55 protein-coding genes and 1 pseudogene are annotated in these 55,359 nt (G+C 71.3%); 30 read left to right on the top strand and 26 right to left on the bottom strand.

Annotation, left to right across the window (positions count from 1 at the left end; genetic code table 11):
- Positions 1-36 precede the first annotated feature (36 nt).
- Positions 37-2,721 (top strand): annotated as a pseudogene (locus ACWC0C_RS29800) (ATP-binding protein).
- Positions 2,722-2,855: 134 nt separating this feature from the next.
- Here ACWC0C_RS29800 and ACWC0C_RS29795 read toward each other — a convergent pair.
- The 7 genes from ACWC0C_RS29795 to ACWC0C_RS29765 all read right to left on the bottom strand — a co-directional run bounded on the left by ACWC0C_RS29795 (position 2,856) and on the right by ACWC0C_RS29765 (position 9,136).
- Positions 2,856-3,647 carry an SDR family NAD(P)-dependent oxidoreductase gene (locus tag ACWC0C_RS29795; protein WP_450867090.1) on the bottom strand — a complete coding sequence of 264 codons (792 nt, stop codon included), beginning with the start codon at positions 3,645-3,647 and terminating at the stop codon, positions 2,856-2,858.
- 76 nt (positions 3,648-3,723) lie between these two features.
- Positions 3,724-4,860: a bifunctional 3-oxoadipate enol-lactonase/4-carboxymuconolactone decarboxylase PcaDC gene (pcaDC, locus tag ACWC0C_RS29790; protein WP_450867088.1), complete on the bottom strand. Its 1,137-nt coding sequence runs from the start codon at positions 4,858-4,860 to the stop codon at positions 3,724-3,726.
- Positions 4,857-6,194 carry a 3-carboxy-cis,cis-muconate cycloisomerase gene (pcaB, locus tag ACWC0C_RS29785; protein WP_450867086.1) on the bottom strand — a complete coding sequence of 446 codons (1,338 nt, stop codon included), beginning with the start codon at positions 6,192-6,194 and terminating at the stop codon, positions 4,857-4,859. Before pcaB ends, pcaDC begins: the two co-directional genes overlap by 4 nt.
- The gene (pcaG, locus tag ACWC0C_RS29780) at positions 6,191-6,793 is read right to left on the bottom strand and encodes a protocatechuate 3,4-dioxygenase subunit alpha (protein WP_450867085.1); all 603 of its coding nucleotides are present in this window, start codon (positions 6,791-6,793) and stop codon (positions 6,191-6,193) included. The genes pcaB and pcaG overlap by 4 nt, the downstream gene beginning before the upstream one ends.
- Positions 6,794-6,801: 8 nt before the next feature.
- Positions 6,802-7,575: a protocatechuate 3,4-dioxygenase subunit beta gene (gene pcaH, locus ACWC0C_RS29775; protein WP_450867084.1), complete on the bottom strand. Its 774-nt coding sequence runs from the start codon at positions 7,573-7,575 to the stop codon at positions 6,802-6,804.
- Between the two features lie 161 nt (positions 7,576-7,736).
- The gene (locus tag ACWC0C_RS29770; protein WP_449199572.1) at positions 7,737-8,381 is read right to left on the bottom strand and encodes a CoA transferase subunit B; all 645 of its coding nucleotides are present in this window, start codon (positions 8,379-8,381) and stop codon (positions 7,737-7,739) included.
- The gene (locus ACWC0C_RS29765) at positions 8,381-9,136 is read right to left on the bottom strand and encodes a CoA transferase subunit A (protein WP_450867082.1); all 756 of its coding nucleotides are present in this window, start codon (positions 9,134-9,136) and stop codon (positions 8,381-8,383) included. The genes ACWC0C_RS29770 and ACWC0C_RS29765 overlap by 1 nt, the downstream gene beginning before the upstream one ends.
- A 182-nt stretch (positions 9,137-9,318) precedes the next feature.
- Between ACWC0C_RS29765 and ACWC0C_RS29760 the strand changes: the two genes are divergently transcribed.
- Positions 9,319-9,783, top strand: coding sequence for a MarR family winged helix-turn-helix transcriptional regulator (locus ACWC0C_RS29760; protein ID WP_449199574.1), 465 nt, complete (start codon positions 9,319-9,321; stop codon positions 9,781-9,783).
- Between the two features lie 38 nt (positions 9,784-9,821).
- Here the strand turns inward: ACWC0C_RS29760 and ACWC0C_RS29755 are convergent, their stop codons facing one another.
- Positions 9,822-10,826 carry a DUF3048 domain-containing protein gene (locus ACWC0C_RS29755; protein ID WP_450867081.1) on the bottom strand — a complete coding sequence of 335 codons (1,005 nt, stop codon included), beginning with the start codon at positions 10,824-10,826 and terminating at the stop codon, positions 9,822-9,824.
- Between the two features lie 409 nt (positions 10,827-11,235).
- Entirely contained in the window at positions 11,236-12,312 is a 1,077-nt protein-coding gene (locus ACWC0C_RS29750; protein WP_450867079.1) for an ATP-dependent DNA ligase, read from the bottom strand.
- A gap of 122 nt (positions 12,313-12,434) precedes the next feature.
- Between ACWC0C_RS29750 and ligD the strand changes: the two genes are divergently transcribed.
- The 4 genes from ligD (at position 12,435) to ACWC0C_RS29730 (ending at position 21,098) form a co-directional block, all read left to right on the top strand.
- The gene (ligD, locus tag ACWC0C_RS29745) at positions 12,435-13,457 is read left to right on the top strand and encodes a non-homologous end-joining DNA ligase (protein WP_450867078.1); all 1,023 of its coding nucleotides are present in this window, start codon (positions 12,435-12,437) and stop codon (positions 13,455-13,457) included.
- A gap of 127 nt (positions 13,458-13,584) precedes the next feature.
- Positions 13,585-18,279, top strand: coding sequence for an aKG-HExxH-type peptide beta-hydroxylase (locus ACWC0C_RS29740; RefSeq protein ID WP_450867076.1), 4,695 nt, complete (start codon positions 13,585-13,587; stop codon positions 18,277-18,279).
- A 222-nt stretch (positions 18,280-18,501) separates the two neighbouring features.
- Positions 18,502-19,440, top strand: a complete 939-nt coding sequence (locus tag ACWC0C_RS29735; protein ID WP_450867075.1) for an ornithine cyclodeaminase family protein — start codon at positions 18,502-18,504, stop codon at positions 19,438-19,440.
- Between the two features lie 569 nt (positions 19,441-20,009).
- Positions 20,010-21,098 (top strand): LacI family DNA-binding transcriptional regulator, encoded by a 1,089-nt coding sequence (locus ACWC0C_RS29730; RefSeq protein WP_450867073.1) that lies wholly within the window; start codon positions 20,010-20,012, stop codon positions 21,096-21,098.
- Positions 21,099-21,137: 39 nt separating this feature from the next.
- Here ACWC0C_RS29730 and ACWC0C_RS29725 read toward each other — a convergent pair whose 3' ends face one another.
- Positions 21,138-21,929 (bottom strand): VOC family protein, encoded by a 792-nt coding sequence (locus tag ACWC0C_RS29725; protein WP_449199581.1) that lies wholly within the window; start codon positions 21,927-21,929, stop codon positions 21,138-21,140.
- 271 nt (positions 21,930-22,200) lie between these two features.
- Here ACWC0C_RS29725 and ACWC0C_RS29720 point away from each other — a divergent pair, with 271 nt between their 5' ends.
- Positions 22,201-22,446 (top strand): WhiB family transcriptional regulator, encoded by a 246-nt coding sequence (locus ACWC0C_RS29720; RefSeq protein WP_449199582.1) that lies wholly within the window; start codon positions 22,201-22,203, stop codon positions 22,444-22,446.
- Positions 22,447-22,567: 121 nt separating this feature from the next.
- Here the strand turns inward: ACWC0C_RS29720 and ACWC0C_RS29715 are convergent, their stop codons facing one another.
- From ACWC0C_RS29715 to ACWC0C_RS29700, 4 genes are all read right to left on the bottom strand, one after another.
- Positions 22,568-23,542 carry an acyl-ACP desaturase gene (locus ACWC0C_RS29715; RefSeq protein ID WP_449199583.1) on the bottom strand — a complete coding sequence of 325 codons (975 nt, stop codon included), beginning with the start codon at positions 23,540-23,542 and terminating at the stop codon, positions 22,568-22,570.
- Between the two features lie 229 nt (positions 23,543-23,771).
- Positions 23,772-24,548, bottom strand: a complete 777-nt coding sequence (gene ddaH, locus ACWC0C_RS29710) for a dimethylargininase (protein WP_450867071.1) — start codon at positions 24,546-24,548, stop codon at positions 23,772-23,774.
- A 175-nt stretch (positions 24,549-24,723) separates the two neighbouring features.
- Entirely contained in the window at positions 24,724-26,349 is a 1,626-nt protein-coding gene (locus ACWC0C_RS29705; protein WP_450867069.1) for an ABC-F family ATP-binding cassette domain-containing protein, read from the bottom strand.
- A 298-nt stretch (positions 26,350-26,647) separates the two neighbouring features.
- Complete coding sequence (locus ACWC0C_RS29700) at positions 26,648-27,064, bottom strand: SsgA family sporulation/cell division regulator (RefSeq protein WP_449199586.1); 417 nt, start codon at positions 27,062-27,064, stop codon at positions 26,648-26,650.
- A 245-nt stretch (positions 27,065-27,309) separates the two neighbouring features.
- On the opposite strand from ACWC0C_RS29700, the gene ACWC0C_RS29695 reads away from it, so the two are divergent.
- The 3 genes from ACWC0C_RS29695 (at position 27,310) to ACWC0C_RS29685 (ending at position 29,573) form a co-directional block, all read left to right on the top strand.
- On the top strand, positions 27,310-28,377 hold the full coding sequence (locus ACWC0C_RS29695; RefSeq protein ID WP_450867067.1) for an oxidoreductase: 1,068 nt from the start codon (positions 27,310-27,312) through the stop codon (positions 28,375-28,377).
- Between the two features lie 60 nt (positions 28,378-28,437).
- Positions 28,438-28,770: a plasmid stabilization protein gene (locus ACWC0C_RS29690; protein WP_450867189.1), complete on the top strand. Its 333-nt coding sequence runs from the start codon at positions 28,438-28,440 to the stop codon at positions 28,768-28,770.
- A gap of 107 nt (positions 28,771-28,877) precedes the next feature.
- Positions 28,878-29,573 carry an endonuclease V gene (locus tag ACWC0C_RS29685; protein WP_450867066.1) on the top strand — a complete coding sequence of 232 codons (696 nt, stop codon included), beginning with the start codon at positions 28,878-28,880 and terminating at the stop codon, positions 29,571-29,573.
- 8 nt (positions 29,574-29,581) lie between these two features.
- On the opposite strand, the gene ACWC0C_RS29680 is transcribed toward ACWC0C_RS29685, so the two are convergent.
- On the bottom strand, positions 29,582-29,770 hold the full coding sequence (locus tag ACWC0C_RS29680) for a hypothetical protein (RefSeq protein WP_450867064.1): 189 nt from the start codon (positions 29,768-29,770) through the stop codon (positions 29,582-29,584).
- A 116-nt stretch (positions 29,771-29,886) separates the two neighbouring features.
- On the bottom strand, positions 29,887-31,086 hold the full coding sequence (locus tag ACWC0C_RS29675) for a saccharopine dehydrogenase family protein (protein ID WP_450867062.1): 1,200 nt from the start codon (positions 31,084-31,086) through the stop codon (positions 29,887-29,889).
- Between the two features lie 325 nt (positions 31,087-31,411).
- On the opposite strand from ACWC0C_RS29675, the gene ACWC0C_RS29670 reads away from it, so the two are divergent.
- Genes ACWC0C_RS29670 through ACWC0C_RS29660 form a run of 3 tightly spaced genes read left to right on the top strand, consistent with a single transcriptional unit; the run spans position 31,412 to position 36,079 of the window.
- Positions 31,412-32,569: a CaiB/BaiF CoA transferase family protein gene (locus ACWC0C_RS29670; RefSeq protein WP_450867061.1), complete on the top strand. Its 1,158-nt coding sequence runs from the start codon at positions 31,412-31,414 to the stop codon at positions 32,567-32,569.
- A 43-nt stretch (positions 32,570-32,612) separates the two neighbouring features.
- Entirely contained in the window at positions 32,613-33,827 is a 1,215-nt protein-coding gene (locus ACWC0C_RS29665; RefSeq protein ID WP_449199592.1) for an acetyl-CoA C-acetyltransferase, read from the top strand.
- Between the two features lie 50 nt (positions 33,828-33,877).
- Complete coding sequence (locus ACWC0C_RS29660; RefSeq protein WP_450867060.1) at positions 33,878-36,079, top strand: 3-hydroxyacyl-CoA dehydrogenase NAD-binding domain-containing protein; 2,202 nt, start codon at positions 33,878-33,880, stop codon at positions 36,077-36,079.
- A 7-nt stretch (positions 36,080-36,086) separates the two neighbouring features.
- Here the strand turns inward: ACWC0C_RS29660 and ACWC0C_RS29655 are convergent, their stop codons facing one another.
- Positions 36,087-36,809, bottom strand: coding sequence for a MerR family transcriptional regulator (locus tag ACWC0C_RS29655; protein ID WP_450867058.1), 723 nt, complete (start codon positions 36,807-36,809; stop codon positions 36,087-36,089).
- Between the two features lie 56 nt (positions 36,810-36,865).
- Between ACWC0C_RS29655 and ACWC0C_RS29650 the strand changes: the two genes are divergently transcribed.
- Positions 36,866-38,557 carry a recombinase family protein gene (locus ACWC0C_RS29650; RefSeq protein ID WP_450867056.1) on the top strand — a complete coding sequence of 564 codons (1,692 nt, stop codon included), beginning with the start codon at positions 36,866-36,868 and terminating at the stop codon, positions 38,555-38,557.
- Here the strand turns inward: ACWC0C_RS29650 and ACWC0C_RS29645 are convergent.
- Positions 38,547-38,759, bottom strand: coding sequence for a hypothetical protein (locus ACWC0C_RS29645; RefSeq protein ID WP_450867055.1), 213 nt, complete (start codon positions 38,757-38,759; stop codon positions 38,547-38,549). The two genes, ACWC0C_RS29650 and ACWC0C_RS29645, sit on opposite strands and share 11 nt — an antisense overlap.
- 146 nt (positions 38,760-38,905) lie before the next feature.
- Here ACWC0C_RS29645 and ACWC0C_RS29640 point away from each other — a divergent pair, with 146 nt between their 5' ends.
- Entirely contained in the window at positions 38,906-39,190 is a 285-nt protein-coding gene (locus tag ACWC0C_RS29640) for a hypothetical protein (RefSeq protein ID WP_450867054.1), read from the top strand.
- Positions 39,191-39,239: 49 nt separating this feature from the next.
- Here ACWC0C_RS29640 and ACWC0C_RS29635 read toward each other — a convergent pair whose 3' ends face one another.
- The 3 genes from ACWC0C_RS29635 to ACWC0C_RS29625 all read right to left on the bottom strand — a co-directional run bounded on the left by ACWC0C_RS29635 (position 39,240) and on the right by ACWC0C_RS29625 (position 41,583).
- A complete protein-coding gene (locus ACWC0C_RS29635; RefSeq protein ID WP_450867052.1) occupies positions 39,240-39,497 on the bottom strand; it encodes a hypothetical protein in 258 nt (85 codons plus the stop codon).
- A 470-nt stretch (positions 39,498-39,967) separates the two neighbouring features.
- Positions 39,968-40,333, bottom strand: a complete 366-nt coding sequence (locus ACWC0C_RS29630; RefSeq protein ID WP_450867051.1) for a hypothetical protein — start codon at positions 40,331-40,333, stop codon at positions 39,968-39,970.
- A 14-nt stretch (positions 40,334-40,347) separates the two neighbouring features.
- Positions 40,348-41,583, bottom strand: coding sequence for a helix-turn-helix transcriptional regulator (locus ACWC0C_RS29625; RefSeq protein WP_450867049.1), 1,236 nt, complete (start codon positions 41,581-41,583; stop codon positions 40,348-40,350).
- A 180-nt stretch (positions 41,584-41,763) separates the two neighbouring features.
- Here ACWC0C_RS29625 and ACWC0C_RS29620 point away from each other — a divergent pair, with 180 nt between their 5' ends.
- From ACWC0C_RS29620 to ACWC0C_RS29595, 6 genes are all read left to right on the top strand, one after another.
- The gene (locus ACWC0C_RS29620; RefSeq protein WP_450867048.1) at positions 41,764-41,991 is read left to right on the top strand and encodes a hypothetical protein; all 228 of its coding nucleotides are present in this window, start codon (positions 41,764-41,766) and stop codon (positions 41,989-41,991) included.
- Positions 41,988-42,221, top strand: a complete 234-nt coding sequence (locus tag ACWC0C_RS29615) for a hypothetical protein (RefSeq protein ID WP_450867046.1) — start codon at positions 41,988-41,990, stop codon at positions 42,219-42,221. Before ACWC0C_RS29620 ends, ACWC0C_RS29615 begins: the two co-directional genes overlap by 4 nt.
- A 602-nt stretch (positions 42,222-42,823) precedes the next feature.
- Positions 42,824-43,639, top strand: a complete 816-nt coding sequence (dapF, locus tag ACWC0C_RS29610) for a diaminopimelate epimerase (RefSeq protein ID WP_450867045.1) — start codon at positions 42,824-42,826, stop codon at positions 43,637-43,639.
- A complete protein-coding gene (locus tag ACWC0C_RS29605; RefSeq protein ID WP_450867044.1) occupies positions 43,636-44,721 on the top strand; it encodes a D-alanine--D-alanine ligase family protein in 1,086 nt (361 codons plus the stop codon). Before dapF ends, ACWC0C_RS29605 begins: the two co-directional genes overlap by 4 nt.
- A gap of 138 nt (positions 44,722-44,859) precedes the next feature.
- A complete protein-coding gene (locus ACWC0C_RS29600) occupies positions 44,860-45,291 on the top strand; it encodes a hypothetical protein (RefSeq protein WP_450867043.1) in 432 nt (143 codons plus the stop codon).
- 3 nt (positions 45,292-45,294) lie between these two features.
- Positions 45,295-45,642, top strand: coding sequence for a glutamate ligase domain-containing protein (locus ACWC0C_RS29595; RefSeq protein ID WP_450867042.1), 348 nt, complete (start codon positions 45,295-45,297; stop codon positions 45,640-45,642).
- Between the two features lie 272 nt (positions 45,643-45,914).
- Here ACWC0C_RS29595 and ACWC0C_RS29590 read toward each other — a convergent pair whose 3' ends face one another.
- Both ACWC0C_RS29590 and ACWC0C_RS29585 read right to left on the bottom strand, forming a co-directional pair.
- The gene (locus ACWC0C_RS29590; RefSeq protein WP_450867041.1) at positions 45,915-46,115 is read right to left on the bottom strand and encodes a hypothetical protein; all 201 of its coding nucleotides are present in this window, start codon (positions 46,113-46,115) and stop codon (positions 45,915-45,917) included.
- 148 nt (positions 46,116-46,263) lie between these two features.
- Complete coding sequence (locus tag ACWC0C_RS29585) at positions 46,264-46,716, bottom strand: WYL domain-containing protein (protein WP_450867039.1); 453 nt, start codon at positions 46,714-46,716, stop codon at positions 46,264-46,266.
- Positions 46,717-47,038: 322 nt separating this feature from the next.
- On the opposite strand from ACWC0C_RS29585, the gene ACWC0C_RS29580 reads away from it, so the two are divergent.
- The 4 genes from ACWC0C_RS29580 to ACWC0C_RS29565 all read left to right on the top strand — a co-directional run bounded on the left by ACWC0C_RS29580 (position 47,039) and on the right by ACWC0C_RS29565 (position 48,421).
- Positions 47,039-47,398: a hypothetical protein gene (locus ACWC0C_RS29580; RefSeq protein WP_450867038.1), complete on the top strand. Its 360-nt coding sequence runs from the start codon at positions 47,039-47,041 to the stop codon at positions 47,396-47,398.
- A gap of 29 nt (positions 47,399-47,427) precedes the next feature.
- Entirely contained in the window at positions 47,428-47,706 is a 279-nt protein-coding gene (locus ACWC0C_RS29575) for a hypothetical protein (RefSeq protein ID WP_450867036.1), read from the top strand.
- 14 nt (positions 47,707-47,720) lie between these two features.
- Positions 47,721-47,984, top strand: coding sequence for a hypothetical protein (locus tag ACWC0C_RS29570; RefSeq protein ID WP_450867035.1), 264 nt, complete (start codon positions 47,721-47,723; stop codon positions 47,982-47,984).
- Between the two features lie 95 nt (positions 47,985-48,079).
- On the top strand, positions 48,080-48,421 hold the full coding sequence (locus tag ACWC0C_RS29565) for a hypothetical protein (RefSeq protein WP_450867033.1): 342 nt from the start codon (positions 48,080-48,082) through the stop codon (positions 48,419-48,421).
- An 86-nt stretch (positions 48,422-48,507) separates the two neighbouring features.
- Here the strand turns inward: ACWC0C_RS29565 and ACWC0C_RS29560 are convergent, their stop codons facing one another.
- Positions 48,508-48,903, bottom strand: coding sequence for a hypothetical protein (locus ACWC0C_RS29560; RefSeq protein WP_450867032.1), 396 nt, complete (start codon positions 48,901-48,903; stop codon positions 48,508-48,510).
- A gap of 388 nt (positions 48,904-49,291) precedes the next feature.
- On the opposite strand from ACWC0C_RS29560, the gene ACWC0C_RS29555 reads away from it, so the two are divergent.
- Entirely contained in the window at positions 49,292-49,495 is a 204-nt protein-coding gene (locus ACWC0C_RS29555; protein ID WP_450867030.1) for a hypothetical protein, read from the top strand.
- 103 nt (positions 49,496-49,598) lie between these two features.
- Here ACWC0C_RS29555 and ACWC0C_RS29550 read toward each other — a convergent pair whose 3' ends face one another.
- Positions 49,599-51,005 carry a hypothetical protein gene (locus tag ACWC0C_RS29550; protein WP_450867028.1) on the bottom strand — a complete coding sequence of 469 codons (1,407 nt, stop codon included), beginning with the start codon at positions 51,003-51,005 and terminating at the stop codon, positions 49,599-49,601.
- A 159-nt stretch (positions 51,006-51,164) separates the two neighbouring features.
- On the opposite strand from ACWC0C_RS29550, the gene ACWC0C_RS29545 reads away from it, so the two are divergent.
- The gene (locus tag ACWC0C_RS29545) at positions 51,165-51,332 is read left to right on the top strand and encodes a hypothetical protein (RefSeq protein ID WP_450867027.1); all 168 of its coding nucleotides are present in this window, start codon (positions 51,165-51,167) and stop codon (positions 51,330-51,332) included.
- A gap of 390 nt (positions 51,333-51,722) precedes the next feature.
- Here ACWC0C_RS29545 and ACWC0C_RS29540 read toward each other — a convergent pair whose 3' ends face one another.
- Complete coding sequence (locus ACWC0C_RS29540) at positions 51,723-52,013, bottom strand: hypothetical protein (protein WP_450867025.1); 291 nt, start codon at positions 52,011-52,013, stop codon at positions 51,723-51,725.
- Between the two features lie 149 nt (positions 52,014-52,162).
- On the opposite strand from ACWC0C_RS29540, the gene ACWC0C_RS29535 reads away from it, so the two are divergent.
- The 3 genes from ACWC0C_RS29535 (at position 52,163) to ACWC0C_RS29525 (ending at position 55,083) form a co-directional block, all read left to right on the top strand.
- Positions 52,163-52,780 carry a hypothetical protein gene (locus tag ACWC0C_RS29535; RefSeq protein WP_450867023.1) on the top strand — a complete coding sequence of 206 codons (618 nt, stop codon included), beginning with the start codon at positions 52,163-52,165 and terminating at the stop codon, positions 52,778-52,780.
- 1,135 nt (positions 52,781-53,915) lie between these two features.
- Complete coding sequence (locus tag ACWC0C_RS29530) at positions 53,916-54,107, top strand: hypothetical protein (RefSeq protein ID WP_450867021.1); 192 nt, start codon at positions 53,916-53,918, stop codon at positions 54,105-54,107.
- A gap of 64 nt (positions 54,108-54,171) precedes the next feature.
- Positions 54,172-55,083, top strand: coding sequence for a hypothetical protein (locus ACWC0C_RS29525; RefSeq protein WP_450867019.1), 912 nt, complete (start codon positions 54,172-54,174; stop codon positions 55,081-55,083).
- Positions 55,084-55,359 lie beyond the last annotated feature (276 nt).

The following is a 55,359-nucleotide window of genomic DNA, read 5'->3' as shown; positions in this document are numbered from 1 at the left end:
CTGTACGTCATTCGGGCGACCTGGGGAGGTAACGGGATGACGGAGGGACGGCCGCCGGCGGCCGCCGCGGCTTCCCTGTGGGAGCGGGACGCGGAGATCGCCACCGTCGCACAGGCACTCGATCTCCTGTGCGCCGACCAGTCGTCCGCGGGAAGTCTGCTGGTCTTCCGCGGTGAGGCGGGACTCGGCAAGACCGCGCTGCTGGCCGAGGCACGCCGCATCGCCGAACGCCGCGGCTGCGCCGTGTGGTCCGCGCGCGGCGCGGAGACCCTGAAGTCCGTCCCGTTCAACGTGGTACGGCAGCTGCTCCAGCCCGCACTGCTGTCCTTACTTCCGGAGGAGGCACGCGAATACCTCGGCGACTGGTACGACATCGCGGGCCCCGCCCTCGGCATAGTCGACCCGCAGGAGGGCAGCGCCGATCCGCAGTACGTGTGCGACGGACTCGTCGCGGCCGTACGCCGGCTCGCCCGCCGCGAATGGCCGCTCGTGCTGCTGATCGACGACGCGCACTGGGCCGACCAGGAGACCCTGCGCTGGCTCGCCGCGTTCGCCGAACGCCTGGACGACCTGTCCGTGCTGGTCCTGGTCGCCCGCCGCCCCGGCGAGGTCAGCGGCGACAGCGCCCGCCACCTCGACGCGGTGGCCGCCGCCGCGGGCCGCCCCGTCACCAACCTCAGGGCCCTCACGCCCGACGCCGCCGCGGGGCTCACCCGCGCCACCCTCGGCCGGTACGCCGACGACGCGTTCTGCCGCGAGGTCTGGGCCGTCACCGCGGGCAACCCCTACGAGACCGTCGAACTCCTCGCCAAGGTGCAGGACAGCGAAGTCCAGCCGGTCGAGACCCGGGCCGGCGAACTGCGCGCCCTCAACCGGGCCGCGCGCGGCGGCGGACTCGTCGATCGGCTCAAGGAACTCGGCCTGGAGGCCACCCAGTTCGCCTGGGCGGCCGCCATCCTCGGCACCGACATCACCGTCGACATGGTCGCCCGCCTCGCCACCATGGACGCCGCCATCGCCCGGCACTGCGCCGACCTGCTCTGCACCGCCCGCATCCTCACCGAACCCGAACGCGCGGCCGGCACCGAACGCGAGGAGGGCGAGCTGGAGTTCGTCCACCCGCTCATCGCCACCGCCGTCTACAACTCCATCCCGTCCGGCGTGTGCACGGCCATGCACGGCGTCGCCGCACAACTCATCACCCAGCTGGGACGCGGCGCCGCACAGGCCGCCCGGCACCTGCTGAAGGTGCATCCGGACGGCGACGAGGAACTGGTCTGGCAGCTGCGCGAGGCCGCCCGTGAACACCTCGCCGTCGGCGCCCCCGACGCGGCCCGCACCTGTCTCGAACGCGCCCTTCAGGAGCCGCCGCTCCCCGAGGTGCACGCGCACGTCCTGTACGAACTGGGCTGCGCCACCCTGCTCACCGCACCCGCCGTCACGATCGACCACCTCCAGTTCGCGCTCGGCGTGCCCGGCCTCGACGGGGAGCGGCGGGTCGACGCGGTGGTCCGGCTCTCCCAGGCGCTGCTCCACAACGACCAGCTGGAGGAGGCCGTCCGCACGGTCGAGGTCGAGGCCGCACGGCACGAACCCGGACCCGTCAAGATGCGGCTGCAGGCCGTGCAGTTCATGTGGGAGGGCATCCACGGCGAGACCGTCTCCCCGGCCCGCTCCCTGCGCCTGGCCGAACTCGCGCGCACCTGCACCGGCCGCGACAACGCCGAACGCGCCCTGCTCATCCTGCGCGGCTTCGACGCCATGACCCACGGCGAGAGCGCCGACGAGGTCCTCGAACTGTGCGACCGCGCCCTCGTCAACGGCCGCCTCGCGCCCGGCCTCGGCTGGACCGATCAGGAGTGGGGCATCGAACTGCTGATGATGCTCGGCAGCGCGTACGCCTACGCCGACCGGCTCGACCGAGCCGAGAACCTCTTCGCCGAGGCCCTGCGCGCCTACACCACCGCCGGCTGGCGCGGCGGCCACCTCTCCCTCGCCAACGCCTTCCTCGGCCTCGCCTACCGCAGACAGGGCCGGCTGCGCGACGCCGAGTCCACCCTGCGCGAGGCCCTGGTCCTCGCCGAGCGCGTCGGCCGCCGACTGCCGCTGTACTGGTCGGCGACCTGCGGACTCATCGACACCCTGCTGGCCCGCGGCCGCATCGACGAGGCCTGGTCGATCGCCGAGCAGTACGGCTTCGCACCGCCCTACCCCTCGACGATCGTGCTCCCCGACATCCGCTGCGTACGCGGTCGGCTGCTGCTCGCCGTCGGCCGCGTCGAGGACGGCATCCACGAACTGGAGGCCGCCGAGAAGACGGCTGCCTCGCGCGGCGGCCACAACCCGGTCCTCTCCCCGTGGTCCGTCGACCTCGCCAAGGCCCTCGCGGACTAGGACCCGGCCCGGGCCGCCCAGCTCGCCGCCGACGCCCGCCGGCAGGCCGAACGCTTCGGCACCGACACGTCCATCGGCGAGGCCCTGCGCTGCGCCGCGGCCCTGGAGACCGGCGGCCGCGCGGTCCAGCTCGCCGCCCAGGCCGTCACCTACCTGGAAGCCTCGCCCTGCCAGTACGAACACGCGGCGGCCCGCGTCGAGTACGGCATCGCCGCCCGCTCGGTCACGGAACTCAACCGGGGCCTGGACCTCGCCCGGGCCTGCGGTGCGGAGGGACTCGTGGCGCAGGCGAGGGAGGTGTTGGAGACGGGACGGGGCTTGCGGTAGGGGAGTATGCCGGAGGCGGCCTATGGGCGGCCGGCTGTATGCGATGGGCCGCCGACTGTATGCAGCCGTCGGCCTCCGGTCGACCGTACATCGCATACCGTCGGCGCCATACGGCCGACGTCATGCGGCCGACTTCACACCGTCAGCAGCTGCTCCGTGACCGCCGCCAGCCGCTTGCGCACCTCCGGGTCGTACGCCTCCTCGTGCGCCCGGGCCCGCCGCGTCCCGTCGAAGTAACCCCCGCTGCCCCTCTCCTCGGTGGCCAGCGCCAGAACCCCCGCGGCCCCGTCGGCCACCGAGTTGCGCGGGGTGATGTCGCTCTCGCGGACCATCGCCGTGTCCATGTAGGTGGCGGGGTGCAGGACGTTCACCGACACCCCGCTGTCCGCGAGTTCCTCGGCGAGGGTGAACGTGTGCGCGGCGAGGGAGAACTTGCTGCGCCAGTACGCCGACCACCCGCTGTAGCCACGGGTGAGTTCGGGGTCGGTGAAGTCGAGGGGCTCCTGGCCGGCCGAGCCGACGTTCACGATCCGGGCCGGAGGGTTGGCCCGCAGGACCGGCAGCAGGGAGCGGGTGAGGACGACGGGCGCGAGGTAGTTCACCGCGAGTCGCAGCTCGTGCCCGTCGGCGCTCAGCTCCCGCCCCGAGCCGGGCGTGCCGCCGCCCACCCCCGCGTTGTTGATCAGCACGTCGAGCTCGGGATGAGCCGCGCCGACCCGAGCCCCCAGCTCGCGCACCTCGGCGAGTCGGGCCAGGTCGGCGACGAACCCCTCGGCCCGGCCCTCGGTGCGCAGCTCGGCGACCAGCTGCTCGGTGCGCGCCCGGTCACGGCCGTGGGCGAGGACGAGATGGCCGGCACGGACCAGCTCGAAGGCGACGTACCGGCCGAGTCCGGAGGTGGCGCCGGTGATCAGAATCGTGGACATACTCCACCCTAGGCACGCCCCGGCACCGCGAGGGAGGGGCTGCTGGATCTAGGACCAGCAGGGTCACCCTCGGCTCTCACCCCCGGTCCCCACCCTCCGCTTCCTCCTCGGCGAGGACCCGCTGGGCCGTCGCGAACGCGGAGTTGGCGGCCGGCACCCCGCAGTACACGGCGGTCTGCAGCAGAACCGCGCCGATCTCCTGCGGCGTCAGCCCGTTGCGCCGCGCCGCCCGGACGTGCAGGGCCAGCTCGTCGTAGTGGCCGTGCGCGACCAGCGCGGTCAGTGTGATCATGCTGCGCTCGCGGCGGGAGAGTGTCGGGTCGGTCCAGATCTCTCCCCAGGCGTAGCGGGAGATGAAGTCCTGGAAGCGGGCGGTGAACGGGGTCTGCCGGGCCTGCGCCCGGTCCACGTGCGCGTCGCCCAGCACCTCCCGGCGCACCGCCGTCCCGCGCGCCGGCGGCCCGTCGAGCTGGGTACGCAGCGCGGTCAGCACGGCCCGCGGGCACTGCGCGGGCGCCAGATGGGCGGCACCGGGCAGCTCCACCAGCGTCGAGCCGGGCACGGCATCGGCGATCTCCCGCAGATGTGCGGGCGGCGTGGCGGGATCCTGCTTGCCGGCCACGAGCAGTGTCGGTACGGCGATGCCGGCGAGCCGGTCCCGCAGGTCGAACGCGGCGAGCGCGTCGCAGCAGGCGGCGTAGGCCTGCGGATCGGCCTCCCGGTGGTCCTGGACGAGCCGGGGCACGGTGAACCCGGGGGTGAACCAGCGCGCGTCGGCGCTCTCCACCAGCCACTCCATGCCCTCGCCCCGCACCCGTGCCGCCCGCTCCCGCCACGCCGTGCCGTCGCCGAAGTGGGCGGAGGAGCACAGCACCGCCAGGGAGGTCAGCCGCTCGGCGTGGTGTACGGCCAGGTGGAGGCCGACGGCGCCGCCGAGGGAGACGCCCGCGTAGGCGAACCGGTCGATGCCGAGCGCGTCGGCGAGGGCCAGCACCAGTGCGGCGAGGTCGCCGACGGTCGCGCCCGGCCCGATCAGGTCCGGCGCCGACCCGCCGTGTCCCGGCAGGTTCCAGCGCACCACGCGGTGGGTGGTCGCCACTTCGGGCGCGACCGCGTCCCACAAGGCGTACGAGGTGCCGAGCGACGGCCCCAGCAGCAGCGGTGGTGCGGACGCCGGGCCTTCTTCCAGGTGGTTGAGGAGTCTGGTGGTCAACGTCGCTCCAGGGCACGGTCGGTGAGGTCACCGGCGAAACCGGTGTACTGGGCGGGGTCGGTGAGGGCGACCAGGTCCATGTCCTTCAACTCCGCTTCCTCGCTGAGGAGTTCGCCGATCGACCGGTCCTCGGTGTGGGCGCGGCGGGCGAGTTCGGTGAGCAGCTCCTTGGCGCGGGCGCGGCCGAGGCGAGGCGCCAGCGCGGCGGACAGCCGCTCGGAGACGATCAGCCCGCGGGTGAGGTCCAGGTTGCGGCGCATGGCCTCGGGGTGCACGCGCAGGCCCTCGGCGAGTTCGGCCGAGTCCCGGGCCGCGCCGCCGGTCAGCCGGAGCAGGTCGCGCAGTGGCTCCCACTCGGCGTGCCAGGCACCGGCGGGCCGTTCCTCCCCGGCGGCGACACAGCCGAACAGGGTGGCCGCGAGCTGCGGGGCACGGCGGGCCGCGGCAGCGAGGAGGGTGGAGCGCACGGGGTTGGCCTTGTGCGGCATCGCGGAGGAACCTCCGCCATTGCCCTCGGCCACCTCGCCGATCTCGGTACGCGACAGGGTGAGCACGTCCTCGCCGATCTTGCCCAGGGCACCCGCGGTGAAGGCGAGGCAGCCGGCCAGATCGGCGACGGGGGTGCGCAAGGTGTGCCAGGGCAACGCCGGTGCGGCCAGGCCCACTTCGCGGGCGTACGCCGTCGTCAGCGCGGCCGCGTCCTCGGCGCCGTACGCCTGGAAGGCGGCCAGGGTCCCGGCGGCGCCACCCAGTTGGGCGGGCAGTGCCTGCCGTACCGCCGTGCTGCGGTCCCGGGCGTCCAGCACCAGCGACCGCCAGCCGGCCGCCTTCAGACCGAAGGTCGTCGGCACCGCGTGCTGGGTGAGCGTACGGCCCGGCATCGGTGTGTCCCGGTGTGCGGCGGCCAGCCGGGACAGGGCGCGCTCGGTGCGGGAGAGGTCGGTCAGGACCAGGTCCAGGGCGCGTGCGGCGACCAGCATGGTCGCGGTGTCCAGGATGTCCTGGCTGGTCGCGCCCCGGTGTACGTACGGGCCGTACCGTTCGCCCACCGCCCCGGTCAGGTCGGCGACGAGCGGGATGACCGAGTTGCCGCCGGCGCGGGCGCGTTCGGCGAGGGAGCGGACGTCGAGGCGGGCGGGGTCGGCCGCCTCCGTCACCGCCTCGGCGGCCTCGGCCGGGGCGAGTCCCAGCGCGGCCTGGGCGCGGGTCAGCGCGGCCTCGGCGTCCAGCAGGGCCCGCAGGAATGCGGTGTCACCGGTCGCGCGCGCGGCCGGGGAGCCGGCCCACCCGGGGGCGAGCAGGCCGGTGTCGCTGTCGCTGTCGTCAGGTGTCACTGGTACTCCAGGAAGACCGTCTCGCCTTCGCCCTGAAGGCGGATGTCGAAACGGTAGGTGCCCGAGCCCTCGTCGCCGGCGATCAGCGTGTCGCGGCGGTCGCCCACCCGGGTGAGCAGCGGGTCGGCGGCGAGCGCGGCCTCGTCGTCCGGCAGATAGATCCGCGTGAACAGGTGCACGAGCAGGCCGCGCGCGAAGACGCAGACGCTGAGGTACGGCGCGTTGCGGCCCCGGGTGCCGGGCTGGAGCGTGCGGGCGTACCAGTGGCCGTCGGCGTCGGTCTGGATACGGCCCCAGCCGGTGAACTCCACGCCGTTGCGGCCCAGGTGGCCGCCGGTGGCCGGATCGCGCCGGATGGAGCCGTCCACCTGCGGGACCGTGCCGTCGGGGCGCGGCCCCCACAGCTCGACGAGTGCGTCCGGCAGTGGCTCGCCCGCGCCGTCGAGGATGTACCCGTGCACGGTGATCGTGTCCGGGTGGCCGAGCGGTGCGATCTCCTCGCCCCCGCGGAAGGGCAGGGCGTAGCCGTAGAAGGGGCCGACCGTGTGGGACGGGGTGGGCAGCACGCTCTCCGGGCTGCTGGTGTCGATCTTCGTCATCGCTTCCGTCAGCGTCCTTCCTCGATCCAGGTGGCGGCCGGGCCGTCCAGCACGATGTCCCAGTGGTAGCCGAGCGAGAACTCGGGCACCGACAGGCTGTGGTCGTAGGTGGCGATCAGCCGCTGCCGGGCCGCGTCGTCGGTCACGGACTGCAGGATCGGGTCGTACGGGAAGAGCGGGTCGTTCGGGAAGTACATCTGCGTCACCAGCCGCTGTGTGAACGCCGTACCGAAGACCGAGAAGTGGATGTGGGCCGGGCGCCAGGCGCCTACGTGGTTGCGCCACGGGTAGGGGCCGGGCTGGACGGTGGTGAAGTGGTAGCGGCCCTCGGCGTCGGTGAGGGTGCGGCCGGCGCCGGTGAAGTTCGGGTCGAGGGGTGCGTCGTGCTGCTCGCGCTGGTGGGCGTAGCGTCCGGCCGAGTTGGCCTGCCAGATCTCGATCAGCTGGCCGCGCACCGGGCGCCCGTCGCGGTCCAGCAGCCGCCCGGAGACGGTGATCCGCTCACCGACCGGCTCGCCGCGGTGGTGCCGGGTGAGATCGTTGTCGATCTCGGTGACGTCACGCTCGCCGAAGGCGGGGGAGCGCAGTTCCACCAGTTCCGGGTCCTGGGCGGTGTCGATGGCGACCAGGGGCTGCTCGGGATGGCGGAGCACGGAGGAGCGGTAGGGCGCGTAGTCGCGGCGCGGATGGTGCTCGACGGGGGCGCCGTCGGCGACACGCTTCTCGTACGCGGCGTGCTGGGCGGCGATCTCGAGGTCGATGTCGGCTTGTGTGAGGGGCATGGGAAGGTCCTAGGGGTCTAGGTCTCAGCGCCCCGTAAGGGGCGCGTGGCTCCGTTGATATGTGGGTCCGCCGCGGGGGCGCGACCAGCCACGGACGGCCCGCGGCTGGTGCACGGCCTGTCCGCGGAGCGGCTGGCGTGCGAGGACGGTGTTGACCGCGTTCACAGCAGGTTCTCCGCGATGATCAGTTCAGCATCGGTCTGGGCGACGACCTCGTCCACACCCACACCGGGCGCGGTCTCCTTGAGTACGAGTCCGTCCTCGGTGACGTCCAGCACGGCCAGATCGGTGATGACCCGGTTCACACAGGCCTTGCCTGTGAGCGGCAGCGTGCACTCCTTGAGGATCTTCGCAGAGCCGTCCTTCGCGGTGTGGCTCATCACCACGATCACCTGACGGGCGCCGTGCACCAGGTCCATCGCGCCGCCGATCCCGGTGACCAGCTTGCCCGGCACCGCCCAGTTGGCCAGGTCCCCGCCCGCGGAGACCTGCATCGCCCCGAGCACGGCCACGTCGATGTGCCCCCCGCGGATCATCGCGAAGGACAGCGCCGAGTCGAAGAAGGACGCTCCCGGCAGGACCGTGACGGTCTCCTTGCCCGCGTTGATCAGATCCGGGTCGACCCGGTCCTCGGCCGGGTACGGGCCCGTGCCCAGAATGCCGTTCTCCGACTCCAGGACCACCTCCACGCCCGGTGGCAGGTGATTCGGGATCAAGGTCGGCAGACCGATGCCGAGATTGACGTACTGGCCGTCGCGCAGTTCCCGTGCCGCCCGCGCGGCGATCTCCTCACGTGTCCAGGCCATCAGCCGCTCACCGTCCGCTGCTCGATCTTCTTGTCCGCCGCCTGCTCGGGTGTCAGCGCGACCACCCGCTGCACGAAGACGCCGGGCAGGTGCACCGCGTCCGGATCGATCTCGCCGGGCTCGACCAGCTCCTCCACCTCGGCGACCGTGACCCTCCCGGCCATCGCCGCCAGGGGGTTGAAGTTCCGGGCGGACTTGCCGAACACCAGATTCCCGTGCCGGTCGCCCTTCGCCGCCCGCACCAGCGCGAAGTCCGTGCGGATGCCGCGCTCCAGCACATACGCGGTGCCGTCGAACTCCCGCACCTCCTTCGGCGGCGAGGCCAGCGCCACCCCGCCCGCGCCGTCGTAACGCCAGGGCAGCCCGCCCTCGGCGACCTGCGTGCCCACCCCCGCCGGGGTGTAGAAGGCGGGGATACCCGCCCCGCCGGCCCGCAGCCGCTCGGCCAGCGTGCCCTGCGGGATCAGCTCCAGTTCCAGCTCCCCGCCCAGGTACTGGCGCGCGAACTCCTTGTTGCCTCCGATGTAGGAACCGGTCACCCGGACGATCCGCCGCGCCGCGAGCAGCACCGCCAGCCCGGTCTCCATCGCCCCGCAGTTGTTGGAGACGACCGACAGTGCGCCGACTCCGCGTTCGTACAGCGCCTGGATCAGCACGTTCGGCACACCGCTCAGTCCGAACCCGCCCACCGCGAGGGACGCGCCGTCCGGGACATCGGCCACCGCCTCCAGGGCCGTGGCGACCACCTTGTCCATCCGTGAAGCCTCATCTCTTCGCCATTAATCAGCGCACTGAGCATTTCAGCGAGGTGTTCCACACGCTGCCACCGGAGAAGATGCCCGTCAAGACGTGTGCTGTCCGCACATTTCGCGGGAGACAACCGCGCCGGTCGGTGGGTATTGTTCAGTGCACAAACGAAGCGATCAGGGGAGCGCACATGGCCGCGGTGGACCTCACCACCCATCCCGGGCACCTGGCCCGGCGGCTGCAGCAGGCGCACTACCTGCTGTGGAACACGATGGTCTCCGAGGAGATCACCTCACCGCAGTTCGCGGTCATGAACGCACTCGTGGCCGAGCCGGGCCTCGATCAGCGGACCGTGGGGGAGCGGGTGGGACTGGACCGCTCGACCATCGCCGAGGTCATCAGCCGGCTGGGCCGCCGGGGTCTGCTGACCAAGGTGCGCGACCCGGAGGACGGCCGGCGCTTCCTGCTCCGCCTGACCGACGAGGGCCGGCGTACCCACCGCAAGCTGACCGTGCGCACCGCCCGGATGAACCAGGTCTTCCTCGCGCCGCTGTCGGCCGACGAACAGACCGTGTTCCTCGACCTGATCCGCCGGGTCGCGGACGCGGCGGAAGGCCTGCGCAACCCGGCCGAACCGCTGGCCGCGCGGGGCTGACCGAGCGCTCACCGGAGTTCGCGTGGGTGCACGGGAGTTCACGGCGCCGGTGCGAACACCACCCACACCTGACCGTCGGCGAAGTTCATCCGGGCGCCGTCCGCCGCGGTGAACGCCGTACCCTGCGTCGCGGACGGCCGGGACCAGGAGGCGTCGAAGGACCGGCCGTCGCGCAGCACCTGCGCCGTGCCCGAGCCGACCGTCCGGGTGTACGGCGTCCGGTTGCCGAGCGCGTCGTGGTAGCGGGAGCCGAGGATCTTCACGTACTGCACGACGACCGTCGCCGGTGCCACCCGCGCGCCGTCCGTCATCACCGTGGGCGTGCCGTCCATCGCGACCAGCCAGCGGTGCCGCTGGGCGGACCAGGTGAAGGTGAAGCGGCCGGCCGGGTAGCGGACGGTGCGGGAGGCCGTGGGGGCACCGCCGGACGGGGCCGGGCCGTAACTGAAGCCGGTCGTCAGCGCCGCCCTGCCCGGGGTGGACGGCAGCAGCTTGGCCGGGTGCAGATAGAGGTTGTGCGGGGCGGCCTTGCCCGTGCCCCGGTAGTACGCGGCCGGTGCCTTGTCGGGGGACTCCGCCCGCAGCGGCGCCTTGTCGATCAGCGGCAGCAGTTTGCGCTGGGCGCCGGAGAAGGCGAACGTCGGCCGGTCGAACTGGCGCAGCAGCTCCAGATCGGACTCACGAGCGCTGCGCACCGGCCCGACGGCCTGCGGAAGCCTGGTCGCGTACACCGCCATCAGCCGGCTCAGACCGCCCTCCACCTGCTCGGCGTACACCACGTCCGCCGCGTCTAGGCCGGTCTGCGGACGGGCCGCGGGCACATTGTCGATCTTCACGGCGAGCGGTGAACCGGCCGCCATGACCGAGGGCGACGGGGCCGTCGGCGCCGGGGCGGTCGGCGCCGGGGCGGTCGGGGTGTGCTGCGGGGCGCGGTGGTCGTCCGGGCCGTGGTGGGTGCAGCCGGCCGTGAGGGAGACGGCCAACGAGGCGGCCAGCGCGGCCGCCGTCAGTGCCGCGCGCCGGGTGCGCGCTCCGTGCCTCATGCCCACCGTGGCCACCCCGTTCGTTCGTCCGATTGCGCGTTCATCGGGTCATCGCTGGTCATACCCGAACACATACGGTCATGCGCGCTCCGTGGGCCGATCGGACTCGTGATGTGACCCCGGCGAGCGGCGGGGCGAGCGGCGGACGACGGGTGGCGGGCGGCGCGCGATGGGTGGCCCGGCGGTGGGCGGGGCGGGCTCGTGGGCGGCGTGCCGAGGTGCGGGGAGGGGCCGGAGTGGAGTCGTGGGCGGGTGGTCTGGGCGGAGCGGGGAGCAGCCGTGGGCGGGGGCTGTCGAGGCGTTCGGCGCCGGCGGCGTCCATGGCGGTACGGTCGATCCGGTGCCGATCCTCACCAGGGCCGGGCCATCAAGATCCTCATGCGGCCGTTGCCCACCGCCCAGCCCTGGGTCAGCCGCGGTCCTTCTCGCCGAGGATCTCCGCCAGGTCGTAGCGCACCGGCTCCTCCAGCTGGGTGTAGGTGCAGCTCTCCGGGGTGCGGTCCGGGCGCCAGCGGCGGAAGCGGGCGGTGTGCCGGAAGCGCTGTCCGTTCTCCATGTGGTCGTAGGCCACCTCGGCGACCCGCTCCGGCCGCAGCGGCACCCAGGACAGGTCCTTCTTGCCGGACCAGCGGCTCGGCGCGCCCGGCAGCCGGGCCGTCTCATGGGCGGTCTCGTCCGACCAGGCCGCCCACGGGTGCCCGGCCACATCGTCCATGCGCAGCGGCTCCAGCTCCTCGACCAGTTCGGCCCGCTTCTTCATGGCGAAGGCGGCCGACACGCCCACGTGCTGCAGTCGGCCGTGTTCGTCGTACAGCCCCAGCAACAGCGAGCCGACCACCGGGCCGCTCTTGTGGAAGCGGTACCCGGCCACGACCACGTCCGCCGTCCGCTCGTGCTTGATCTTGAACATGGCCCGCTCGTCCTGCAGGTAGCGCAGGGTGAGCGGTTTGGCGACGACCCCGTCGAGCCCGGCGCCCTCGAACTGCTCGAACCACTGCCGTGCCACCTCGGGGTCCGTCGTCGCGGGCGCCACATGCACCGGAGGTGTCGCGTCGGCGAGTGCCCGTTCCAACAGGGCCCGGCGGTCGGTCAGCTCCACGTCGAGCAGTGACTCGTCGTCGAGCGCGAGCAGGTCGAAGGCGACGAAGGAAGCCGGGGTCTTCTCCGCGAGCATCCGCACCCGGGAGTCGGCCGGGTGGATCCGCTCGGTCAGCGCGTCGAAGTCCAGATGGCCGTCCCGCGCGATCACGATCTCCCCGTCCAGCACGCACCGCTCGGGCACCCGCTCCTTCAGCGCCGCCACCAGCTCGGGAAAGTACCTGGTGAGCGGCTTTCCGGTCCGGCTGCCCAGCTCGACCTCGGCCCCGTCCCGGAACACGATCGAGCGGAACCCGTCCCACTTCGCCTCGTAGTGCATGCCCGGCGGGATCTTCGCCACGGACTTGGCGAGCATGGGCTTCACGGGCGGCATCACCGGCAGATCCATGCCTTTGATTCTGCTCGCATACGCCCCCTGCCGCCCGGTATCCCGCATACATCACCAGCCACCCGGAATGCGGTGATGCAGGACGGTATGCGAGCCACGCAGGGTGCGCCTACCGTGGCCGCATGGGTGCTGCGGTGGAACTGGAGGTGGCCGGCCGGACCGTACGGCTGTCCAGCCCCGACAAGGTCTTCTTCCCGGAGCGGGGCTTCACCAAGCTGGACCTCGCGCAGTACTACGTCGCCGTCGGCCCCGGCATCCTGCGCGCGCTGCGCAACCGCCCCACCACCCTGGAGCGCTACCCCGACGGCGTGGGCGGCGAGTGGTTCTTCCAGAAGCGGGCGCCCAAGGGCATGCCCGACTGGATCCCGACCGCCCACATCACCTTCCCCAGCGGCCGCAGCGCCGACGAGATGTGCCCCACCGAGCAGGCCGCCGTCGTCTGGGCCGCCCAGTACGGCACGCTCACCTTCCACCCCTGGCCGGTGCGCGCCACGGACGTCGACCACCCCGACGAACTCCGCATCGACCTCGACCCGCAGCCCGGCACCGACTACGACGACGCGGCCCGCGCCGCCCAGGAACTGCGCGCCGTCCTCGACGAGTTCGGCGGACTGCGCGGCTGGCCGAAGACCTCGGGCGGCCGCGGCCTGCACGTCTTCGTCCCCATCGAACCGCGCTGGACCTTCACCCAGGTGCGGCGTGCCGCCATCGCCGTCGGCCGGGAGATGGAACGCCGGATGCCCGAGCAGGTGACGATCAAGTGGTGGAAGGAGGAGCGGGGCAGCCGTATCTTCCTCGACTACAACCAGACGGCCCGCGACCGCACCATCGCCTCCGCCTATTCCGTGCGCCCCCGCCCCAACGCCACCGTCTCGGCGCCCCTGCGCTGGGAGGAGGTCGGCGTGGCCCACCCGGCCGACTTCGACCTCGCCACCATGCCCGCCCGCTTCGCCGAACTCGGCGACGTACACGCCGACATGGACGGCCACGCCTACTCCCTGGAAGCCCTGCTGGAACTGGCCCGCCGCGATGAACACGACCACGGCCTGGGCGATCTGCCGTACCCGCCGGAGTACCCGAAGATGCCCGGCGAACCGAAACGGGTCCAGCCGAGCCGGGCCCGGCGGGAGGAGGAGGCGTCCTGAGGGCCACGCCGCCCCGCCGTCGGCCGGTCAAAACGCGTCGGAGCACGCCGGGTTGATGTGATTCTGGTACAAGTCTCCGTGGAAGGTGGGGACTTGGCCGCACAGGCGTGACTCGGGGGAGGCCGGCATGCTCGACGAGTTCGACGGATTCCCCGGCTGGTCGCGTCCGGCGCTGCCGCAGGCCCCGGCCGTCGTCCCGCTGGCCGTGCCCCGGCGCAACGTGGACAGCGGGCGGCTGCACGGGCGGGAGCCGCTGGTGGCCGAGCTGACCGACGCGGTGACCCGGCGGGCCCGCGGCGAGCCGGACATAGCGGGGGTGTGGCTGCTGTCCGGCATGGGCGGCTGCGGCAAGACCTCGATCGCACAGGAGACCGCCCATCGGCTGATGCCGGAGCTGGCCCATGTGTGGTGGGTCTCGGGCGTGGACGGCGACGTCCTGTCGTCGGCGCTGCACGGTGTCGCCTCCGTGTGCGGGGCACGCCGGGACGACTTCAGTGCCATCCACCCGGCGGACGTGCTGTGGCGGCACCTCGACGCGCTCACCGAACCCTGGCTGCTCGTCCTCGACAACGTCGACGACCCGGACCTGCTCGCGGCTGCCCCGTCCCGGACCGCCGACGGCAACGGATGGCTGCGGGAGCCACGGCACCCCCTGGGCACCGTACTGATCACCAGCCGCGAGTCCCGGCCCAAACGCTGGGGGCCCCTGGTGCACCAGGTCGGCGTCGAGCTGCTGTCCCGCGAGGACAGCGGGCAGGTGCTGCTCGATCTGGCACCGCACGCCGGCGGCGCCGAGGACGCCGAGGCACTCGCCGAAGACCTCGGCCGGCTGCCGCTCGCCCTCGCGCTCGCCGGTTCCCAGCTGCGGCGCCTGCTGGACGATCCCTTCCCGGCGGAGCGGGCCCCGGCCACCTTCCAGGACTTCCGCCGTGCCTTCGCCGACCGGCTCGCCGACGTGGGCACCGACCCGGATCCGGATCCCGGGCCCGACGCCCGCTCCCGCCGCACCATCCGCAGCGTGTGGGACCTGTCCCTCGACCAACTGCACCGGCAGGGCTGCGACCTGGCCCGGCCGCTGCTGCGTCTGCTGTGCGCCTTCGGGCCGGCGCCCCTGCCGTATCTGGACCTCCTCAAGCTCGACGTCCTCGCCGCGAGCCCGGTCTTCATCGCCCCGACGCGTCCCCGGATCAGCGAGGCCCTCAGCGGACTGGAAGGTCTGCGGCTGATCACCATCGAGCGTTCCGACGGCACGGGCGGCCCCTCCGGCACCGGAGCACACCCCCGGATCACCATCCACCCCCTGGTCCGCGCCGCCAGCGCCACCGACGCCGACACCCGCGCACAGGCACCGGCACTCCTCGACCTCGTCTCGGCCCTGCTCGCCGAGGCGATCGGGCAGATCCAGGAGGGCAACCCCGCGCACTGGCCCCGCTGGCGTGCGCTCGCACCCCATTGCGCCGCCCCCCAGGCACTGCTGGCCGACTGCGGCGAGGCTGTCGCGGGGGACGCCGACCGGGTCGTACGGGCCACGGAACCCGCCGTACGCGCCGGGCGGTACTACGACTACCTGGGGCAGTCCGGCGACGCCGTCACCGAACTGCGCCTCGCGACGGACCTCAGGACAAGCCTCCTGGGCGAGCGGAACGCCGACACGCTCGCCGCCGGGCTGCAACTGGCCTGGTCCCTGCGGGGCAACGGAGACCTCGCCAAGTCGGAGCAACGGTACCGGCACGTCATCACCATCGGCGAGCAGGTGCTGCCCGCGGACCACCGCTCCCTCCAGTCGGCCCGTTCGGGCCTGGCCCGCACACTGCGCCAACGCGGTGAGTACCAGGCCGCCGAGGAGCAGCTGCGGCTGTCGCTCGACATGCGTCTGCGGGACCCTCAGGCCGACCCGCGGGGCATCCTGCGCATGCGGCACGAACTGGCGAAGCTGGCTCATCGCCGGGGCCGGTTCCACGAGGCGGTCACACAGCTGCGCGACATCCGGCGGCAGACGTCGGCCTTGTGCGCGGAAGACGACTGGGACAGCCTCGACGTCGGAGTGAGCCTGGCCCGCGCCCTCCGCGACGCACGGCTCCCGGAGGAGGCGGAGAGCGTTGCCGAGGAGGTCGTACGGGACGGTCTCAAGTCCCTGGCACCGGACCACCCCAACGTGCTCATGGCCCGTCACGAACGCGCGCGCATCCTCCGTGACCACGAAGAGGACCCGGCCTACCTGGAGCGGGCGAAAGCGGAGTTCACCGATATCTGGCAGAGCTTCCGGGACGTCCTCGGTGCGGACCATCCGGACACCATCACCGCCCAGCACGAGCTGGCCACCGTGTGCCATCTGCTGGGCCAGCTGGAACCGGCCGCCGACCACTTCGCGGCGGCGCTCGAAGCCGGCCGGCGGCGCCTGGGCGAGGAGCACCCCAACGTCGCCGTCTGCGCACGCAACCTGGCCAGGGTGCGAGCCGAGCTCGCCACAGCCCGGCGGACGGGCAACCCCGAGGACCCGGAGGACGAAACCGGGCTACCGCAAGGAGACTCCATGGGTCATTCATCCCTCGTCATGGACTCGGAGGACGGCTCTTTCGAGCGGGCCCCCGCTCCCGGACACCCGGTTGAACGCCCAGCCGCGGAGGCTCGGTTGCTGGAGCGGTTCATCCGTTCCCGCGAGTGCCGTGCGGGCAGCGACAGCCCGGGAGGTGATGGTGGTTTCTCGGGGGGCAGCTATGTGCCGTCGGAGCCACCACGACGTCGTGCCGAGCCCAAGGTCGGCGGTGGGGCCGCCCTGTCCGGCAGGCCGGGGCACTGGACCTACCGGCCTCGCGGCGAGTCCGCCGAGCATCCACATCTGTTCGACGAGCCTCTCGACGCCACAGAGCTCCAGCCGCAGACCCTGCGAGACGTGGCCATCGGCGAGGACGGCGGCTCCCTGGCCCGGCTGCTGCTCGCACAACAGAGGCGGATTCGCGTCCTGGCCCTCGACGAACTCCTGCGCCGCGCGGAGGCGTACGAGACCGACCAGTCCGGCTTCCCGCTCCTGATCCAGGACATCCGTGCTCTCTTCCTGCAGGCCGACCGGGCCGACCCGGAGGCGGTGACCACGGTTCTCCTCCACCCCGGCGTTGGCCGCTGGATGAGCCGTGCGCTGCGCGAGCTGGGTCCCGTGCCCGACACACCGACCCCGCCACCCTCCGCCGACCTGTCCCACGTCCACGCCGTCGCCGCCGCGGCGGCTCTGCGCGCCGGACTCGCCTTCACCCTTCCGCTGCCGGTCCGGTACGGCATGGCGGTGCTGCCCACCCTGGGCGCTGCCGACCTGCGCTCCTCCGGCACCGACACCGCCCACGTCACCGCGGCCGACGGCACCGCGGCGATCACAAGTGCCGACGTGGAGGTATGGCTTCCCACGCCCTCGGACAGCCGGCTGCGCGGATGGCTGCCCGCGCACCGGGTGCGGACATCCGGCCCCTACGGCGGGTTCGACTTCCTGCTGGACGATCTGGATCCCCACCGGCATCCGGAGGGGCCGACGGCACCGGACCGCCTGCTCTCCGCCACCGTCGACCGCTGGCAGGACAGGGCACAGCGCGCGGGCGATGTGCTGGTCCTTGCCAACCCCTGGCTGACCGAGGCCCTCAGGGTCACGCTCACCGCCGTCACGCCCCGCCCGCGGGAGCGCGACGGACGCGTGATGTCGATGTCGTCCAGCGATGCGTTCGGCGGTGCGGTGATCAGCGCAACGGACGATCCGGCGGACTTCGCCGTCGCCCTGGCCCATGAGTTCCGGCACATGAAGCTGAACGCCGTGCTCGACTCCCACGACCTCTACACCAAGGACGGCGAAGGAGGCGACGACGGCGATGACACCGATGACACCGAGGACACCGAGGACGGCGAGGCACCGGGCAAGGGCCTGTACTACGCGCCTTGGCGTGACGATCCGCGCCCCTTGCCCGGCTATCTGCACGGCGTCTACGCATACTTCGGCGTGGTCGACCTCTGGCGCCGGCTCACCTACGGGCAGGACCCCGCGCTGCGGCGTCGCGCCCAGTTCGAGTTGGCCCACTGGCGGACACAGACCTGGGACGCCTACACCATCCTGCGCGCCTCTTCCCGGCTCACGAAGAAGGGACGGGAGTTCACGGCCACGATGGGGGAGAGCGCGGCCCGCTGGGCGGAGCACACGCCCATCCCGGACCACCTGGTGCGGCTCGCCGAGGAGGCCGTGATCGCGCACCGCGGCGGCTGGCGGCTGCACTATCTGAGCCCCCGAACCGACCACGTCGGGGAACTCGCCGAGGCATGGGTGACCGGAACACCCCGCCCGCCTCGCAGGCACGTCGGCACCGACTTCCTGCCGCGCCGTGAGCTGCCCGATCTGACGGCCTATCGGGTACGACTGGCCCGAGTGGCGGCGGCTGTCCCACCTTCGTCGAACGCCTCGGTGCCCTGTCCGGATCGCGTGCCGCATTCCGCCTACGACGCATTGGATCCCACCGACGCGGCCCGCCTGCTCGGGCGGACCGAGACCGCCCACCGCCTGGCCGTGGACCAGCTGGCCCGGCAGCCCGGGGACCCCGAGCGGTGGATCCGGCTGGCCCTGACCCTGCGCGGGCCCGGCTCGGTCGAGAGCCTCGGCAGGGAAACCCGGGCCGCCGCCGCACGAGCGCTGACCCACCGGCCAGAACTGGTCCGAGCCGTCCACGCCCGGGTCACCGCGACCACCGGCAGCGCACCCGACCCCGTGGCCCTGGCCGCGTGGCTCGCCGCCTCCGAGGACTTGGGCGACCTGCCCGCCTTGCCCACGCTGCCATGGACGAACCCGGCCTGACGCGGATGCGGACGGGAAGCGGCACGGGACCGGGCGCGCTGCTCGCGCACTCCGGTGTGTCGGGCGACGGCTCATCGCCAGCGCCGCTCGTCCAGAGAAACGGCCATCCGATCCCTCGTGAACATCCTGTCCCCCCCCGTGGTCCATGGCGCCCGTCCGCCACTGATCACAGCATGCACCACACCACTGACAACGACCCCGAGCCGAGGGGATCATGCGGGAATGACCCGCGTACTGACCCGCAGCGACCTGGAGGCCGTGCTCGAACCGGCGGACTGTCTCGCCGCCCTGCGCGAGGGATTCCACGCGGCCGGGGCCACCGCCGTACCCGGCCAACGGGTCCGCACCGACCTGCCGTTCCCCGGTACCGCCACCGCGCTCATCCCCGGCCTTCTGCCCGGCATCGACGCGTACACGGTGAAGGTCAACGCCAAGTTCCCCGGTGCCCGGCCCGCCCTGCGCGGGGTGATCTGCCTGCACAGCGGCGCCGACGGCGAACTGCTCGCCCTGCTCGACTCGGCGACCGTCACGGCTTGGCGGACCGGGCTCGCCGCCGCCCTCGGCACCACGCTCCTGGCCCCCGCCGGATACGACGTCCTCGGCGTGATCGGAGCCGGTGCCCAGGCCGAGTTGACGCTACGCGGTCTCGCCGGCGAGCACCGGCCCGGGCAACTCGTCGTCCACGACACCGACTCCGGGCGGGCCGCCGCATTCGCCGCCCGGCACGACGGCCGGGTGCTGGACTCGGCCGGCGCGGTGGCCGAGGCGGCCGACACCGTCCTGCTCGCGACCTGGTCCCGGACCCCGCTGCTCGCCCTCGCGGACACCCGTACCGGACAGCACTTCACGAGCCTCGGCACCGACGAGCCCGGCAAGCGGGAACTCGCCCCCGACCTGCTGGACGCCGCGCTCCTCGTCGTCGAGGACGCGGAACTCGCCGCGCGGATGGGCGCGTTGGCGGCACCCGGGCTCACCCGGACCTCGACCGACGCCACCCTCACGGACATCCTGCACGGCAGGCACCCCGGGCGCACCTCGGCCCGCCAGCGCACGGTGTACGCCCCTGTCGGGCTGCCCTGGCAGGACCTCGCCCTCACCTGGCTCGCCTGGCGGGAGGCGGAGCGCCGGGGCGTGGGAGCGACGATCGACCTGCTGAACTGAACCGCGACACGCCGGCCGCCCCGCGCCTCCGGGCCGACCCTGCGCCTCCCGGTTGCCCTACGGCGACCGAGCGGACCTGCGGTGTTCGAGCGGACCTGTGGCTTCCGGCCGGCCTACGAGTTGCGAGCCGGGCTGCGGCCCTCGCTCGCCCTGCCGCTCCTGGCTGAGCTGTGTCTCCTCGCCGACCGATGGCTTCCGAGCCGAGCCGAGTCGCGGCTCCCTGCTGCCCTACGGTTCCCGGGCCAGCCACAACTTCCAGCCCGCTTCGGCTCCACAGCCCGAGCCGACGGTTCCCCGAGGCCCACCCCCCCCGCTCACGCAAGGCCGACGCCCCACCATTCGATGCCGGGCGCGTCCTGAAGTAGAGCCGGGCACCTCGGGAAACCCGGGCTCGGGTGGGAAGCCGGTATAGCCGCTGTCAGCTCGCTGAGGTGTTGCCACCACGGCACCGCAAAACCTGCACCGCAAACCCGGCAACCGGCGGCCCTCGGCAAGACGTCGTTGCCACACCGGCGGTGTCTCCGTCGCGCGGTTATCCTGGCCGGCAGCCGCCGATGAGGAGTCCCGAAGTGACCGAGGCAGTGTCGCGTCCCACGTTGGAGGCCGTGGCCGCGCGGGCCGGTGTGTCCCGGGCCACCGTGTCGCGGGTGGTCAACGGCGGTGACGGGGTGCGCGAGCCCTTGGCCGAGCGGGTCCGGCAGGCCGTGGCGGAGCTGGGGTACGTCCCCAACCAGGCGGCGCGCAGCCTCGTCACCAAGCGGCACGACGCCGTCGCGGTCGTCATCGCCGAGCCCGAGACACGGGTCTTCACCGACCCCTTCTTCGCCCTCCAACTGCGCGGGATCAGCAAGGAACTGACCGCCCACGACAACCAATTGGTGCTGCTGCTCACCGAGGGCCGTGACGATCACGCGCGCGTGGCCCGGTATCTCGCCGGAGGCCATGTCGACGGCGCCCTGGTCTTCTCACTGCACCTCGACGACCCGTTGCCCGGCCTCATCCACGACGCCGGTGTGCCCACCGTGTTCGGCGGCCGACCGCACTGGGGTGAGGAAGCGGCCTGGGCCACGCGCCCCACGGGGGAGGACCCGGGCGTGGTGTACGTCGACTGCGACAACCGGGGCGGGGCACGCACGGCCGTACGGCATCTCGTCGAGCTCGGCCGGACACGCATCGCGCACCTCACCGGCGCCCTGGACCAGACGTCGGCGGTGGACCGGCTCGACGGCTACCGGGACGTCATGGGCGAGGTGCCCGGCGGGAACGATCCCCGGCTGGTCGTGGAGAGCGACTTCACGCCTGCCGGGGGCGAGCGGGCCATGCGCCAACTCCTCGACCACTGCCCGGACGTGGACGCCGTCTTCGCCGCCAACGACCTCACCGCGCTCGGCGCCCTGCGGGTGCTGCGCGCGAGCGGCCGGCGGGTGCCCGAGGACGTGGCCGTGATCGGCTTCGACGACATGCTGCCCGTCGCCATGGAGGCCGACCCGCCGCTGACGACGGTCCGTCAGGACATCGAGGAAGTGGGCCGCCTGATGGCCCGTCTGCTGCTGCGCGGCCTGACCGACGGCCGCGACCGGACCGGGACCACGGCGGACTCGGTGCCCGCCGGCGGCGTGATCCTCCCGACCACGCTGATACGACGGGCCTCCGCCTAGCCGCCCCGCGAGTGGCCCCGGTACGGCCGGCCCACCGGCTCAGCCCTGCGGCTGCTCGCTCTTGATCACCGCGAAGCGGGCGCCGTACGGGTCGGTGAACTTGGCCATGCGGCCGACCCCTTCCAGGCTCGTCGCCGGCATGCGCACCGTGCCGCCGAGTTGCTGCACCTTGTCCACCACCGCGTCGGTGTCCTCGACCTCGAAGTACGGCAGCCAGTACGGGCTGCCCTCGGCCTCGGCCGGGGCGTCGGCCTGTGGGACGATCCCGCCGAACATCGCGTTCTCCCCGCCGTCGGCAGGATTGACGCAGGTGTATGTCCCGCCCGGGAAGGGCACGGCCGAGGTCTCCAGGTCGAGCACCTGGTGGTAGAAGGCGGCGGCCGCCGCGATGTCCGGGGTGTACAGCTCGACCCAGCACAGCGACCCCGGCTCGCTCGCCACGTCCACGCCCTTGGTCTGTCCCGGCTGCCAGATCCCGAAGGTCACGCCCGCCTGGTCGGCGAGGATCGCCATGTGCCCCTGTCCCATCACGTCCATCGGCTGGACCAGCACGCTGCCGTGGGCCTGTTCGGCCGCCTTGGCGGTGGCGTGTGCGTCCGCGCTCTGGAAGTACACCGTCCAGGCCGGCGGGCCCTGCTCGGGGCCGGACTGCATGCCGCCCGCGACGGTCCTGCCGCCCAGCTGGAAGAAGCCGTAACCACCGGCGTCGGGCCCTGCCGACTGGAACTGCCAGCCGAAGAGGCCGCCGTAGAAGGAGATGGCGCCGTCGATGTCGGGGGTGCCGATGTCGATCCAGTTCGGAGCGCCGTTGACGAAACGGGTGGTGAGCATCTTTGCCCTCCTCGAAAGGGGTCCCGTCCTGTGCACTGCCGAGTCTGGCATCCCCCACTGACAATCGCCGCCGGAGTGCTGCGGCGCGCCGGAGCGAAGCCCGCCCTCACGCCGGGTGAGAGGGCGCGTTCTCCACGTTTCGCCCCCGCTCCGCGCGCCGCCGTGCGCGGGTGCGGCCCCAAGGAGCATCATCGGAGCGGCTGGAGGCCCCGACGCAGACGTTGACCCGGCGTTGATCGAACGTTTTTCGCCGCGCGCCACGATTCCGGTCATGCACTTCGAGACGATCACCCCGGCCGATGACACCTGGCAGGCGCAGGCCCTGTGCGCGCAGACCGGGCCGGACTTCTTCTTCCCCGAGCCCGGTAGCTCGGTGCGCGAGGCGAAGCGTATCTGCGCCATGTGCGAGCTGCGCCCGGCCTGCCTGGACTACGCGCTGGCGAACGACGAGCGCTTCGGCGTCTGGGGCGGCCTGTCCGAGAAGGAACGCCTGGCCCTGCGCCGGGCGTCCCACTGAGACCGGACCGGGCGTTCCACTGAGACCGGACCGGACGTCCCGCTGAGCGCGGACCCGCACCGGGGTGGCGCCCGCGGACACCGGCCCGGTGTCCCACCCCGGCTACGCGGCCGGGCGTAGGTCAGCCCCCGGCGCGCGCCGCCATGCGGGCCTTGCGGGCCGCGAGCTTCTCGTCGAACTTGGCGGCCTCCGCGTCCAGACCGCCCATGAACAGGCCGAGTTCCTCCTGCGCCTGGCGACCCTCGGGGCCGAGGCCGTCGATCTCCAGGACCTTCAGGAAGCGCAGCACGGGCTGCAGCACGTCGTCGTGGTGGATGCGCAGGTTGTAGACCTCGCCGATGGCCATCTGCGCGGCGGCCCGCTCGAAGCCGGGGATGCCGTGCCCGGGCATCCGGAAGTTGACGACCACGTCCCGCACGGCCTGCATCGTCAGATCGGGGGCCAGTTCGAAGGCCGCCTTCAGCAGGTTGCGGTAGAAGATCATGTGCAGGTTCTCGTCGGTCGCGATGCGGGCCAGCATGCGGTCGCAGACCGGGTCGCCCGACTGGTGGCCGGTGTTGCGGTGCGAGATCCGGGTGGCCAGCTCCTGGAAGGCGACGTAGGCGACCGAGTGCAGCATCGAGTGCCGGTTGTCGGACTCGAAGCCCTCGCTCATGTGCGCCATACGGAAACGTTCCAGCTTGTCCGGGTCCACCGCGCGCGAGGCGAGCAGGTAGTCGCGCATCACGATGCCGTGCCGGCCCTCCTCGGCCGTCCAGCGGTGCACCCAGGTGCCCCAGGCGCCGTCACGCCCGAAGAGCGTGGCGATCTCGTGGTGGTAGCTGGGCAGGTTGTCCTCGGTGAGCAGGTTGACCACGAGGGCGATACGGCCGATCTCGGTCACGTCGGACTGGTCCTTGTCCCAGGCCTCCCCGTCCTCGAACAGGCCGGGGAAGTTGCGGGCGTCGCTCCACGGCACGTACTCGTGCGGCATCCAGTCCTTGGCGACCTTGAGATGCCGGTTCAGCTCCCGCTCGACCACTTCCTCCAGCGCGAACAGCAGCCGCGCGTCGGTCCATGCGGACGGGCTGCCGAGGTGAGGGGAGGTGATCGTCACAGGAACTCCAGGGGGCGCCGAACAACGGGGGAGAAAAGTAAGGCGGTCCGGCGAGCGGTGCCGGGAAACCTACGAGATCGTAGGCTACGAATCCGTAGGTTACGAAGCCGTAGGCTAAGTTCGCTGTAAAGATCGCTGATCAGAGCCCTCACAGCGGCGCTTCGCGGGTATGCCGAGCGGCCCCGGGACCCGCAGGTCCCGGGGCTGTCGGAGCGAGTGGATCACCGGGTCAGGCGTACAGCTCCCGCAGCCGCACGGAGAGGCACGTCACACAGCCCTCGAGCTTCTCGAACTCGCTGATGTCCACCGTGACCACCTCGTGGCCGAGATCGGTCAGCAGCTCCGCGGTCTTCGGAGCGCTCGCCGCCATCAGCAGCTTGTGCCCGCCGAGCAGCACCACGTGCGAGCCGGACTCCTCCGGCACCGACAGGAAGCCCGGGAACAGCGACGGGCGGTCGACCTTCGGGATGTGCCCGATCACCGTGCCGTCGGGCAGTGCGGTCACCGCCGACTTCAGGTGCAGCACCTTGGTCACGGGAACGGGCACCACGCGCGCGCCCAGCGGCTCGAAGGCGGCCCGCACCTGCTGCACCCCGGCCGCGTTGGTGCGCCCGCCGCGGCCGACGTACACCGTGTCGCCGACCTTCAGGACGTCACCGCCGTCCAGCGTGCCCGGCTCCCATATCCAGTTCACCGAGCAGCCGAGGCGGGCCACCGCCTCCTCCACGCCGACGGTCTCCTCGCGCCGGGACTGTGCGCCGGGCCGGGTGATCAGCGCCACGTTCTTGTACATGACGACGGTGTCCTCGACGAACACCGAGTCCGGGCAGTCGTCCTCCGGATCGACCTCGATCGTCTCCCAGCCGTGCGTGCGCAGGGCCTCGACGTAGGCCTCCCACTGCTCGATGGCGAGCCCGGCATCGACCTTCTCCCGCTCGATGTGCGTCACCAGGCCTTCGGCGAGGCGGGGGCTGGGGCGGCGGACGAGGGCCTTCTTGCTGGGCACGAGGGACCTTTCGAATCGGCGGTGCGGTGGCCGGCGCCGGTGAACGCGGCGCCGGTCCGCCATCATGCAGTCCGCTCCGGCCAGGACAAAACCCTCGTTGTCAGGCTGTGCCCCTCCTGAGACGTCACCCCGCCCAGGGTGACCCTGTCCCGGACGTGCCCGGACGTGCCCGGCGTTACGCGGGATACCCGACATCCTCCGGTGCGATTTCCCTCAGTTCCCCCTCCTCCATCAGCAGCCAGCGGGTGATGCCGATCGACTCGAGGAACGGCAGGTCGTGGCTGGCCACGAGCAGTGCGCCCTCGTACGACTCCAGGGCCGAGGTCAGCTGCCGTACGCTCGCCATGTCGAGGTTGTTCGTCGGCTCGTCGAGCAGGAGCAGCTGGGGTGCCGGTTCGGCGAGCATCAGCGCGGCCAGGGCCGCCCGGAACCGCTCGCCGCCGGACAGGGTGGCCGCCTTCTGGTCGGCCCGCGCGCCCCGGAACAGGAACCGGGCCAGGCGCGCCCGGACCCGGTTGTTGGTGGCGCCCGGCGCGAACCGGGCCACGTTCTCCGCGACCGTCAGCGCGTCGTCCAGCACGTCCAGCCGCTGGGGCAGGAAGCGCAGCGGGACATGCGCCCGCGCCTCGCCGGCCACCGGCGCCAGTTCCCCGGCGACGGTCCCCAGCAGCGTCGTCTTGCCGGCGCCGTTGCGCCCGACCAGCGCGATCCGTTCCGGGCCGCGCAGATCGAGGATGCCCTCCACGCGCGCGTGGTAGGCCATGCGCAGGTTCTCCAGGGTGAGCACCTCCCGGCCGGGCGGCACGGCCGTGTACGGCAGGTCGATGCGGATCTCGTCGTCCTCCCGTACCGCCTCCACCGCCTCGTCCAGGCGCTCCCGGGCCTCGGCGAGCCGCTCCTCGTGCATGATGCGGTGCTTGCCCGCCGACTCCTGGGCGGCGCGTTTGCGTGCGCCCATGACGATCTTCGGTTCGCGCTTGGAGTCCCACATCTTCTGCCCGTACCGCTTGCGGCGGGCCAGTTTGACCTGGGCGTCGGCCAGTTCGCGCTTCTGCTTGCGTACATCGGCCTCGGCGACGCGCACCATCCGCTCGGCCGCCTCCTGCTCGACGGCCAGCGCCTCCTCGTACGCCGAGAAGTTGCCGCCGAACCAGGCGACCTCACCGGAGCGCAGCTCCGCGATCTGGTCGACCAGGTCGAGCAGTTCCCGGTCGTGGCTGACCACGACCAGCACGCCCGGCCACGCGGCGACGGCCTGGTACAGCCGGCGGCGCGCGTACAGGTCCAGGTTGTTGGTGGGCTCGTCCAGCAGCAGCACGTCCGGGCGGCGCAGCAGCAGCGCGGCCAGCCGCAGCAGCACCGACTCGCCGCCGGAGACCTCGCCGACGGTGCGGTCCAGGCCGATGTGGCCGAGACCGAGTTCGCCGAGGGTGACCAGGGCGCGCTCCTCGACGTCCCAGTCGTCGCCGAGCGTCTCGAAGTGCTCCTCGGCGGCGTCGCCCGCCTCGATGGCGTGCAGCGCGGCCCGCCGTTCGGCGATGCCGAGTGCCTCGTCGACGCGGAGCGCGGTGTCGAGCGTGACGTTCTGCGGGAGGTAGCCGACCTCGCCGGCGACCTTGACGGTGCCGTCGGCCGGGACGAGTTCACCGGCCAGCAGTTTCAACAGGGTTGACTTCCCTGATCCGTTGACGCCGACGAGCCCGGTCCGGCCGGGGCCGAAGGCGATGTCGAGGGCGTCGAAGACGGTGGTGCCGTCGGGCCAGGTGAAGGACAGGGACGTACCGGTGAGGGAGGGTGACATGAGAGCCTCGCGAGGGGTTTCGTGCGGTTCGGGTGGGCGCATGTCGAGACACCGCGAGGCGGGAACCGAAGGGTCGTGGGCACCAAGAGGCCATGAAAAAGGGCCTGTGCCCGAGGACGGCTCGGACGCCGAGGTCGTACGCCGCGCACACACCTCAACCGGTGCGACGCGATGCCTCAGGACCTCAGACGAGCAACGTCCTTCTCCAATCGACGGCAACAGAACCGATGTACACCGTAGGAGGGGGGTGGAAGGCTGTCAACGCAATTTGCGCCGCGGCCGAAGCGGCCACCAGCGCTCAGCAGGCGTCCCGCATCAGCTCGGCCAGATCGTGGTCCAGGTCCAGCTGGAGGTGTTCGAGGCCGACGGGCACGAGCTGGTTGGTCGCCTCCAGGAAGCGCCGGATCTCACCGGAGCGCACATGCACGACGGCGGTGCCCTCGGGAGCGTGGAACTCCAGCACGGTGCGGTCGTAGCCGTACGGCCGCACTCGGACGTCCCCGTGCCCCTCGGGGCCGTGCAGTCCGGCCGTCAGCAGCTCGCGGGAGAAGGTCCAGCGCACGTCGACCCCTTCGAGGGTGGCCGGGGCCGGGAAGGTCATCACGACGGCGAACGGATCGCGTCGGTCGTAGCGCAGCGTCGCGGGAATGCTCGGCATGCGCGGTGCGGCGGCGACGAGACGCGCCTCTACGGGCTGCTCGATGACGGTGGACAACGCGTTGCTCCCTCGTGACGGCTGGACTACGTCCGGGTGCGCGGCACCCGGCACTGGTCAAGACGACGGATCCGGCCGATCCGTGCACACGAAGCACGAGTGACCTCGGTCACCGCATTCATGCACGGCGAAAGACCGCTGTTTCCGCCCGCGCCGACGGGCAGTTGGCCTCTGGACGGCGCCGGGCCGGTGGGCTAGCTTCGCCCGCCATGAGGCGCTCGGTGAACACGCGACGCAGAGGACGCATGGGCAGGCTGATGGCGGCGGGGGTGGCGTGCGGGGCGGCGCTGGCCGCGCTGACCGTCCCGGCGGCACAGGCAGGGCCCCTCGGGCAGGGGAGCCCGCACTGGGCGCCGAAGGACCCGGGCACCCCGCAGGTCCGCTTCCGGGGACTGGCGGCCGTCGACCGGCACACGGCCTGGCTGGCCGGTACCGGCGGCACGGTGCTGCGCACCACGGACGGCGGGGCGAGCTGGCGGAACGTCTCTCCGCCGGGTGCGGCCGATCTGCAGTTCCGGGACGTCGAGGCGTTCGACGCGCGGCGCGCGGTGGTGCTGGCCATCGGCGAGGGCGAGGCGTCCCGCGCGTACCGCACCGACGACGGCGGAGCGACCTGGACGGAGTCCTTCCGCAACACCGACCCGAAGGCGTTCTACGACTGCCTGGCCTTCTTCGACCGCCGGCACGGCCTGGCGATGAGCGACCCCGTGGACGGAAGGTTCCGCATCCTGTCCACGAGTGACGGCGGCCGCTCCTGGCGGGTGCTGCCCTCGGCCGGTATGCCGCCCGCCCTGGACGGCGAGGCCGGCTTCGCGGCGAGCGGCCAGTGTCTGGTCACCTCGGGCCCGAAGGACGTCTGGCTGGCCACCGGCGGCGGCGCCCACGCGCGCGTGCTGCACTCCGCCGACCGCGGACTGACCTGGACGGCCGCCGACACGCCGGTCCCGGCCGGCGATGCCGCCAAAGGCGTCTTCGCGCTCGCCTTCCGCGACCGGTCCCACGGTCTCGCCGTCGGCGGCGACTACCGCCCCGACCAGTCCTCGCCGCAGGCCGCCGCCGTCACCGCCGACGGCGGCCGCACCTGGACGCCGGCCACCACGCCGCCGCCCGCCTACCGTTCCGGGGCCGCCTGGCTGCCGCACAGCCGTACCGCCGCGCTCGCCGTCGGCCCCACCGGCACCGACCTCACCACGGACGCCGGCCGCACCTGGCGCACGATCGACACCGGCTCGTACGACACCGTGGACTGCACGCCCGACCTCAGCTGCTGGGCGGCCGGTGAGCAGGGGCGGGTGGCCCGGCTGGAACGCTGAGGTGAGCGGCGGGAACCCGGGTACTCGTTGCGCACGGGGAGCGAGAGGAAGGGAGCGATGATGCCCGCCGGTTCCAGCTCCAAGCGCGAGCGTCAGTACGAGCACATCAAGAAGAGCGCGCAGGACCGGGGCGAGAGCACCGAGCGCGCCAAGGAGATCGCCGCGCGGACCGTGAACAAGGAACGTGCCCGTTCCGGCGAGTCCAGGACCGCGAGCCGCACCTCGACCCAGGACAAGTCGTCCGGTCAGCGCGGAGGCGAGCGGTCCGGGAAGGGCTCTCAGGGCCCGACCTACGACCAGCTGTACAACGAGGCGAGGCAGCGCGGCATCGAGGGCCGTTCGCACATGAACAAGGGCCAGCTGCAGCGCGCGCTGAACGCCAGGAAGGGATAGGCAGGAACGATCGGCCGAGTGATCCGGGCGCGATCGTCGGCGACGGCGAGGACGACCCCACCCCGCATCCGGCACGCCGCCGCCGGGCCCGTACAGTCGACGTCACCATGACGACCGTTGGCGTACCCGCGGGCTGGCCCGCGACCGAGGACGAGGCCCGCGCGGTGCAGGACGAGCTGCGCGGACGGGTGGTGCGCGACGAGCGCGGACCGGAGCCCGGGGCGGCCCGTGTCACCGGGGTCGACGTCGCCTACGACGACGAGCTCGACCTGGTCGCCGCGGCGGCCGTCGTGCTGGACGCCGCCACCCTGGACGTGGTGGCCGAGGCGACGGCCGTCGGCCGGGTCTCCTTCCCGTACGTGCCCGGCCTTCTCGCCTTCCGTGAGATCCCTGCCGTCCTGGCCGCCCTGGACCGGCTGCCGTGCCCGCCCGGCCTGGTCGTCTGCGACGGCTACGGCCTGGCGCATCCGCGCCGCTTCGGTCTCGCGAGCCACCTCGGCGTGCTCACCGGCCTTCCGGTCATCGGTGTCGCCAAGAACCCGTTCACCTTCACCTACGACGACCCCGGTCCGCAGCGCGGCTGCTCCGCTCCGCTGCTCGCGGGAACCGAGGAGGTCGGCCGAGCGCTGCGCACCAGGGACGGCGTCAAACCGGTCTTCGTCTCCGTCGGCCACCGGGTGGGCCTGGACAACGCCCTGGCCCACACCCTGGCCCTGACCCCGCGCTACCGGCTCCCGGAGACCACGCGCCGGGCGGACGCCCTGTGCCGCCGGGCTCTTCAGGAGGCGGCTCAGGGCGTCTGAGGAAGCCCTCAGGAGGCGTCGATACGCCAGGCGCCGACCTCCTGATACGCCGAGTCGAACACGGCCGAGCCGTCCCCGGGTTCGAGGGCGTAGTGGCGGAGATTCCCGCCCCAGTAGCGCAGGATGCGCCCCAGCTCACCGGCGCGGTCCTGCGCCGACGCGCCCTCGTCCACGGTCACTTCGAGCACGAATTTCATGCCTTGCCCGCCTCCTTCGGCTCTGCGGCCTGGGGCTCCATCGTTTCATTGAAAGACCCTGTGAAACTTTCGAGGCGAACGGCGCAGGTGCCTGTGTGCTCTCGGGTACGCAAGTCTCAAACCGGGGAGGAGGCACCGGGGCCGGCGGAGGCCACCCTGAAGGTGATGCCCGCGGTGCGCAGCCGCTCGGTGAGGGCGTCGCCCATCGCCTGCGCCGTGGTGACCTGCCCGGCCGTCGGCGGAAGGTCGTCGAAGGCCAGGCACAGGGCCGCCTCGGCGAACATCTTGGCCGTCTCGTCGTAGCCGGGGTCGCCGCCGGAGACCTCCGTGAACACCCGCTGTCCGCCGCCCTCGCCGACGAACCGCACCGTGAACCGGCTCCTGGCCCGCCTCTCCGCGCTCGGCCCGTCCCCCGGCCGCAGCCGCCCCGACAACCAGCGCCGAGCGGGCGGCAGTTGGGCGGCCGCCAGGACCGTGCCGACGGCGGCGACCCCGCCGAGGGCGACCGGCAGGCGCCGCACCGCCGCGTAGTGCCGGTAGCGGAAGTCGGGGCCGTACCGCTCCAGCGTCCTCGCCGAGCGGCGCACGATCTCCGGGTCGAGGGTCGGCAGCGGCAGCGCCCACGCGCCGACCTCCTTGGCGAACCGGGGTGCCCCCGTCGGCGCCGTGACCCGGCGCCCGAGCAGCCGAGGTTCGTGCCGCCCCCGTTCGCGCGCGGCGGCCAGCAGCTGCCGGCCGCGGGCGAACTGGTTCAGCGCCGAGGCCAGGGTGCCGCCGGAGAAGGCCGCGTCGGCGGTCACGTATCCGTCCACGGTCAGCGGCACGCCCTCCGGCAGCTGCCCGACCGTGAAGTACACGCCCAGGTCGTGGGGCACGGAGTCGAAGCCGCACGCGTGCACCAGACGGGAGCCCGTCTCCCGCGCGCGCGTGTCGTGCCGGACGTACATCAGGTCCACGAACTCGGGCTCGCCGGACAGGTCCAGGTAGTCGGTGCCGGTGTCCGCGCAGGCGGCGACCAGTTCCTCGCCGTACAGCACGTACGGCCCGACGGTCGTGGCCACCACGCGTGCGTGCTCGGCGAGGACGCGCAGGCTTGCGGGTTCGGTCACGTCGGCCCGCAGGACAACGACGTCCGCGCCGCCGGGCAGGCGTTCGCGCAGCCGCTCCAGCCTGCGCTCGTCGCGGCCGGCCACCGCCCAGCGCAGGTCCTTCGGTGCGTGCGCGGCGAGATACTCCGCCGTGAGGGCGCCGACGAAGCCGGTGGCTCCGAAGAGCACGAGGTCGTAGGGACGGTCCGCCCTGTTCAGCCTGCTCATGACACCCCTTGGTCCCGCAGCTCGCGCCGCTGTCGGTGGCTGAGGCTAGCGTGAGGGGAGCGAGCGACGACGAGCAGCCCGGAGGCAGTGGTGGCCGCAGCCAGGAACGCCCCGAAACGTCTTATAGCCGAACCCGGCGCACGCGCCTCCTAGCGCACTCGGCGCAGCTCGCGGCGCATCCGCCTCTCACTCTCCCGGGTGATCGGGGCGGTCTCGGGCACTTGGCTAAGCGCTTGCTCGTTGGGTCTTGTGTCCGGTGGAACGCGTTCTTAGCATCACCGGTGTTACATCAGTTGTGTCACACACATGCCTGGGGGACGGACGCATGACGATGGCAGGGACACCGGCGCAGCCGGGGAGCGGTCCGCTCTCCGGTGTGCGCGTGGTCGAGCTGGCCGGCATCGGGCCGGGCCCGTTCGCCGCCATGCTCCTGGCCGACCTGGGCGCGGACGTGGTCCGGGTGGACCGGCCGGGCGGCCCCGGCCTCGGAGTCGATCCCGCGTACGACGTGACCAACCGCAACAAGCGCTCGGTCGTGGTCGACCTGAAGGCACCGGACGGCCCCGCGCGCGTGCTGGACCTCGCCGGGCGCGCCGACATCCTCATCGAGGGCTACCGCCCGGGCGTCGCCGAGCGGCTCGGCATCGGCCCCGGGGACTGCCACGTCCGCAACCCCCGCCTGGTCTACGGCCGTATGACCGGCTGGGGTCAGGACGGACCGCTCGCCGACCGCGCGGGGCACGACGTGGCCTACATCGCGCTCACCGGCACCCTCGGCATGACCGGCCGCCCGGACGAGCCCCCGGTCTTCCCCGCGAACCTGCTGGGCGACTACGCGGGCGGTTCGCTCTACCTCGTCGTCGGTGTCCTCGCCGCACTGCACCACGCGCGCGTGACCGGCACCGGGCAGGTCGTCGACGCCGCCATCGTCGACGGTACGGCCCATCTGTCCGCGATGATCCACGGCATGCTGGCGGCCGGCGGCTGGCAGGACCGGCGCGCCGCCAACCTCCTGGACGGCGGCTGTCCCTACTACGGCACCTACGAGACCGCCGACGGTCGGTACATGGCGGTCGGTGCCCTGGAAGGGCGGTTCTACGAGGAGTTCCTGCGCCTGCTCGGCCTGGACGACCTGGCACCGGCCCACAAGGACATCACGCGCTGGGACGAGCTGCGGGAACGCGTCGCCGCCCGCTTCAAGTCCCGCACCCGGGACGAGTGGACGGCGGTCTTCGAGGGGACCGACGCCTGTGTGGCCCCCGTGCTGTCCCTGCGCGAGGCCCCGCACCACCCGCACCTCGCCGCCCGCGGCACCTTCACCGACCACGCCGGCATCATCCAGCCCGCCCCCGCGCCCCGCTTCTCCGCGACCCCCACCTCCGTCCGCACCGGCCCGGCCCTGCCGGGCGCGGACACGGAGACGGTGGCGCGGGACTGGGGCATACCCGCACCGGTGAACGACCCGGTCACCGACGCCGACTGACCCCGCCCACCCCGCTCGGCCCACCCTCCCGAAAGGCACACCAGTGAGCACCGAAGCGTACGTGTACGACGCGATCCGCACCCCGCGCGGCCGCGGCAAGGCGAATGGCGCCCTGCACGGCACGAAGCCCATCGACCTGGTGGTCGGACTGATCCACGAGATCCGCGACCGCTTCCCCGGCCTCGACCCGGCCGCCGTCGACGACATCGTGCTCGGTGTCGTCGGGCCGGTCGGCGACCAGGGCTCCGACATCGCCCGGATCGCCGCGATCGCCGCCGGACTGCCGGACACGGTCGCGGGCGTGCAGGAGAACCGCTTCTGTGCCTCGGGCCTGGAGGCCGTCAACCTGGCCGCGGCCAAGGTCCGGTCCGGCTGGGAGGACCTGGTCCTCGCGGGCGGCGTGGAGTCCATGTCCCGGGTGCCGATGGCCTCCGACGGCGGCGCCTGGTTCAACGACCCGATGACCAACCTCGCCGTCAACTTCGTACCGCAGGGCATCGGCGCCGACCTGATCGCCACCATCGAGGGCTTCTCCCGCCGGGACGTCGACGAGTACGCGGCCCTGTCCCAGGAGCGCGCCGCCACCGCCTGGAAGGAGGGCCGCTTCGACCGCTCGGTGGTCCCCGTGAAGGACCGCAGCGGCCTGGTCGTCCTCGACCACGACGAGCACCCGCGCCCCGGCACCACCGCCGACTCCCTCGCGAAGCTCAAGCCGTCCTTCGCGGACATCGGCGAGCTGGGCGGCTTCGACGCCGTCGCGCTGCAGAAGTACCACTGGGTGGAGAAGATCGACCACGTCCACCACGCGGGCAACTCCTCCGGCATCGTGGACGGCGCCTCGCTCGTCGCGATCGGCTCCCAGGAGGTCGGCGAGCGCTACGGCCTCACCCCCCGCGCGCGGATCGTCTCCGCCGCCGTCTCCGGCTCCGAGCCGACCATCATGCTCACCGGGCCCGCCCCCGCCACCCGCAAGGCCCTGGCGAAGGCCGGCCTCACCATCGACGACATCGACCTGGTCGAGATCAACGAGGCGTTCGCCGCGGTCGTGCTCCGCTTCGTCAAGGACATGGGCCTGTCCCTGGACAAGGTCAACGTCAACGGCGGCGCCATCGCCCTCGGCCACCCGCTCGGCGCCACCGGCGCGATGATCCTCGGCACCCTCGTGGACGAACTGGAGCGCCAGGACAAGCGCTACGGCCTCGCCACCCTGTGCGTCGGCGGCGGCATGGGCATCGCCACCATCGTCGAGCGCATCTGAACTCCCCGCGGAATCACGAGACTTCCGAGACCTCAACGGAGACGACTGTCATGACCGAGAGCACCACCATCCGCTGGGAGCAGGACGACACCGGTGTCGTCACCCTCGTCCTGGACGACCCCAACCAGTCCGCGAACACCATGAACCAGGCGTTCCGCGCCTCCATCACGGCGATCGCCGCGCGCGCGGAGGCCGAGAAGGACTCCATCCGCGGCATCATCTACACCTCCGCCAAGAAGACCTTCTTCGCGGGCGGCGACCTCAAGGACATGATCAAGGCCGGTCCCGAGGACGCCCAGCAGGTCTTCGACACCGCCACCGAGATCAAGAACGCGCTGCGCCGCATCGAGACCCTCGGCAAGCCGGTCGTCGCCGCCATCAACGGCGCGGCCCTCGGCGGCGGTTACGAGATCGCGCTCGCCTCCCACCACCGCATCGCCCTCGACGCCCCCGGCTCCAAGATCGGCCTGCCCGAGGTCACGCTCGGCCTGCTGCCCGCGGGCGGCGGCGTCACCCGCACCGTACGCCTGATGGGCATCACCGACGCGCTGTTGAAGGTGCTGCTCCAGGGCACCCAGTACAACCCCCGCCGCGCCCTGGAGAACGGCCTGATCCACGAGGTGGCCGCCACCGGGGAGGAGATGCTGGCCAAGGCCCGCGCCTTCATCGACGCCCACCCCGAGTCGCACCAGCCCTGGGACCTGCCCGGCTACAAGATCCCCGGTGGCACCCCCGCCAACCCGAAGTTCGCCGCCAACCTGCCCGCGTTCCCGGCCAATCTGCGCAAGCAGACCAACGGCGCCCCCTACCCGGCCCCGCGCAACATCATGGCCGCCGCCGTCGAGGGCTCCCAGGTCGACTTCGAGACCGCGATCACCATCGAGACCCGCTACTTCACCGAGCTGGTCACCGGGCAGACCGCCAAGAACATGATCCAGGCGTTCTTCTTCGACCTCCAGGCCGTCAACTCCGGCGCCAACCGCCCCAAGGGCATCGAGCCCCGCCAGGTCCGCAAGGTCGCCGTCCTCGGCGCCGGCATGATGGGCGCGGGCATCGCGTACTCCTGCGCCCGCGCGGGCATCGACGTCGTCCTGAAGGACGTCTCCCCGGAAGCGGCCGCCAAGGGCAAGGGCTACTCCGAGAAGCTGTGTGCCAGGGCCGTGGCCAAGGGCCGTACCAGCCAGGAGAAGGCGGACGCACTGCTCGCCCGGATCACGCCCACCGCCGACGTGGCCGACCTCGCGGGCTGCGACGCGGTGATCGAGGCCGTCTTCGAGGACACCACGCTCAAGCACAAGGTGTTCCAGGAGATCGAGTCCGTCGTCGCGCCCGACGCACTGCTGTGCTCCAACACCTCCACCCTGCCCATCACCACTCTCGCCGAGGGCGTGGAGCGCCAGGCCGACTTCATCGGGCTGCACTTCTTCTCACCGGTCGACAAGATGCCGCTGGTGGAGATCATCAAGGGGGACCGCACCGGCGACGAGGCCCTCGCCCGGGCCTTCGACCTGGTCCGGCAGATCAACAAGACGCCGATCGTCGTGAACGACTCGCGCGGCTTCTTCACCTCCCGCGTGATCGGCCACTTCATCAACGAGGGTGTCGCCATGGTCGGCGAGGGCATCGAGCCCGCCTCCGTGGAGCAGGCCGCCGCCCAGGCCGGCTACCCGGCCAAGGTCCTCTCCCTCATGGACGAGCTGACCCTCACCCTCCCGCGCAAGATCCGCAAGGAGACGAGGCGGGCCGTGGAGGAGGCGGGCGGCACCTGGGCCGCGCACCCGGCGGAGGCGGTCATCGACCGCATGGTCGACGAGTTCGGCCGCCCGGGCCGCAGCGGCGGCGCCGGCTTCTACGACTACACCGAGGACGGCAAGCGGGCCGGACTCTGGCCGGGCCTGCGTGAGCACTTCACCAAGCCGGGACACGAGATCCCGTTCCGGGACATGCAGGAACGGATGCTCTTCTCCGAGGCGCTCGACACCGTGCGCCTCCTCGAGGAGGGCGTCCTGACCTCGGTCGCCGACGCCAACATCGGCTCGATCTTCGGCATCGGCTTCCCCGGCTGGACCGGCGGCGTCCTGCAGTACATCAACGGCTACGACGGCGGCGCCGGGGGAGGCACCGGCCTGCCCGGGTTCGTGGCCCGCGCGCGGGAGCTCGCCGAGACCTACGGCGAGCGCTTCACCCCGCCCGCGCTGCTCGTGGAGAAGGCCGAGAGGGGGGAGCCGTTCGCCGACTCGGCCGGTGCCTGATCCGGACTCAGTCCGTTCCCGACCCGGTGACCCACTCGCTCAGCTCTTCCCGCAGCGATCGCTGGAACGTCGTCAGCAGCGCCTGCACCACCAGGGGGTGCATGTGCGCCGACAGGGACCTCACGTCCCGGGCGTCACGCTCCGCCACCTCGCCGCGGAAGAGCTGGGAGAGCTCGTGAGCCGCGGCGCGCGAGTGCTCGACGAGCACCTTGCGCGCCGCGAGGATCGCCTCCTGCGACAGTGGTACGTCCAGCAGCTGCACCCCGAGCCGGAGCAGCCCGGAGTCGACACGGAAGGTGCCGCCGTCGGCTGCGTCGCCGTCCGCCGTCATGACGACGTTCATCGCCGCCAGCCGCTCCAGGTCCTCGGGGGCGAGCGGGCGTCCGGCCCGCCGCTCCAGTTCCCGCAGTGACACCGTGTCCACCGCGTCCGGAGCCCAGGACGCGACGACCGCACGGTGAATGGCCAGGTCGTGCGGGCTGAGGTCGGCGGGCAGCCGGCTCAGGTACCGCTCGATCGCCGACAGGGTCATGCCCTGCCGCTGCAACTCCTCGATGAGGGCCAGCCGCGCCACATGCTCCGGCCCGTAGTGCCCGACCCGGCGCGGGCCCAGCACCGGCGGCGGCAGCAGGCCCTTGCTGCCGTAGAAGCGGACGGTGCGGACCGTGACGCCCGTCCGGGCGGCCAGCTCGTCGATGGTGAGGGGCGTGTCCCCGGCATCGGTCGTCATGTGCAGCAGTATCGCTGTCGCGCTACCGCATGAGTAGAGATCAAGGGGGTTGGGCTGTGACCAGCACAAACAGCGAACTGAAGCCCGGGATGCGGGCCCTTCTGATGGCCAGGGTTTCCAAGCAGGATGATCGTTCGACGTCGATCCCTCGCCAGATTCAGCAGCTGCGGTCGTGTCAGAGATCACACGATTGGGTGACAGCTGGCGAGGTCACGGACCAGTCGGTGTCCGGTGCGCTGGACCCGGCCGAGCGCCCGCAGCTCGGCCCGTGGCTCACGCCTGAGGGGCTCGCCCAGTGGGACGTCATGGCTGTCACGACGCAGGACAGATTGGGCCGTGACGATATGCATTTCTTTGCATTCGTCCACCTCATCCTGACCCATTCGAAATACCTAGTCATCCTTGATGACCCGTCATTCGACATTGCCACCCCAACCGGCCGACTTGTCGCATACGCGAAAGCCACCCAGGCCGCCGAAGAATTGCGGAAAATCCGCATCCGGTGTGCGGACACCCGTAAATGGCTCCGAGATAACAGCTATTACGGAGGTGGCCAAACTCCCGCTGGATATCTCGCGGAAAGGCCCCACGAGGACGCTCATGCGGTCCTGGTCGCCGAGCGCGTCTTCCGGGGCCTGCTGCGGGCGCAGGCCGAGCGCGTGTGGGCCGGTGCGGCGGCGCACCTCCTCACTCTGGAGTTGAACGAGGCCCGTGCGCTTACGTGGCGGGATCGGCAGAGGCAGATCAAGCGGGAGGCGCAGGCAGCGCGGGGAGGGCCTGTCACCGCGCCTGAGCCGAAGGGGACGAAGTGGAAGGCCGGGGTTCTCACGGCCATCCTTCGCTCACCTGCCATTGCCGGCTACCTGGTGACCGACGGGCAGATCCACCGCCTCCCCAATGGTGAACCGGCGATGCTGACGGAACACCCGATCCTGAGCGACGCCGAATGGAGACGCACGGTGCGGGCACTGGACGCCCGCTCACGGCCCCGGACGATCGTCCACACCGGCACGGCGGGGGAGGCGTCGGGGATCGGCTGCTGCCAGGGCTGCGGCTCCTCCATCTACCACCAGCAGCACCGGCGGCACCTCAAGAGCGGCCGGCTTGCCGTCTACCGGTATTACCGGTGCACTGCGCCAGGGCTGGGAATCCCCTGTCCCGCACCGGCGGCAATCCGCGCCGAGGAACTCGAAGGCTTCTACGGCGGCACCATTCTCGGGGAGGTCGGTGAACTTCCTGAGGTGATGCGCATGCAGGAAGAGGGGAACGACCCGACGCGCGAGATCGAAGACCTCACCCGCCGGCTGAAGCTGCTGGAAGCCGACTTCGAGGCAGGGCGATTTGATGATGATGTGCTGCGAGAGTCCTTCTTCCGGATGTCCGGCAGCATTTCCAGTCGTATCGCCAGGCTGCGGGCCGAACCGGTTCGGCCGCCCCGCGTCTGGTACGAATCGACCGGCCGCACCCTCGGGGCTGCCTGGACGGCCATGGAGACCCCCGGCCGCCGTGAGTTCCTGTACAGCTCGGGGGTGCGCCTGGTGCTGTGGCGCAACGGCCATCAGGGCGGCGCTCCGGGGGTGGCCGTGAGGCTGGGCGGACTGCGCGAGATGGCGGAGAACCTGCGCGGTCTTCCCCCTGTCGAGACTGCCCGGCCCCCGATCGCCCTGCACAACGTCAGCAAGGTGATGTACCTCGAAGCTGTGAAGGCGGGACGATTCGCGAAGGCGCCGGCGAAAGTCAGGCTGTAGGGGGAGCGTCGTGGACTTCTAGGAAGATCGCGGCCATGTCCTGATCGCTGAGCAGGCCTTCGGCGTAGGCGGCTTCGAGGGCTGGGAGTGACAGGGCACGGCGCGGGGGGAACAGGCGGTCGTACAGGTCGCCGCCGCGCGCCTTCGCGATGCGCTCGGCGGTCTCCTCGTCGGCGATCAGCCGCCGATCGTCCATAGACATACGACACCCGTGATTCTGCGCGCATGCCCCGCGCGCGGTGGGTGCCGTGGTCGTACCGGCGGCAGCCTATCCCTGACCTGCCTCAACTCACTGCCATCTGCCGCAACTTGGGTGCACTGGAGTGCAGCGCGGGGCATGCTGAGGCCATGACAGACCACCGCATACCGCCGCGTATCGACGGTGAGCCGGTGGATTGCTGGCTGTGGCTGGGCACGTGGCTGCGGATGCGGACCTGGGCAGAGCCGTACGAAGCTGTCGCGTACGCGCATCACGTGCCGCCGGCGGCGGTGGCGACAGCAGCCAGCCGCTGGCGGTGGGAGGCGCGCGTCACGGCGGCCGACGTCGCGCCGGTCGAGCCGGAGCCCGCGCCGGTCCCGTCCGATGTCGTGACGCTTTCGGTAGGGGCGCCGGACGTTGCGCCGGTCGCATGAGGACGGCCCGCCCCTAGGGTGGAGACGGGCCGTCATGGCGCCGCAGGGGTCAGCGGCGGACGCAGTACAGCCACAGGAGCCGGAGCGCGCCGACGGTGATCACGCCACCGGCGGCCGTCGATGCCGGACCGGGCGGGATGAGCCCCATCATGTGGGCGGCCTCGATCAGGCTGAGGGTGACGACCCAGGCGACGACCGGCGCGGGCCGCTCGATCCTGGCGAGTGTTCCGCCGCTCGCCGATTCACCGGCCGGAGCGGGCGGAAGGACTACCCGCAGAATCGGGTGTGAGGTCTCGTCGTGAGACATTGGGGGTACCTCCACGTGCTTGACGATCTTGAAGAGGGTTGCCGCACAGGGGGTTGAGGGGCCGTCCTGGCAGGGGCGGCCCTTCGCTGTGCATGGCCCAGTACACCGCATCTGAGCTGCACCTACGGATCCAACACCGCGCAAACAAAGCCCACTTGGAAGCTGCAAGCAGCGAGGCGTTTCGAGCTGCCGCGGGGCGTCTACCTGCGGGAACGGCCACCTACGGTCGACCAAAAGCGAACGTGGCGACGAACGCCCGATTTCACGGTGCCAATCACCCCTCCCACCTGCGGTGATGTCGAATCGCCGCAGGTGGGACAACGACTCGTTCGGGTGTTCTTAATGAGGCACTGGGGCTTGTGATCGGTGTCACGCGTAAATAGGGGCAAATCGTCGCGCGGCTGGGCCCCGGACACGACAGCGGCCCGCCCCGGGATGGGGGCGGGCCGCCGTGGTGGTTCGGGGGTCGGCTAGCCGGCCGCCTTCTCGATCTCCTCGAAGATGTCCGCGTCCGTCTCTTGCTGCCACTTCGGCAGGTCGGGCCAGTCGGCTACGTATCCGGGCTTCGGGTCTTCGAAGTGCCGGTACATCTGTGCTGTCCAGCAGGTGGCGACGAATCGGCCCTTCTGCTCGCGGGACAGTCGGGAGGCGTGACCGGCACTCAGTTCGAGGAACTGGCGCACCTGCTCGTAGACGGCACCTGCGGCCTCGCGTTCCCACTGTGGGGTGTCCTCCCACGGCGTCACGTATCCCGGCTTCGGTTCGCCCGGGTAATGCTGGTGAACGCCCGCGATCCACGCCTCACGGAACAGTCGCGCGCCCTCAATCTGCGACATGCCACACCCTCTCGTCACGTCGTGCACAGAGCGCCGATCTCGGCGCCCAGCTCGGCCACGCGGCGATCCCGGCCCAGAGTTCCGAGATCCGCGCGCAGGGCCCGGAGTCTACGGGCGACATACCCGGATCCGGATTGCCGGGCGAGTCGCAGGGCCTCCCTGCCGTACGCCGTGACCTGCTCGGCGTCGCGGCGCTTCGCTCCGATCGACGCGAGGTCGACAAGGACCGCCCCACGTCGGCGGAACGACTGCCCTGCGGCCAGGGCCTCGGACTTCAGTGCATCCGTGAGTGCCGTTTCGGCGAGGTCGAGACGGCCGAGCTGTACGTAGCGGGCGCCGCGCTCCTCGGCGAGGCGTGAGCCGTCGAACCGCAGCCATCCGCCGTTGTGGGCGCCGTCGCCCAAGTACGTGACCCGCTGAGCGTCATTGAGTGCCCGTTCACAAGCGTCGAAGTTGCCCAGGCCCGCGTACGCCTCCGCCTGGACGGCCGCCACCCAGTACCGCGTAGACAACTGGCTGTCGCCTCGCTGGGCGATACGCCGGGCAGCGTCCAGGATCTCCGCCGCCTCCGCAAAGCGCTGTTCGTAGACGTCGACATAGGCATGGCGGACCAGGGCGCAGGCCCACAGGTCGAAGGCGCGGGCGTTGCTGCTGGCGGACGCGGCCAGCGTGTAAGAGGCGGCGGCATCGGTGTACCGGTTGCCATCGAAGGCCAGTTCTCCCGCGAGTTGGAAGAGATCACCCGCGGCCTCGCACAGCTTGCCGGTCTGCTGGGAGGTCTTGAGAGCGTCGGTGAGCGTGCTGATCTGATCGCGCACGATGGAGGCCACAGACCGTTTCGACCGGGCGAGTTGGTACACCTGCCACAGATGCCCGTTCATCCGGACGAAGTCGCCAGCGTCGTCGGGCGCGGCTTCGGCTTCATCAGGGCCCAGGGCTGAAAGGGCGCCGGTCACGGCTATCACACGCAGGAATTCGCGTCGGATCATGTCGTCGATGTCCCCTGGGGCGTGGCGGTCACCGGACGGCGGACCTGCGGACACCAGAGGGCCGGATCGCGGCGGGGTCAGCAGGGCATCGAGTTCGGTGAGGCTCAGTTGCAGTAACGCGGCCATTCGCGGCCGGTGGATGGCCTCGGGTGCCGTCTCCCCACGTTCCCAGCGGCCGACCGTCGTGCGGTCGACGCCGAGCGCATGGGCGAATCGTTCCTGACTGTAACCCAGGGCCTTTCGGTGCTTAGCCAGGCCCATGCTGCCCCCTTCCTGCCGTGCATCACGTGCATCAGGTGTGCATCAAGACTGCCGCATGGATGCCGTGGAAGGACCCACGCTGCCGCGAAACCCTATGCCGTGCGGGGCCGTTGGCGTCCCCCCGTCGCGGACGGCCCCGCACCTAACCCAAGTCCGCGACCGATCGCTGAGGCGACGACGATGACGACGCGCAGCACACCCCCCAGACCATCAGCCGGCGGCATGGACGCGCCCGCCCTCCGGTACGAGCAGCTCAGCGACCGGCAGCGTGAGGGCCGGTCCTGCTGCTGGTGCAGTGGCACCCCGGACCCGCGCCACCCGGTCCGGATACTGCGGACGGTCGGGGTGCGTCTGTACGCCTGCACCGCGTGCGCGGGCATGTACGGCGTCCCGGAGGCGTCACGGTGAGCGCCGATCTGGGCCTGATGCACCGTGATCATCGCTGGATCGGGCGGGTCGTGACGGACACCCGTACGGGGCGGCGCGGCATCCTGCGGGCCATCGCCCCGGACACCGGCCCCCACCCGGTGGCGTGGCTCGTGCCGGTCGGTGGCGGGGTGGAGTGGACGACCCAGCCGGGCGCGCTCGCCAACCCCGAGCCGGTCACCCCGAACACGCACCCGAAGGCCGCGCAGTGACCGGCCGCCACCGTATGCCAGACGCCGACGGTACGACCGCCGGTGCTGTGCTGATCGGAGCGCTCGCGGCAGGGCTGGCCGTGGCGGGGGTCCAGTTCGCCACGGCGGCCCGAGCAGCTGCCCCAGTGCCGGTGTCGACGCCGGACCGCCCCGCGCATGCTGCCGGCGCAGCACTCGACCGGGAAGCCACGCACACCGACCGGTCCGGCACACGGCCGCCGCTCCCCTGAACCCCGGCGGGGCGTGACAGGCGTGAGGGTCTCACGCCCAGCCGGTCACCAGCTCCGTCCCGGGCCGCGGGCCTCTCCCACGCCCGCCCGACGGTCCGGGACGGCCCCAGCTCCCGCGCCCTCACCCCCGAGAGGAGTGGGAGGGCCCGCGCGTAACAGGCAAGGCGCACGGGTCCGGCAGTCCAGCGCTGATCATCCGCCGGACTGCCACCACCGGCCGCCCGCCCGGTCCCCTGGGGCGGGCGGCCACCACAAGCTCCCGGCCGGGGCCTGGGTCGTCACACACCGCCCCGGCCGGGTCCTACAGGGGCTCTCGCCCCGGTCTTCGCTCCACCGCCAGCAGCACCGCAGACGGAAGGGAGTTGGATCACCATGCAGTTCAGGAAGCTCCACGGCGCCGGTAATGACTTCGTCCTCTTCACACGTCCCCCGGACGGCACCGATGGAACGGGGGCAGTGGACTGGCCGAAGCAGGCTCAGCGCCTGTGCGACCGGCGCACCGGCGTCGGCGGTGACGGCCTGGTCGTCGTCACACCTGCCGGCGCCAATGAGGGCGCCTACAGGGTCGACTGTTTCAACGCCGACGGCTCCACGGCCACCATGTGCGGGAACGCCCTGCGCTGCGCGGCCTGGTGCGCCAGCACCGACCACGGCGTGCAGGCCATGACTCTGACCATGGCAGGTGTGCGCCACCACGCCACCGTCAGCGAAGACGGGGTATGGGTGACCGCGCACACCGGGACGGTCGCCATGCGCCGCCTCATGACCATGATCAACGGGCGTCCCGCGTGGTTCGACGCCGCGCACACCGGCACCGAACACGTCGTCGCCTTCGTCAAGAACGTCGACCAGGTGGACGCCGTCACCGTCGGCCGTATCGTGCGCCATCACCGCGACCTGGCCCCGCTCGGCACGAACGTCAACTTCGTCGCCCCCCTCGGCCGCCAGGCGCTAAAGATCCGCACCTACGAACGCGGAGTCGAGGCAGAAACCCTCTCCTGCGGCTCCGGCGCCGTCGCAGCCGTCGTCATCGCCCGCCGGCGCGGACTGGTCGGCGCCGAGCAGCCCATCACGGTCCACAACCGCGCCGGAACCCCCCTCACCGTCCGACCGGCGCCCGAACACCCCGGCGAGACCTATTGGATCGGCGGCCCCGTCACCCACACCTTCACAGGAGAACTGGCATGACCTTCATCGACTCCAACGACCACACCGCCATCGAGGACGAAGCCGACCAGCTCCGCCGGTGGATCGACGGTGCCCAGCCCCGCGGCCTGAACGTCGGACTCATCTACGGCGGCGTCTCCGCCGAAGACCAGCTCTACATCAAGGAAAGCCCCACCGATCAGCTCTCCGTCACCGCCCTGACCGAGTCCCTCACCCGGCTCGGCACACGGCATCAGGTCATCGACCCGACCAGCCCCGCCTTCATCGCCGACGTCCTCACCTTCGACGTGGCCCTGTCGAACCTCCACGGCCCCTACGGCGAAGACGGCCGCCTCCAAGGCCTCATGGACTACCTCCGCAAGCCCCTGTGCGGCCCCGGAGTCGCCGCCTGCGCTATCGCAGCCGACAAGATCCTGTGCAAGCAGCACATGACCGCCCTCGGCATCCCCACCCCCGCGTGGCAGGTATGGGCGCCAGACAGCCCCGGACGGTGGCCCGGACACCCGGTCATGATCAAACCGCCCCTCGGCGGCTCCTCCGTCGGGATGAGCCTCGTCCGCGACGCCCCCGCACTGACGCCGGCACTGGACTACGCGTGGCAGACCGACCCCTCACCCGTCCTCGTAGAGGAGTACATCCCCGGTCTGCCGGTCACTGTCGGTCTGATCGAACTGCCCGGCGGCATCCTCGTCTTCCCCCCGCTCGCCACCCACGTACATGCCGGTGACTTCTACGACGCCGAAACCAAACTCGACCCCCAGGGCACCGGCACCGGGGTCTCTGTCACACCGGCGCAGCTCCCGGCGCCGGTCCTGGAACAGATGACCCGTCACGCCCAAGTCCTGTGGACCGCTCTCGGCATGCACGGCTCCGCCCGCGTCGACTTCATCGTCACCGACAACGGCCGCGCCCTGACCCTGGAGGTGAACACCACCCCGGGCATGTCCCGGGAGTCGAACTACGTCACCGGAGCGGCCCTGTGCGGGCTCGACCATCCTGACGTCGTCCTCGCATTCCTCCACGAAGCGCTCACGCGCCGTGCTTACGATGTGCCCCTGCCCACCCCCGAACTCACCGCGCCAGGACGGGGGAACGCCGCCTAGCGCCAAGGGAGCACCGCGCTCGTGCCGCACGTCCACCAGGTCCCCATGTGCCGACAGCTCATCGACCCCACCGAATGGGAACAACAAGGGGGGTGGGCACTGGGAGACCGGTTGGAATGGTCAAACCGGGCGTGCGGCATGGCCGCCCTGCGCATGATCCTCCTCGCCTACGACCGCCCCGCCCCGACCGTGACCGAACTCCTCCACCTCGGGGTGAAACACGAAGCCCTGACCGACAGGGGATGGCTCCATGCCGGGCTCGCCGACCTCGCCGCCCGCCACGACCTCCCCGGCCGCGCCGAACCCGTCCCCGCCGGTGAACTCCTCGAACGGCTCACCACAGCGCCGCTGATCATCTCCATCACCGAGAAGTTCCCCACCGACGGCCGCCGCGGCGGTCACCTCGTCATCGCCCGCGGCTACGAAGCAGAAGACGGGCCCGAGCCGGTCATCCACTTCCGTGACCCCTCCTCCTGGGGGCAGACACACGACCGGCTACCGCTGAGCCGCGTCACGGCCTCCTACTCCGGCCGCGCCATCACCTTCCCCCCGCTCACCCCGAAAGGCTGACCCGTGACCGAGACCGCACCCACCGGCGGCCGGACCATCGCCGTCCTCGGCGAGATGCTCGAACTCGGCGACGAAGCCGTACAGGCACACCGCGACGTCGGCCGCATGGCCGGAGAAAACGGCGTTGACCTCGTCGTAGCCGTCGGCGGCGACATGGCCAAGCAACTCGCCCTCTCCGCCGGTGCGGCAGGAGTCCCCGACGTCGCCATGGTCGCCGACAACGACACCGCCGCCCAGCTCCTGGAATCGATCCTCCAACCCGGCGACGTCGTCCTCGTCAAAGCCTCACGAGGCGGGCAGCTCTGGCAGATCGCCCAGCGCCTCACCGGCCAGCCCGTCACCGGCCTGTAAGCCGACACGGCGCCCGCCCCCGAGCTGGGGGCGGGCGCCGTGGCCGTTGTTGTGGTGGTCTCTTTCAGGACCCCCGCCCGCTGACGCTCTGGTGCGAGCGGGGGTCATCGGCTCAGATCAGGCAGTCGGCGGAGCCGGGGGCTTCCCGGTCAGGTGAACCTCGGCGCACGTGGCACACACGGCCGCTCCGGCCGCTCTGACGAACGGCCCGAAGACCAGTCCGCACAGGGTGCGTGCAACGTCTCGGGGATCCCGTAGATGGGCCGTTCCCTTCACGCGGCCACCCTCCCGCGACGCGGCCGGGCGGCCGGAGCGCGGTACAGCCAGTAATCCGCGCCGGGGCCGTCCAGTGCGGCCACCTCGTCGGACTCAGCGGCGTCCTCGACCACCAGCCACGTGCACGGCCGGACGTGCACCCATCGGCCCGGCGTCACCTCGTCGCATCCGGCGCCGTCACACAGTGCGGGCCTCATGCCGCACCCCCACGCACCGCGCACGCGGGGCGGTGCAGGCGCAGCCGGGTCCCCGGTGCTGCGCCGCAGGTGCAGTCGGCCCCACCGGCCAGCCGGGCCCTGACCGCGTCAGAGCGGCGCGCCCGCAGTGCGCGGGCTCCTGTGCCGGTCACGCGATCACGTCCAGGTCCGACGCAGCCAGCGGGCGGCGCACGGTGCGCTCACGCACCCGGGCCAGCAGGCCGGAGGCGGTGAAACGATTCTCCAGCGGGCGCGTGATCCAGGCGGAGCCCACCCGGCCGAACACGGTGAAGTACGGCGTCACCGGCGGCACGGGGCCGATCCAGCGGCGGCGCAGGGTCCTGTGGGCGCGGATCCGGGACAGCAGGAACGATTCGACCTTGCCGCACAGGGCGCACCAGGCGCGCAGCACGATGTTTCCGTCACGGCTGGTCCGTACGTCGTGCACGGCGATCACGCGCCGGTCGCCTGCGTCCGGGTGGCAGGGGTTCGCGGCGTCGTAGCGGATCTCTACCGGCCGGTTCGACCAGGCGGCGCGGGTTATCAGTGCGAGGCGGCGCGTCATGGATATGCCACGTCTCGGGCTCTTGGGGTGCTGCATACTGGCAGCTCCTCTTTCTGTGAGGGAGGAGCGGAGGCGCACCCCGGGTTTCTCAGGCCAGGTTGGGTGCGCCTTCCGCGTTCGGTGGGTTCCGAACGATCACGACCCTACCGAATGAATCGGTAGACCGACAAGGGTCCGGCGCACCCAAAACCGCCCCTGAGCTCCTAGAACGTCCCCCACGGCACCCGGATGCGAGACCCCCTGTCGCGGGATGCGAGCGGTATCGGAGACCACAAGCGCCCCACCAGCAGTGACGTACCGATTCGATCCGTAGTACCGTCCTGGCAGGCACAGCAGCAGGAGCGACAGGGAGACCCGCATGCCAGCCATAGGAGAGACCGAACGCGCCCCCAACATCGCGCGAACCGTCTGGGAATCCGCCGGCGAACGAGCCAAGGCGGAAGGCCTTCCCCTCATCTGGGTCATGAGCCGCGCCCTCACCGACTACGCCGCAGGCGCCCTGACACTGCCCCGGACCACCACCGACGCCCCAGGCCCCCGCCGGGGCCGCAGCATCTTCGCGACCGACCCCGTATGGGCAGCCGCCGACGAACGCCGGGCCACAGACGGCGTCCGCTCGATCTCCGCGCTCTGCGAAATCCTCCTCGACGCCTACGCACGCCGCGAGATCCACCCCGTGGCACGCATGGTCGCAAGCGACCAGCTCACGGCCGCCTGACCCTCGCTGCCGCCAGAAGGGAACGCCGCATGACCACCGCAGCCGCCCAGCCGTCCGGGCCGGTCGACCGACCGACGCGCATCAAGGACATCCGCCGGCTTCTCACCGACGAGCAGCGCGAGCGCTTCGAAACCGCACTCGCCAACGCCGACGGCGACAACGACCTGATCGGAACCGTCCACCTCTACGCCGCACTCGCGCAGGCCAACACCACGCCCGGCCTCGACCAGGCGACCGCCGACGTCCACGCCGGACGCGCCCGCACACACTCCCTGGATGACGTGTTCGCGGAGGCTGCGAACCAGTGAGCCAGCCGTACCGCATGGTTGCCACCGACCAGGCCCGTGCCGACCTGTTCGCCCTCGACCAGCACACCCGCGGCATCCTCCGCCAGGAACTCGCCGCCCTCGCCGCCGACCCCTACGGCGGACTCAGCATCGCCCGCACCGCCGACAGTGAAGACGACCGGATCACCCTCGTCGCCGGAATCGGAATCACCTACAGCGTGACGTACAGCGTCAGCCCCAATGTGGAACCGCCTATCGTCACCATCACCGGGGTCAAGCCACCGAAGAACCCGGCTTGAAGCTGCCCCGCACGACCGCGCCCCCGTCAACCAGCGGGGGCGCACGCACGCCGGTCCGTCCACCGGCACCCACCCACCGGAAGGACCGGACCACCATGACCACATTCGAGCCCCGCACCGAGACCACCATCAGAGTCGAGGGCGGCGAGACCATCACCATCACACGCGCCGACGTGGCCGCCGCAGCACTCGACCAAGGCGACTACACCACCCACGGCCGTAACCACTACTGGGTCATGGTCGACGTCGCCGGGCGCCTCATACCCGTCCTGCCCCTCATGCGCGCCATCCTCGGCGGCCGTGAGCCCAGCAACACCAACGACTGCGAAATGCGGTTCCGGGAACTCGGCTTCCGCATCTTCGTCGCACGCCTCTACGACCCCAGCGGACGGCCGGTCACGCTGACCAACGAGCAAACGACCGGCGCCAGGCCCTGACCCGGCACGTCGGCCCCCGCCACGACCGGCGGGGGCGCAGGCATGTCCGGTGGCCCTCACCCCGTGGCGACGACCGGCCCGACGGGTCAGTCGTCTCCGGCGGCGTGCGCTATCCGGCACTGTGCATCGAGTTCGTCTGACTTCTGGTCGACCTGTGCGGCCCTGTCGGGGTCGACTTCGTGATCGGGGTGGTCGGCGCGGTTGATGGCCTGGGTGGCCCACCAGGACAGGTTTGCTGCGAGCTGGGTCCAGCGCGGGTCGCGAGCTGCGGCTTCGGCTGCGGTGCTGGCGGCGCGGTTCATAAGGTCCGCGTCGTCTTGAGTGACGCCGGTGCTGGGGCTGGGGTCGGGGTTCGTGTCGGAGTGGCCTGTGCCTATGTCGCCGCAGGCCTGTGCGGCGAGTTGGGCCGCGTCAGGCTGGTCGCTAGCGCAGCCGGTGACGGCGAGCGCGGTGATCGCGATGACGGCGAGGGTGGCTCTCAACGATGTCTCCTGTCGGTAGGGCGGCGGCTTGGGTGCGGCATTTGGTTATACCGTCCGACGTCGCCCCCGCACCGACCGGCGGTAGCGTCCGCGTTTGACGTGCCGGTGGCACCGGCTGGATGTACGAAGTCCCTCCGATGCGAGCAGGACTGACGGAACCTCAACATCCGATGTGCTCTCCATCACAGCGCTCTCTAAAGCGCCGTCACCTAGCAGGGTTAGGGCGTTACGCTCCTACCTACGCGTAGGTAGGAGCGTGACGCACCAACCCGCTACCCCTCCTGACCTGCGAAAACGCGACTTGCGATCTTGTTCCTCCGTGTGGTCACTCTGGAATCGCCACGGCGCCGGGCACTCCAACACCACGACCCACAGGGGGGATTCACTCGTGATCACCGTGTTCACCCAGCTCGTTCCCGCGATCCTCGGCGGCCTCTGGCTCGTCGCGCTCGGCTCCAACCCCGCCGCCCCGTGCGGCCTGACGGCCTCCACCCCCGCCGTCACCATCACCGAGCACCTGCGGGCCATCGCCAACCACGCCCGAGCCATCGCCGTCCTCATCGCGAAGAAGACCGGCGCGAACGGCGGCTGACGCCGCGTGCCGGCGGTTCCACGGTCACCCGGCGCCGTACCGTCGGCATCAGATCCCAACGCCGCCCGGCCCCGCCTCACGACGACCAGCCGGGCGGCACCCATTACCCCACCGAGTCCGCCTGCGCCTCCCGGCGCTCCCACGCCTGCCGGGCCTCCGGCACCTGCTCGCCCAGCACCGCGACACGACGCGACAGACTGATCACGGCCTCATCCCTGGCCCGCTCGGCCCCCGCGATCAGGCCGATCAGCCGATCCGTCCGGGCCGTCATCGCCGACCCGGCAGACTCGACGTGCGCTGCCAGCTCCGCGCCAGTGCGTTCGACCACGGCCGCCGCTGCTGTAGTCGACTCGCGCACCTGCGCCGGCACTTCCACCATGAGGCTTGTGATCGCTTCCAGGTCACCCGCGATCCCCGCCAGGCTCCGGCCCGTCGTCTCCTCGCGCACCCGGGCCTCAGCCCGGAGCGCTCCGGCCTCCTCGGCGGCCAGACGCCGGATCTCGGTCGCCTCGCCGGTCACGGCCTCGCTGAGCCGACCGAGCTCCGCCGCCTGGTCCTTGCCGAGCCGCGCGATCTCGGCCGCCGTCTCCTCGGCGTGCCCGTGCACAAGCGCCCTCACGGCCTCCGCCTCGACGGCCACGGCCTGGCGGACGTCGCCGAGATCACCGCCGAGACGATCCACGACCGCAGCCACCCCGGCCACCATGCCCCCGCACTGGTCGATATCCCTCGACAGCCGATCAGCCGCAGCCGTCGCAGCCGCGCCGGTCGCGTCGCCCTGCGCCTCCACGGCCGCCAGCACCGCATCCCGCGCCGCATCCGTCGCCGCCGTGCCCGTCACCGTGGCGGAGTCCAGTGCCCCGCGCAGCTCACGCACTTCGGCCCGGCACCCCTCTAGGGACATCCGAGACTCAGCGCGCTCGTGACTCGCACCGGTGAAACCATCGCGCAGGACCGTGGCGAACTCGGCTGCTTGCTCGGCGTGCTCGCGATCCCGGTCGGCCGCTCGCTCGCCCTCGGCCGCCAGCATCCCGGACAGCTCCGAGCGCAGTGACTCGACCGCTTGGGCCTGCCCCTCGCGCAGCTCGGCCAGCGACCGGCCGGCGAATCGTCGGAACCTTGCGGCGTCCTCCTCTTGCCGCCGGATCGCGTCGGCCAGCCCAGCAGTCCACTCCGGCCCGGCATGCGCGAGCGCTACCACCGCCGCGGCGACGTCGGCCAGCTCAGCCCGCAGGACGCTCGCGCCCTCCTCAGCCACCACGGCCGCCGCACGCTCCGCCTCGGCCTGGCGCTCCGCCAGCACCCCCACCCGGTCGGCCAGCGAGCTGAGTTGCTCCGTGCACGCCTCCAGCGCAGCGGTCAGCCGCTCATCCCGCGCCGCCTGTGTCTGGTCCCGCTCGACCGCGCGCCGGTCGGATGTGGCCTGCCTCTGCGTCAGCGACTGAATCGCCGTCGCAGTCTGCTGATAGGCCGCGCCGAGCGCTGCCACCGCCGGGGCGGACGGGTCCATCGGGGCAGCACCTGCGTCCCATTCGTCTACTTCAGTTGTCATGGGTGGATTGTGTCGGATTCGTGGCTATCGTGGTGTTGTGGTGAGCACCACGAGGGCGCGTCAAGCCCCTCGCGCCCCCGGCTCACCCCGGGGGCGCACCACACACCAGGGGAGACGATGACCACCGCAGCACCCAACCCCACCGTTGTCGCCCGCCTCGCGACACAGCGACGAGACCGCGCCGAGAACGACCGGCGCGAGCAAAGCCGCACCCGCGCCCTCCGCGTCCACCGGCAGCGCATCCGCGCCGCCGTCCTCGCCGAGCGAGACGGCTGCGGCGCATGACCAGCGCCCGCGAACACCAGGACCAGGACCAACGCGATGATCGGCCGTGCCGATGGGTCGGCATCGACGCATGGCTGAGCGTGCACCGGCTGACCGCCGAGCACGCCGAATGGCACAGACCCGACCGCACGCCAGCCGAGCCGCGCCGGATGCACCAAGGACGCGGGTGATCGTGGGCGGCCCCCGCACCAGCCCTGAGCAGGCCGCCGCTGAACTTGCCTCCGCCGGCGCACTCCCCCTCGTCCACTACCCCGGCACCGTCCAGGCCCCATGGCCGGCACTATGCCTGCGCTGCACACGCGAGATTGCGCCGCGCCTCGCCACCGTCCGCGCAGGACACGACCCATGCCACCAGTGCGCCCTCCGCCGCGCTCACGCCCGCCGTGCCGATCAGTCAGGGACCTCGAACAACGGCAACGGCGGCGCCGAGACCTTCGCTGACTGACGCGGCGCGTCATCCGTCGTGAGCTGGAGCATGGACACGCACGGCAGCGTGACCGTCTCGCCAGCTCCCGGACAAAGTTGCTTGTCGTGCGGATGCGTCTTGTGGTCGGCAACCTTCCCCTTGCCCACCGCACCGGCGATCGGGTACGCGGCGATCGTCCGCCCACCACACGAGCCGTAGAGCGTCGCCGGACACTTCACCCGGGGCAGCGGGCCACCCTTCGTCTCCTGTGCCATGGGCACATCATGACGGACCCTTGTGAAGAGGCGCTAGACGGAACAAATCCGATCCCTAGAGCCCGAGCACCAGGACCACGACGCGAGCCCGTCACCCAATGTATGGATCCGACTTCAGCGGTACGGGACATCCGGCAGGATCAGCCACCATGGACCCTGCCGTCATCGCCGCCCTCATAACCACCCCGACCGCAGTCCTCGCCGCCGCCACCGCATATCTCGCCGGTCGAGCCCAAGGACGGGGCACCGTGGATGCCGTCCGACGCCAGCACCAACGCGACGCATACGCCGCATTCCTCTCCGCAGCCCTCGTCTTCAGCGACCAAATGAACTGGAGCCGTTGCATAGAGCTGGCCACCGCTGAAGCAACCGCCTCCACCCCCACCGGGCGCGACGAAGCTGCACGCCGCCTCGCAACTGGCATCCGAGCCACCGTCGACATCAGGCGCATGCAGGATGCCGCCGTCGTCGTGCACCTCGAAGGACCCAGGCACATCAGCCAACTCGTCATGGCAGTCATGGACCAGGCTCGCCAAAACCAGAAGGACGCCGAAACCGCGATCCGGGACACCTCAGCCGAAACAGGCACCCTCACGCTGCCCGACCCCACCGAAGCCGACTACGCTTTCAGCCGCCGTCTGAGCACCTTCATAGCCGCCGCCAGCACCCACCTGAACGGGGGCAAGGCCCTTCGGGTGGCAGCTCAAGTGTCGGCAGCAGCGCCGGTACGGCTTGACGGCGAGACAACCGGACCGGTGAGCGCGTAACTGATCGGTTCAGAATGACGTCCGGGTCGTCTCAGGCAGATGATGCTGAGCGCGTCGGCCTCCGAGTCGCCGGTACCCGCGAACGCGTCGGGCACCACCGCGGGATGTGGCGGGATGTCCGGGCTACGGGTTGGCCCCGAGGACGACTTCGCATCCGCGGGGCCGATGGAGGACTCCCAGCCTGGTCAGAAGCGGCTTTGAAGCCAGTACACGGCTACAGTGACAGCGCAGCTGCCGAGGCTGTACGAAGCCCCTCGCAGCATCTGCCGGTAGACAATCCGTCCCTGACGCGCGCCACGTTCTCGCAGGTACTGGCAGAACTGGGCCGGTCGGGATTCCCTGGGTAGGGAGGACTTGTTACGCTGCTTCACAGTGTTCCTTTCTCTTCGAGACATGACAGGGCACCAAGCGGAGAGCCAATCCAACGGGGTTCCTACGCCAACCGTTGGTGAGGCTCTTTCGCGCTTCTGTAGAAGCATAGTGAGGGGCGCAAGCAGAACTGCCGAAAGTTCGGGCGCTGCTGACGGACCATCGCATCACGTCGCAGTACGTCGTACCGTCCAGTCCCGCGCAGTCCCGGCCAGTCCCGAGGAACACGGGAGAAACCGGGAGGAATGGAACCCTCCGAATTACGCGCGTGACAGTCGTCACATCTCTGCGCCATGGCAACACCTCGCCCTCCTATGCCTCTACGGCTTGTAGATGCCGGAACGGTATGCCAGCGCGGGCAGCCGTGCAGTCTGGGTATGCGATTGGTAGCCACTCAGCACGTTCATGCAGGTGAAGTGCGGGCACTCAAAGGTGCTCCCGGGCATCCGGTAAGCATCTGCGAACTACAGCTAACTTCCGCTAGGCGGTTTCTACCTGCGACTTCTCTGGTTGACCTGAATTCGCTGCTGGCCAGTACGTGCACGACCTGACGGTGGCCGGCTGAGGCGAGCAGGCGGGTCCACCGTCAACCCCAGCGCCCGCGCCAGCAGCGGCTGGCGCTCCTCGCCCTGAGTGCGGACGTGCATCGACATCAGGCCCATGCAAGACGCCGCCATGCTGGTTCATCTCGAAGGCCCCAAGCGCGTGAGCGAACTCCTGATCGAGGGCCATGAACCAAGGCCGCAGAAATCAGGAGGACGCGGCCATGGCGATCCGGGACACCTTGACGGCACCCGGCACGCTCGCGCTTCCCGACCCCGAAGAGGCTGACTACGCCTTCAGCCGTCGCCTGGCTATCTTCACCGCCGCCACCAGCGCCCACCTAAACGGGGACAGCGGCTTTGCCGCGGAAGCCGAAGTATCGGCAGCAGCACCGGCGCCCAGGCGCCCGGCATGACGTACGAACGCCTTCTTCAAAAGGCTCGACTTCGGGTGAGTGTTACCCGGCATGATCAGCAGTTGTGAATACGGACCTGATCGTCAACGCCGTCACGGGTCTTGGAAGCGGCCTCCTTGGTTTCGCTGGCGCGACCCTTGCTGCTCGCACTCAGGCGCGCCCCGCACAGCAGGCCGCGGAAGCCGCCCGCGCACAGGCAGACGCCGCCTACCGTTCCGCCCTCGATTCCGCACACGCGCAGATCTTCGCCAGCGCCCTGCAAGAGACCAACTCTGCGCGCAGGCCGGTCTACTCGGCATTCGCGCGCGCAGCAGAGCGTCTCGTAGATGCCGTCTTCGATGAGGTGATCAACCCTGACAGCGACGGTAGCGCGTATGACGACACCCTGCGTGCAGCGCAGGCCGCATATGCAGATCTCCCCATGGAGGGGCCGCCGCACATCGTCTCCCTCGGCGCGGCCTGCATCGACGCAGCCATCGCGGCACGAAGGGCGGGAGACAACAACGGCACAACGGTTCTGGTCCTGAAGAAGATCACCGCACTTCGAAGCGCGCCGGAGACGGCATCGCTCGGCTTCTCCATATCTACGGCATGCGATCTTTTGGGCGCCCTCGTGCGGCAGATGCCCGACGCCTGGTTCGCCAACAACTTCCTGTACCTGGCGTCGTTCCCGGAACGCGACGCACAACTCCAGAACATCGGGGGCGACGACGCGGATGCACCCAGCAACTGGGCTGTCGATCACCTATTCGCCAAAGGGCGCGACCTGGACGAACACCTGAGAGAAGCCGCACGAGGCTTCCACCTCGACTACGAGCGCGAGGCGCGGCACGTCTACTGGGCCCTCTTCCGATGGAAACACACCGATCCGTGGGAGTTCGCGCGCGAGACCGTCCACGATGCGCGCGCCGCCGTGCGTGCTTTCGGGACCGCGTGCGGCGCGGTCCTGCATGGCGAACGGTTCGACGGGACCTGACCGCCAATGCGAACCGGCACAGACGCACGGGGACGCAGTTGACCGGCGCCGCTCGTGTGACCGTTAGACACCCTAACGGCCTCGCTGCAGGATGGTCCGACGGCACCCGCCGACGGATTGCCACCTTGGTACAGATAACGGCTCCTTATCTGTAGCATCGCCAGGGCCGACCTGCGGCCACGCCTGTGACCTTCAGGGCTTCACGGCGCCGAATCTTCAGCGGTATCTGACGCCGAAGCCGTGGCTTTGTTCGGGAGTTGTGAAAGCGCGTTTGCG

This window comes from Streptomyces sp. NPDC001709, from assembly GCF_053596375.1.
This window is presented reverse-complemented; position numbering and strand designations above follow the sequence as displayed.

Bases quoted from the DNA above. Each gene is read 5' to 3' on its own strand.
- ACWC0C_RS29530 (WP_450867021.1), top strand. From the start codon at position 53,916: ATGGCGATCCGGGACACCTTGACGGCACCCGGCACGCTCGCGCTTCCC.
- ACWC0C_RS29575 (WP_450867036.1), top strand. From the start codon at position 47,428: ATGACCACCGCAGCCGCCCAGCCGTCCGGGCCGGTCGACCGACCGACG.
- ACWC0C_RS29705 (WP_450867069.1), bottom strand. From the start codon at position 26,349: ATGTCACCCTCCCTCACCGGTACGTCCCTGTCCTTCACCTGGCCCGAC.
- dapF (WP_450867045.1), top strand. From the start codon at position 42,824: ATGCAGTTCAGGAAGCTCCACGGCGCCGGTAATGACTTCGTCCTCTTC.
- ACWC0C_RS29655 (WP_450867058.1), bottom strand. From the start codon at position 36,809: ATGACGACCGATGCCGGGGACACGCCCCTCACCATCGACGAGCTGGCC.
- ACWC0C_RS29620 (WP_450867048.1), top strand. From the start codon at position 41,764: ATGACGACGCGCAGCACACCCCCCAGACCATCAGCCGGCGGCATGGAC.
- ACWC0C_RS29635 (WP_450867052.1), bottom strand. From the start codon at position 39,497: ATGTCTCACGACGAGACCTCACACCCGATTCTGCGGGTAGTCCTTCCG.
- ACWC0C_RS29600 (WP_450867043.1), top strand. From the start codon at position 44,860: ATGGCCGCCCTGCGCATGATCCTCCTCGCCTACGACCGCCCCGCCCCG.
- ACWC0C_RS29755 (WP_450867081.1), bottom strand. From the start codon at position 10,826: ATGAGGCACGGAGCGCGCACCCGGCGCGCGGCACTGACGGCGGCCGCG.
- ACWC0C_RS29695 (WP_450867067.1), top strand. From the start codon at position 27,310: ATGGGCAGGCTGATGGCGGCGGGGGTGGCGTGCGGGGCGGCGCTGGCC.
- ACWC0C_RS29770 (WP_449199572.1), bottom strand. From the start codon at position 8,381: ATGGCCTGGACACGTGAGGAGATCGCCGCGCGGGCGGCACGGGAACTG.
- ACWC0C_RS29605 (WP_450867044.1), top strand. From the start codon at position 43,636: ATGACCTTCATCGACTCCAACGACCACACCGCCATCGAGGACGAAGCC.
- ACWC0C_RS29685 (WP_450867066.1), top strand. From the start codon at position 28,878: ATGACGACCGTTGGCGTACCCGCGGGCTGGCCCGCGACCGAGGACGAG.
- ACWC0C_RS29550 (WP_450867028.1), bottom strand. From the start codon at position 51,005: ATGGACCCGTCCGCCCCGGCGGTGGCAGCGCTCGGCGCGGCCTATCAG.
- ACWC0C_RS29545 (WP_450867027.1), top strand. From the start codon at position 51,165: ATGACCACCGCAGCACCCAACCCCACCGTTGTCGCCCGCCTCGCGACA.
- ACWC0C_RS29660 (WP_450867060.1), top strand. From the start codon at position 33,878: ATGACCGAGAGCACCACCATCCGCTGGGAGCAGGACGACACCGGTGTC.
- ACWC0C_RS29570 (WP_450867035.1), top strand. From the start codon at position 47,721: ATGGTTGCCACCGACCAGGCCCGTGCCGACCTGTTCGCCCTCGACCAG.
- ACWC0C_RS29630 (WP_450867051.1), bottom strand. From the start codon at position 40,333: ATGTCGCAGATTGAGGGCGCGCGACTGTTCCGTGAGGCGTGGATCGCG.
- ACWC0C_RS29720 (WP_449199582.1), top strand. From the start codon at position 22,201: ATGCACTTCGAGACGATCACCCCGGCCGATGACACCTGGCAGGCGCAG.
- ACWC0C_RS29640 (WP_450867054.1), top strand. From the start codon at position 38,906: ATGACAGACCACCGCATACCGCCGCGTATCGACGGTGAGCCGGTGGAT.
- ACWC0C_RS29565 (WP_450867033.1), top strand. From the start codon at position 48,080: ATGACCACATTCGAGCCCCGCACCGAGACCACCATCAGAGTCGAGGGC.
- ACWC0C_RS29540 (WP_450867025.1), bottom strand. From the start codon at position 52,013: ATGGCACAGGAGACGAAGGGTGGCCCGCTGCCCCGGGTGAAGTGTCCG.
- pcaH (WP_450867084.1), bottom strand. From the start codon at position 7,575: ATGCCCCTCACACAAGCCGACATCGACCTCGAGATCGCCGCCCAGCAC.
- ACWC0C_RS29795 (WP_450867090.1), bottom strand. From the start codon at position 3,647: ATGTCCACGATTCTGATCACCGGCGCCACCTCCGGACTCGGCCGGTAC.
- ACWC0C_RS29625 (WP_450867049.1), bottom strand. From the start codon at position 41,583: ATGGGCCTGGCTAAGCACCGAAAGGCCCTGGGTTACAGTCAGGAACGA.
- ACWC0C_RS29735 (WP_450867075.1), top strand. From the start codon at position 18,502: ATGACCCGCGTACTGACCCGCAGCGACCTGGAGGCCGTGCTCGAACCG.
- ACWC0C_RS29590 (WP_450867041.1), bottom strand. From the start codon at position 46,115: ATGAGGCCCGCACTGTGTGACGGCGCCGGATGCGACGAGGTGACGCCG.
- ACWC0C_RS29760 (WP_449199574.1), top strand. From the start codon at position 9,319: ATGGCCGCGGTGGACCTCACCACCCATCCCGGGCACCTGGCCCGGCGG.
- ACWC0C_RS29535 (WP_450867023.1), top strand. From the start codon at position 52,163: ATGGACCCTGCCGTCATCGCCGCCCTCATAACCACCCCGACCGCAGTC.
- ACWC0C_RS29670 (WP_450867061.1), top strand. From the start codon at position 31,412: ATGACGATGGCAGGGACACCGGCGCAGCCGGGGAGCGGTCCGCTCTCC.
- ACWC0C_RS29680 (WP_450867064.1), bottom strand. From the start codon at position 29,770: ATGAAATTCGTGCTCGAAGTGACCGTGGACGAGGGCGCGTCGGCGCAG.
- ACWC0C_RS29725 (WP_449199581.1), bottom strand. From the start codon at position 21,929: ATGCTCACCACCCGTTTCGTCAACGGCGCTCCGAACTGGATCGACATC.
- ACWC0C_RS29750 (WP_450867079.1), bottom strand. From the start codon at position 12,312: ATGGATCTGCCGGTGATGCCGCCCGTGAAGCCCATGCTCGCCAAGTCC.
- ACWC0C_RS29585 (WP_450867039.1), bottom strand. From the start codon at position 46,716: ATGCAGCACCCCAAGAGCCCGAGACGTGGCATATCCATGACGCGCCGC.
- ACWC0C_RS29690 (WP_450867189.1), top strand. From the start codon at position 28,438: ATGCCCGCCGGTTCCAGCTCCAAGCGCGAGCGTCAGTACGAGCACATC.
- ACWC0C_RS29765 (WP_450867082.1), bottom strand. From the start codon at position 9,136: ATGGACAAGGTGGTCGCCACGGCCCTGGAGGCGGTGGCCGATGTCCCG.
- pcaG (WP_450867085.1), bottom strand. From the start codon at position 6,793: ATGACGAAGATCGACACCAGCAGCCCGGAGAGCGTGCTGCCCACCCCG.
- ACWC0C_RS29645 (WP_450867055.1), bottom strand. From the start codon at position 38,759: ATGTCTATGGACGATCGGCGGCTGATCGCCGACGAGGAGACCGCCGAG.
- ACWC0C_RS29580 (WP_450867038.1), top strand. From the start codon at position 47,039: ATGCCAGCCATAGGAGAGACCGAACGCGCCCCCAACATCGCGCGAACC.
- ligD (WP_450867078.1), top strand. From the start codon at position 12,435: ATGGGTGCTGCGGTGGAACTGGAGGTGGCCGGCCGGACCGTACGGCTG.
- ACWC0C_RS29675 (WP_450867062.1), bottom strand. From the start codon at position 31,086: ATGAGCAGGCTGAACAGGGCGGACCGTCCCTACGACCTCGTGCTCTTC.
- ACWC0C_RS29740 (WP_450867076.1), top strand. From the start codon at position 13,585: ATGCTCGACGAGTTCGACGGATTCCCCGGCTGGTCGCGTCCGGCGCTG.